Origin of the sequence: Hyphomonas sp. BRH_c22 (assembly GCF_000961795.1) — a bacterium.
GTDB lineage: Bacteria > Pseudomonadota > Alphaproteobacteria > Caulobacterales > Hyphomonadaceae > Hyphomonas.
In genome coordinates, this window is record NZ_LADU01000139.1 from 1 (window position 1) to 56,429 (window position 56,429).

Here is a 56,429-nt window from a genome sequence, read left to right on the forward strand (position 1 = left end):
TGGTGAGTTGCGCGGGGTCACCAGCCTGCGCGATGGCCTGGCGGGCAGCCGGGATGTTGCCTGCAGCGAGCGCGGCCATGACAAGGCCGCGGCGGGCGTCTTCATCGGCGCCACTGGCCAGCGCCCGTTCGAAATAGCCGGCCGCGCGGACCGCGTCGGGCTCAAGGAATGTCCAGCCAGCCTGCGCGAGGAGGCGGGGATCATCGGAGGTGCCAGCGAGGCGCTTTACGGCGGCAAAATCGCCTGCTGCGACGGCTGCCTCGAAGCGGGCCCATGTTGCGGCGCGCAGGATGCGCTGATGCGCGAGGATGATTGCGGGGTCCGGGCTGTTCCTGAGCGTGTCGAGCTCGCCCAGCGCCGCGAGACCATCCGCATCCAGCACTGAGAGGCTGCGCTCAGCCAGGGAGGCGACGAGTTTCGGGTCATCACAATGTGTCAGGGAGCGGATGTAGAAGGTTGAAAGGTCGGTCTGGTTTCCCATGCCTTCCAGGGCTTCGGCCCGGGACCAGATATGGAAAGGCATGTCGCATTTGTGCGCGCTTGCGTCCGGCAGCAGCGCCAGTGCGGCCGCCCAGTCCCGGGCCTCAAGGGCGTCGCGGATGCGCTGGTCGCGGCGACCGTTGGCGAGATAGACTGTGAGATTGGCGGGCGCCTTCCAGCCTGCGTTCGCGTCTTCGAGCGACCCCAGAAGGCGATAGGCCGAATCCCACTGACCTGCAGCGCCAAGATCCCAGGTGGCCTGGACCTGCGCTGGGGCGGGGGCGCGTGGGACTGCCCGGACAGGATCCTCTGCCGGTTGTTCGTCGCCTGAGGGGATGCCGATGGCGAAAACGCCTTCGGAATTTTTCGCCATCGCGACCTGGGCTTGTGCCGCAGTCAGGCCGCCGCCCGTAAGGATGACAAGCGCACTGACAGCAGCCGTGCAGAGGAGGCGGCGGCCTTGCCTCACTTTTCATTCATCCGGTCACGCATGTAGCGGGCGATCAGCGCCAGAACGGACGCGAGGGCGAAGAGAATGGCCCCGATGGTGAGAATCCAGCGCCATGAGGCCCGGCCGGTTTTCATGCGGGCCATCTCGGCGGGACTCATGTTGCCGATCTCGAAGGCCGCGACAGGTTCCTGCGTCACTAGCGTCGCAGCATTGCTGCGCCAGACAGCGGCGCCGCCCTTCAGCTGGGTCCAGTGGCTCGGCTTTACGAGCGACCGCGCGGAGGCGACAAGCTGCGGGCCTGATTCTGCCGTGACGAGCGTGACAAGCCGGCCTGGGTACTGCGGCGACTGGCCCGCAATGAGCAGGCCATTATCGCCCAGATCCACCGAGGTGAAGTCGCGCGTGAAACCGTCTCCGGCACCGCCGGTCAGCTGGGCCGACATGCTGAGCTCGGAGGGCAGGAAACCGCCGAGCCCGGGACGGGCGCCGACGACAAGCGTGTGGGCATCCGGCAGGTCCAGCCCGAAACCGAAATCGGTATGGGTGAAGACGGTTCCGTGAATCTGGCCGAGCTTCGCGCCCAGCGTCCAGACAGCCGCCGCCGTGTCGCTGCCCGTGTCTGCCGCGCGGACCGCGAATTTTTCAGGCTGCAGGCCGGTATAGGGAAAGCCTGCCTCGGCGAGCAGGGCGAGGTTCGGCAAGGCGACGAAGCGGTCTACCGGAGGCAGCGTCAGGGTGGACGTATCCTTCAGGATGAAGGCGAGATGGCGCAGGCTGCGCGAGGAGCATTCGCCTTCCGCCCTGGTCGACAGTTCGACCTGGAAGGTTACATGGTTGCGGCCCGGGCGCAGGGCCGCTGCTGACAGCGGGATCTCGTAGCCGGGCGTGACTTCGCCATCCGGATTGGTGAGCCGGACTGCGCGCTGGAACTGGTCATTGACGACAATGTTGACGGCCGAGGCTTCATCGAGACCGGCTCCATAGGCGAAATCCAGCGAGAGCAGGACTTCGCTATTGGCCGGGAAGCGCGTGTCGGCAGGCAGTTCGAAATCAAGCGATATGTCGCCGCGCTGCTGGCCAAGGAGCGAGGTATTGCCCCGTCCGAGATCCCTGAACGTGTATTTCGCGTCCGCCCGCAAGGGCTGCGTGCCCGGCAGGATGGCGCCGGTTGGCACTTCGGCGGGCGTCAGGATAATGGCATTGGTATCCGACAGCGGGAAGTCGCCAGCCGCAAGGGCGCGGACGGCGCCTTCAATGGCCGCCGGGGTCCGCCCGGAGGCGATGATGAGGAAGCGTGACGGATCGGCAGGCGACGGACTGATCGACAGCCAGGACTCCTCGCCCTTCAGGTCTGCCAGACCAGCAGGGGCAATGGCTGACATTTGTTCCGGCGTGCCGATGGCGACCAGGTCTGCGCCCTGGGCCGTGTCGCCGAGTGACGCTGTCTCGAAGCGTGAGATTGCGGGCAGCCGGTAGGCGAGGCGGTTGGCGACGGCCTGTGAGGCGATGGTGCCCCAGCGCAGCGTTTCGGCATTCATCTCGCCATCGCCGACAAGGATGCCGAGTGTGTCGACGCCGCCGACGCCTGCGGTGACCAGCGCATCCAGGTCGGCCAGCGAGCCTGCGAAATTGTGGCGCGCATAGACGATCTCGACATAGGAGCGGGAGGTGTCCACATCGGTCCAGAGTTCAGCCGCGTCGGGATCCTGGCAGCCATAGGTGTAGCGCTGGACGGCATCGATGCGCAGCGTGTTGAAGCCGGACTGGACGAGCGCGGGATCGAGCACGATCTCATTGACGGCAGCGGCACGTTCCGTGACGCCGTCGACCTGGGCGATGAAGCGGCCGTTCAGTTCGAGGCGCAGTTGCGGCCTGGCGCCTTCCTGCGCACGGCCGCTGGCATGGCGCAGGATCAGGCGGGCTGACTGAATGTCAGCCTGCGGCGCAACGGCGAAGGAGACGTTTTCGGTCGCCTTTGCGCCGTTGAGACGGATGGCGCCCTGCTCGGGCCGGAGCGCGGCGAGCGGCAGGCGGGCACGCCACAAGCCGTTCTCGAGACGCTCGGTCGTGACCTGCGGATTATCCCGGAAGCGGGCATAGACGTCATAGACGGCATCGTCAGACGGCGCCTGCTGCGCAAGCGCGGGCAAGGCGAGCGGGGCGGCGGCCAGGACAATCGCGAGGGCGGTTGAGCGGAGTGAGGTGATCATGAGCGTACTTCCCGGGAAACGGCTTGGATATGGTTCATGGCATGGGACAGGCTGGAGCGGACGAGACCCGCGATCTTGGACCCCATATTGTCGGACTGGGCCCGGCGGTCGCGGAACGTCTTCCAGTTCTCGCTGCGCGAATACATCAGCGCGACAACGGCGGACCATTGCTCAGGCGTCTGAATGACGAAGGACAGGCCCAGTTTCTGGCCGTTCGGGCGGTCAACGGCGGACAGAACCCTGAGATCGAGCATGGAGGGCGAGGTTGCACCGAGTTCGCGGGCATCGGCCTGGAACATGTCCCCGACGTCGAAACGCTTGCCTTCTCCGAAGGGGACAAGCGCGCCGAGGCCGGTGATCGAGATGTCGGTCATCTTGCCCGGGACGGTGACGCCCAGATAGGTCAGGTCGACATCGCGGTCGGTCTCGAACCGCGGGAAGACCCGCTGCTGGGAGCGTTCGTACAGAACGCCGAGCGCCGAGACGAGCAGGAGGAGGTGGAACGTGTTCCAGAACAGGAGCACGGATATGACCCCTGCCCCGACAGGATCGACGAACCAGCGAATGATGCCTGCGACCTGTCCGAGGCAGACAATGGCAATGAGGATGTAGAAAGGCCGGGCCAGCGGCGACACGAAGCTCTCGTCGAGGCTTTCGCCTTTTGGCGTCACGGCAAAGCTGGGCGCACGCGGATTGCGCAGCACTTCCAGAATGGCGCCCGAACAATGAATGGACTGGATGACTTCGTAGAGTTCGGAGGCAAACGCCCAGCGCGTGTGCCCGTACAGGATGGACGAGAGCATCAAGGCGCCGACAATGTGCGGCAGGCCGTACATGAGGAAATCCGAGAGGTCGCCGACATAGACCTGGATCCCGAACAGGAGGTAAAGTAGCGGGCCCAGGATGAAGGCCATGCGCGCCAGCGGGAAGAACCAGTAGAAGCAGGAATTGAAGTAGCCGACCCGCTGGGCGAATGTCAGGCCCTTCTTGAGCAGCGGGTTCTTCAACAGGAAGATCTGGACCATGCCTTGGGTCCAGCGCATTCTCTGAATGATGAAGCCCGAGAAGGTCTCGGGCGACAGGCCGGCGACCATGGGGCGGTCAACATAGGCGCTTCGGTAGCCTCTCGAATGGAGTTCGAGGGCGGTCTCGGCATCTTCGGTGATCGTGTCACCCTGGATGCCGCCGATCTCCATGATGTATTTTCGCCTGAGCAAGGCGGCCGATCCACAGAAGAAGGATGCGTTAAGCCCATCGAGGCCGCGCTGGATGACCGAATAGAACATCTCGTTCTCGCTCGGCATGTTCTTGAACGTGCCAAGGTTGCGTTCGAGCGGATCCGGATTGAGGAAAAAGTGCGGGGTCTGAACGAGGAAGAGTTTCGGATCTTCGACGAAGTAGCCGGCCGTCCGCGATAGAATGTCGGTTGATGGGACGTGATCCGCGTCGAGGATGAGGATGAGATCGCCGTCTGTCTGCTTCAGGGCCGCGTTGATATTGCCTGCCTTGGCGTGGTCATTCTTTTCGCGGGTGAGGTAGTGCGCGCCCAACCGTTCGCAGACTTCCTGCAAGTGTTCGTAACGGGCCTGCGCTTCGGCGGCCTTTACAGGGTCTGCCTGGTTGCGCTTGGCGAGCGTGCCGCCATCATCGAGCAAGTACACTTTTACACGGCCCTCGGGATAATTGACGTTGAGCGCGGCAGTCAGCGTCACTTCGAGCAGGTCGTCCGGTTCATTATAGCTCGGTATCAGGATGTCGACGGTGGGGCAGGACTCCGGCGCGATCGGTGCAGGGCGCGGCGTCCGCTTGTACACGTCAACTGACAGGAAGGTGGAGAGCAGGAGAAGGATGTAGCCATAGGTTTCGGCTCCAAGGAGAAAGATCCCGCCCATGATCGAGATCGCGGAATCGGTCGGCATGGTCTCTGTCACGCGCCAGATCATGTAACGCGTACTTGTAAAGACGATCAGCAGCGAGATGAAGCTGCGAAACGGCCCGCCGGCTGGGCGAAGCCAGCCCATCAGGAATAGCGTGACAATCGTTGCAACACATAACTGGACCTGCACCAAGGCCGGCGTTGGAATGGCAGCCAGGACCGCGACGCTGCCAAGCATGAAAACAGCACTGAATGTCCGCATCGGCGCGAAACGGGATGCGGGCACGAACGCTGTTGATTTCCTGGTTCTACGCGCCATCGGATGTTTTCTATTTTGGGTCATTCCAAAAACAGGCTTGCCAAAACAACATGAAGTCATCGCTAAGATGCAAGGCTTCATCAACCATCATGGGTTAATGCCAGTATCACTTCTGTAAACGGAGTAAATGGAATCGCGCCGGCCGTTAAGGCGGGTCCCGCTCACCTGTCCGGCAGTATAGGGTTAAGGCAGATGGCTCGTCAGCGGGCGCCGCTGAGGATCAGTCGGTGAAGATGCCTTCGGAAACGCCCCAGTCGCGGACGAGTTCGGGCCACACACGGAGCGGATCCGTGTCGATGCCCCGCAGGCCGAAACCATGGCCACCGTGTTCGAAGATGTGGAGCGAGGCTTTCACGCCTGCCTTCCGGAACGCGTCATAGGCGATCAGCGCGTTCTCGACAGGAACGACGTCATCATCCCCTGCATGCAGGATGAAGACAGGCGGCGCGCCGGCGGGCACGGATGTTTCAACCGAATATTTTGCGAGCGTGTCTGCGTCCGATGTCGCGCCAATCATGTTCTGGCTGGTTGAGCCATGTGTATGCGGCTGCGAGAGCGTGATCACGGGATAGACGAGCACACTGGCATCCGGCCGGGCCGATAGCGTGTCGGCCGCATCGACGGGCGCGTAGACTTCTGCTGCGAAGCGCGTGGTCAGGGAGCCGGCGAGGTGGCCGCCAGCAGAGAAACCCATGAGCATGACGCGGGATGGATCAATACCCGAATCTCCTGCCCGCGCGCGAATGAGCCGCATGGCACGCTGGGCATCCTGGAGCGGCGTGTCCGGCCCGGCCGCCCAGCCCTGGTGCGGCAGACGATAGGAGAGGACATAGACGGTGGTGCCGCGCCGCGCGAACCACCGCGCGCCTTCATAGCCTTCCTTCTCGACAACGACCCATTTGTAGCCGCCGCCGGGGATGAGCAGCAGGGCTGAGCCATCCGGGTGTTCGGGCCTGAAGACGGCAAGGGCCGGATCCGTCACGTCATGGAAGGCGCGATCAACAAGGCCATACGGATTGTCCCGGATGACATAGTGCTGGGCCAGGCCATCGGGGACGCCGCCGGGCGGGCCATCGGGCCAGAGAGGGATCGTCTCGTCAGGCTGGCGATCGAGATCCACGAGAAGCGCATCATCATCGCCCAGGGATTTTGGGTAGGAAATGATCAGCGACAGGGGATCATCGCCGGTCTGCCGGATTCCGACATTGGCCCCGGTATAAAGGTAGGCCGCCATGCCCGCAGTGAGATGCGCCGTGGTTCCGTCTGAGAAGACTTCGCCTTGCCCGGAGAGGACATAATAGACCTCATCGTGGGCAATGACGTGCTCGCCAATCGCAGAACCCGGATGAAGGTCGCGCCGGCGGAATTCCATCGTGCGCCCGGGTGCGGCATCAGAGATGCGGTATGCAGTGCTCATGCCGAGCGCGCCGTGGGGAGGCGCCTCCTCGCTGATGACGTCCGCTTCGCGCACCACCACCATGGGAAGCGGCGCCTTCGTGACCGGAGGGGCACCCTGTTCTACCTGGATCGGGAGAGGCGTCGCGCACGCGGCGAGGAAGAACAGGCAGACGATCAGACGCATGAGGCGTTCCTCACTTGAACATGTTCGGAAGGGCGAGCGAGAGCTGCGGCACGAAGGTGATCATCATCAGTGAGAGCAGGAGCGCGCTGTAGAAGGGCCAGATTGTTTTCACCGCCTGTTCGACGGGAACCTTTCCAACCGCCGCGCCGACGAACAGGACTGACCCGACCGGCGGCGTGACCAGGCCGATGCCGAGGTTGAGCATCATCACGATGCCAAAATGAACCGGGTCGACGCCGACCTGCATCACCACCGGCAAGAGGATCGGGGTGGTGATGACGATGAGCGGCGACATGTCCATGAAAGTGCCAAGGACCAGCAGGATGACATTCACGATGAGCAATACGAGGATCGGATTGTCCGTCGTGGAGGTGATCAGGCTGGCGAGTTTGGTGGGTGCCTCAAGGATGGCGAGCGCATAGCCGAAGGCGGTCGCCGCCCCGATGATGAGAAGCACCATGGCGGTGATCTTGACCGACTGGATGGCAGCCTCGGCAAAGCGTGACCATCCGAGCGTGCGATAGACGAACGCCCCGATGATGATCGTATAGATGACGGCAATGGCCGAGGATTCGGTGGCGGTGAAGATGCCCGACAGGATGCCGCCCATGATGATGATGGCCGCCATCAGGCCCGGTATGGCGAGGAAAAGCGCCCGCAGGAAGGTGCGCCAGCCGGGAAAAGTGCCCTTGGCATATCCGCGCAGCACGGCAACACGCCAGGCGACGACCATGAGCAGTATTGCCGTCAGCACGCCCGGCACGATGCCGGCGAGGAAGAGGTCGCCAATCGAGACGCCGATACCGCTGGCGGCGGAGTAGATGATCATGTTGTGCGAGGGCGGGATCAGCAGGCCGACAATCGCTGCCGTCACGGTGACGTTGACGGCATAGTCGCCATCATAGCCCTTTTCCTTCATCAGCGGCATCAGCGTGGAGCCCATGGCCGAGGCGCTGGCAATGGCGGAACCGGACACAGCGCCGAACAGGGTGGACGCGCCGACATTGACGAGGCCAAGCCCGCCACGCGTCCGGCCGAAAGCGCCTTCCGCGACCTGGACCAGCCGCTGTGCGATTCCCGACCGGTACATCAGGTCGCCGGCGAAGATGAAGAAGGGGATGGCCATGAGCGTGAAGACACTGACGCCAGCCGCCATGCGCTGAAAGACGACCACGAGCGGAATGTCGAGCGCGACGAATGTCGCAATCGAAGCGCCGAGGAGCGAATAGGCGACGGGTACGCCGAGGGCCAGCAGCACCAGCAGCGTTATGAGGAGTATGGCTAGCTCCACCTCGGATCCTCCTCATCTTCAAGGGGTTTGCCGACAAGTTCCTCAAGCACGCGCTCCAGCGCGAACAGGGCCATGAGGGCGCCGGAAATCGGCAGGCCGAGATAGGCAAGGCCGCGCGGCAGGCCGAGCGACGGGATGACATGTCCCCAGGTCTTCACGACGAGTTCGCCGCCCCAGACCAGCATGGCGACACCGCACAGGCCGACAATCGTGTTGGACGCCACGCGCATCGCGCTCTGGACCTTTGGCGGCATCGCCGCTTCCAGCGCGACAATCCGGATGTGGAATCCTTCACGCACACCGGCAGCGGCCGCGAGCGACACGTACCAGATCATCAATGTGAGTGAGGCCTGTTCGGACCAGGACGGACTGGAATTCAGGACATACCGCCCGAACACCTGCCAGCCGACTATGGCGGTCATCGCGACCAGTCCGGCCGCGGCGATCCGCACCAGCCAGTCTGCCGCAAAATGCGTGGCTTTCGCCAATGCGCCGATCATGCCCCTCCCCCCATTGCTTCTATCTCTGCCACCAGACGTTTCTGGTCTTGCGTGACGACGAACCGGTCCCAGACTGGCCGCATCAGGTCGATGAACTGGTTCTTGTCGTCCACCTCGTTGGCCTCGACGCCCGCTGCGAGCAGACGGGTCCGGGATTCATCGACACGTTTGTCCCAAAGCGCGCGCATGAACGGGACGGAATCGCGGGCTGCCTGCCGCACGGTGTGCCGGTCGTCTTCCGAAAGCTTGTTCCAGCGGCTGAGCGACATGACGAGAATTTCCGGCGCCATGACGTGCCCGGTCAGGCTGTAATAGGGCGCCGCTTCGAAGTGTCGGCCGCTCTCATAGGAGGGCCAGTTATTCTCGGCGCCGTCGATCACGCCCTGAACCAGCGACTGGTAGACTTCGCCGAGGGACATTGGCGTTGCGTCAGCGCCGAGCGCCTTGATCATGGCGACGTAAAGATCGGAGTTCTGGACACGGATTTTCATCCCGGTCATGTCGGTAGGCGTGCGGATGGGGCGTTTGGTGTTGTAGAAGCAGCGCTCGCCGGAATCGTAGAAGCAGAGCCCGACCAGCCCGTGCCGGTTGAGGGAGGCGAGGAGTTCGTCGCCCGGCGCGCCGTCGAGCGCGGCCCGCATGTGCGCCGTGGAGCGGAACAGGAAAGGCAGCGACGGAATGACAGTCATCGGCTCGATGGCGTTGAGCGGGGCAAGGTTCACCCGGTTCATGTCGAGGCCGCCAAAGGTCGTGATCTCGAGCGTGTCGCGCTCTGACCCGAGCTGGCCGCCCGCATAGATCCTGATGCCCAGGCGGCCGCCCGTGCGCTCATCCAGCAGGCGCCCCATTTCCTTCACCGCCTGGACGGTGGGATATTCTTCGGGGTGCGCGTCGGCGCAGAGAAACGCCCTGCCCTTCTGCATTCCGCAGGCACCAAGAAGCCCGGCAGCGGCACCGGCCGCGAGAACCGTTCGCCGGTCTGGCCGGCCCCCGTCAAAGAGCGGCGATTGAATCGTCAAAGCTGTTCCTCCCCGGATTCCAGCGCCATTACGCGGGCATAGGCCCATTCCATCCTTGTCACGAAAGCCGGTTGAGACGCCAGCGACGGCGCAAACACCTCGCCCACTTCCAGGAAGCGCGCGACATCAGACTCCGGCCTGTCATTGCAGGCAGCGCCGATCCGGATCAGCCGGTCTGCCAGGGGATCCGTGATCGCAGAGCCGTTCAGCGCCGACCGGCGCACGAAACGCATCCATGCGGCGACGCCTGTTGCGAGGCCATCTACCGGCCGGCCTGCATCCAGGTTTTCGGTGATCGTATCGAGCAGGCGAATGGGCAGTTTCTTCGACCCATCCCATGCGATCTGCGACAGCCTGTGCGCGATGGCCGGATTGCGGAAGCGTTTGAGCAGGGCCTGACGGTAGGCGTTGAGGTCGAGGCCTTGCGGCGCGCGCAGACCTGAGGCGATCTCGCGGTGCATCATCGTGTCGATCATGCCGGCGAGGGCCGCGTCCTGCATGGCGCCGGACACTGTCTGGTGGCCGAGGGCGAGGCCGAGATAGGCAAGCGTTGAATGGGCGCCATTGAGCAGGCGCAGCTTGGCCTTTTCGTGCGCCTCGACATCATTTGTCATGATGGCGCCAACGCGGGACAGATCAGGGAAACCCGGACCGGTCCTGTCTTCGATCACCCAGGATGAGAAGGCTTCGCGCTGGATGGGCCAATTCTCTTCGAGGCCCGTTGCCGCAGCAACGCTTTGCCTGCGTGAATCATCCGTCGCAGGCGTGATGGAATCCACCATCGAGCAAGGAAAGACGATGACGTTTGAAATCCACCCGGACAGTTCCCGATCAATAGCGGCGGAAAAAGCCAGAACGGCCTCGCGCAGTTTCCGGCCGTTTGACGGCAGATTATCACAAGTGAGCACGGTGATCGGCGCGAGGCCGGCGGCGTGGCGCAGGCGGAGACCTTCCGCGAGCAATCCGATCACGCTGGACGGACATGTGCGATCGAGCAGGTCTGCCGCGATATCCGGATGGGTGAAATCAAGTGTGTCGTCCGAACCGAGGCAATAGCCTTTCTCGGTCACCGTCAGTGTCACAAGGTGAAGATCCGGCGACAGGAACGTATTGCGCCAGGCATCGTCTTGCACTGTGGAGACCTGCGTCATGGCCCCGATGACACGATAGCGGACCTGTTCATCGAGAATGGCGAGCGTGTAGAGATTGTCCTGCGGGCGGATCGCCTCACGCAGGGCCGCGCTTTTTATGGATACGCCATGGATGCCCCAGCGCGGGTCACTCGCGAGCAGGCGGTCAAAATAGTCTGCCTGGTGAGCGCGGTGGAATGCGCCCGGCCCGATGTGAAGCACGCCGGTTCGAACGGTGGATCGATCATAGGCTGGCACGGCGACGCGCTGGGGATCTGCATTCGCGAGCGACGCGGTGTTCAGTTTCTGTGTGGAGAGCGCGAGGGTCAAAGCGTCACTCCGCGCTTCCAGATCGCGATGGAGCGTTCGTCATTGTTTTCGTTGCAGGCCGGTGTTCCGCTGGCAATGTCGAGGACGCAGGCGAGGAAAGCCTCGTCGGCCTCTTCCGGGCTACGGCCCTGAACAAGACCGCCCGCATTGAAGTCGATCCAGCCGGGCTTGCGGGCGGCGAGCGCGGAATTCGATGAAATCTTGAGGGTCGGGACCGGGAAGCCGAGCGGCGTGCCCCGGCCTGTGGTGAACAGGATGACATTGGCACCGGCCGCCGCGAGGGCGGTCGATGACACGGCGTCATTTCCGGGAGCCTCCAGCAGGGTCAGGCCCGGCATGGTCTGGCGTTCGCCATAGCGGATGACATCAACCAGCGGCGCGCTGCCCCCCTTCTGCACCGCGCCGAGGGACTTTTCTTCCAGTGTCGTGATGCCGCCATCCTTGTTGCCGGGCGACGGGTTTTCGTAGACCGGCTGGTCATGGTCGATGAAGTATTGCTTGAAATCATTGATCACGCTGGCGAGTGCATCGAACACCTGACGCGACGCTGCGCGGGACATGAGAAGCTGTTCGGCGCCGAAGATTTCCGGGATTTCGGTGAGAATGGCCGAGCCCCCGGCGGCGGTGACGCGGTCGGTGAGGCGGCCGAGGAGCGGGTTGGCGGTCAGGCCGCTGAACCCGTCAGAGCCGCCGCATTTCAGGCCAATGACCAGAGCCGACAGCGGGCAGGCTTCGCGTTCATCTTCTGCGGCGATGGCAACGAGTTCGCCGATAGCTTCGAGGCCAGCTTCGATTTCATTTTCGACCGATTGGCTGCGGACGCTGCGGACCCGCGACCGGTCGAGCCAGGGCGCTGAGTCCAGCAGGGCATCAAGCTGGTTGGACTCGCAGCCGAGCCCGACGAACAGGACGCCGCCCACATTGGGATGTCCCGCCAGTGTTGCGAGGATACGGCGGGTCGCCGACAGGTCGTCGCCCAGCTGGGAACAGCCGAACGGATGGGTGATTGCGGTAATGCCATCGACCTCTCCGGCAAATTCGGAACGGGCGAGGCGGGCAATCTTCTCGCAGACATTGGCGACACAGCCGACCGTGGCGATGACCCAGATTTCATTGCGGGTTCCGACACGCCCGTCGGCGCGGCGGTAGCCCATGAACGTGGCGTTGGCGGGGGGCGGCAGTGGTGCGGCAGGGGCGGGGGCGTAGGTATAGGCCGCGAGGCCGGAGAGGGTGGTTTCGAGATTGTGCGAATGCACCCATTCACCGACGGCGATGGCCTGGGTCGCGTGTCCGATCGGCCAGCCATATTTCAGCACGATGCCGCCCTGCGCGATGGGCGCCAGCGCAAACTTGTGGCCCCTGCCAATCGCCTCAGCGAGTTCGACGGGCACGCCAGCCACGTCAACGCGCTCACCTGCGGTGAGGTCACGCAAGGCAAGGCCGACATGGTCGCCGGGCGTCACGCGCATTGCGTCAAGTGTCTTGAGGCCAGTCATGGCGTTCATTGGCGTTCCGTCCCTGCCGGGTTTCGGGCATTCTTTTCAGCCCTGCCCTAGTCTGTGATTTGTCTCTATGGTAACCGGTGTCATATATTTGGCAAGAGCGGTGCCCCGGGATTCGGAATCGGCCGCCAGCGCGATACGGATGAGACGATGACAAACACACTCAAGCTTCACGACGACCGCCTGTTCTCATCTGATCCGACGCAGCGGGCGATTGCCCGTGACCTCCATGCCGGCGTGAAGGACCTGCCGATCTTGAGTCCGCATGGCCATACGGATCCGCGCTGGTTCGCCAGCAATGCGCCATTCGGCAACCCAGCCGAACTGATGCTGGCACCGGACCATTACATCTACCGCATGCTTTACAGCCAGGGCATCCGCCTTGAGGATCTGGGCGTGCCATCACGGGCGGGCGCACAGGATACCGACCCGCACGAGGCCTGGCGCCTGTTCGCCGCGAATTACCAACTGTTCCGCGGCACGCCATCGCGCCTGTGGCTGGACCATACGTTTGCTACCGTGTTCGGGCTGGATGTGGTCCTGAGCGCGGATACGGCAGACCATTATTACGAGACCATCGACGCGGCGCTGAAGAAAGAGGCCTTCCGCCCGCGCGCCCTGTTCGAACGGTTTAATATCGAACTGATCGCGACGACCGAAGGCGCGACCGATACGCTGGAACACCATCACGCGATCAAGGCGTCAGGCTGGCAGGGCCGCGTCGTGTCGGCCTACCGACCGGATGCCGTTGTCGATCCTGAGCATGAAGCCTTCCAGTCATCGCTTGACCTGTTCGCCGATATGACCGGCGAGGATACGCGCAGCTGGAACGGTTATCTCGCCGCGCACCGCAAGCGCCGGGCCGAATTTGCAGCGGTGGGCACGACCTCTTCAGACCATGGCCATCCGACCGCAATGACGGCGGACCTGAGCCAGGCGGACATCGACAGGCTGTTTGCCTCTGTCATTGCCGGAAAGGCGACGCCAGCCGAGGCCGATCTGTTCCGGGGACAGATGCTGACAGAGATGGCCAGCATGAGCCTTGATGACGGGTTCGTGCTGCAGATCCATCCGGGTGCATTCCGCAATCACAACACGTCATTGTTCAACAGCCATGGCCGCGACAAGGGTGCCGACTTGCCGAGCGCAACGGAATACATCCGCGCGTTGCGGCCGCTGCTGAACAGGTTCGGGAATGATCCGAACCTGTCGATCATCGTCTTCACACTGGACGAAACGAGCTATTCGCGGGAGCTGGCCCCGATGGCAGGCCATTATCCGGCGCTGAAGCTCGGCCCGGCCTGGTGGTTCCATGACAGCCCTGAAGGCATGCGCCGGTTCCGGGAGCAGACAACCGAGACAGCGGGCTTCTATAATACGGTCGGCTTCAATGACGACACACGCGCCTTCCTGTCCATTCCAGCGCGTCACGACGTGGCCCGGCGCGTCGATAGCGCCTTCCTGGCGCGGCTGGTGGCCGAACACCGGCTGGAACTGGACGAGGCGCATGAGCTTGCCCGCGCGCTGGCCTATGATCTCGCGAAGGTGGCTTACAAACTCTAAGTTCAGCGCTCAGTGCGGCCAGCGCTCAGTGCGGCCAGCGTTCGCTGAGGACTTCAGCCACGCCGTCTTTGACGCGCACTTCCATGGCGGGATCGGCCGGCTGGCCGTCAGCGAACAGTTCGTAGATGATGCTGTCATCGGCCTGCCGGGATTCGATGACACGCACCGGCGCGACATCAGCATTCGCGGCGATAGCGGCATCGCGCGCAAGTACGGGAATGTCGGCCCAATCCAGATCGCGCTGGACTTCGACGACTTCCGGACCGTTCGCGGTTTCGAGAATATCGAACTCGATCTCGCTGCCGTCGGGCAGTTCGCCTTCAACGTCGAAATAGACCCGGCCATCACGGGCCTTGCGCTGGGCACCGGCGATCTTGATGTCAGGCACGGCTGCCAGGACAAGCGCCCGGACGTCATCCGGTATCTCGGAAACGGAAAGATCGGTGATCTCGACAGGCGGTGCCGGTTCAGTCAATTCGGTCTCTTCGACCTCCTCGGCTATTTCCGGTACTGGTGCTGGCGCAACCTCGCTCGGCGAACAGGCGACGACGAAGGGGGTGGCGAGGAAGATATGGATGGCAAGGTTACGGCGGTCAGACACGCTGTGTCTCCTCTCAGGCTGAGGTCAATCAGGTGCCCCATTGGGTGAATGGCACTTTGGCAAAGAGCTCGCGCTCGGCCTTGCGCGGATCGTTCACGAGCCTTGTGGTTTCCCCGAAGACCATGGTTTCGCGATTGGGCAATGTGTGCCGCGGCCAGGAGGGCAGGCCGGCATGGCTGGGATCACCCGACCGGGCGAGGGCGATGAAGGCCCGTGACAATTCATCCGACACCCGGCGCGCCATGGGCCCGGTTCCGGTGATCGATCCCCCCGCCCCCGGATTGTCAAAAGCATGGGCGATGTCGATTGTGTGCGGGGCGCCCCACTTGCCGCCATCATCGGGAGAGGCGAGGTCCATCTGGTATACCCATGTCGGGCCATTTTCCCGCGCCCGCACGTCGGCTTCCTCGACCTGTCCGCGCCATGACCGGCCGGCCGTCGTGGCGGCGAAGAAGACATCGGTGGGCGTGTAGTCCGGATAGATCTCCCGGTAGCGGGCGACGACTTCGTGCGGATCGATGTCGCAGCGCATGTGACGCTCAAGCCGGGCCGGAACATCGGCCCAGTCGAGCGTGAAACTGTCAGGCTCGCGGCCGCCGATCAGGTTGCGGGTCTCATCGCGTGTGTTGCCGAGGATCATCGGCAGGTCGGTCGATTGAGACGGCGCATCCGGCCAGAAGGGGTGGCGGCTGAGGAAACGGCCATCCATGACAGGCCCGAAATAGAGGCCCAGCGCGGGATTGACCGGATCGCAGGCGGCAAGCGCTTCAACCAATCTATCGGCAGGCAGGGTTTTCAGGGCATTTGTATCTGCCGCGCCGATTGACAGCTGATCGAGATAGGCTTCGGCGCGCGCCTGGCCATTGAGGGGACCGCACGCGGTGACCTGCTGGCCGCTCATAGTGGCTGTTGAATGGAAGAGTCCCTTCGCAGAAGGCGCGGCCATCAGGGTTGCGATCTTGGCGCCGCCACCGGATTGGCCGAACACCATGACGCGCGACGGGTCTCCGCCAAAAGCCACTGCATTGTCGCGAACCCATTCGAGGGCCAGGACGAGATCCCACATGCCGGCATTGCCGCTGTCGGGGTAATCGGGGTTGAGCCTGGCGAGCGAGAGATAGCCGAAAGCGTTGAGGCGGTGATTGACCGTGATGACCACGACATCGCCTTTTGTAGCGAGGTTCGTGCCGTCATAGAGCGCATCAGACCCGGAGCCTGAGGCATAGGCCCCGCCATGGAAATAAACCATGACCGGGCGCTTGCCGCCATCTGCGATGCCGGATGTCCAGACATTGAGGAAGAGGCAGTCTTCACTCATGACTTCGCGGTCGCCCGTCTGGGGGCAAGCCGCGCCATAAGACGTGGCGCTTTGGACATCCGTCCAAGGATCGGGCCGTGCCGGCTTGGCAAACCGGGTCGTGGCCGTATCGGCGCCGTACCTGATTCCCTTGAAGATTGCGATACCACCGGTGGAATAGCCGCGTACCGGCCCGTTTGACGTGACGGCGGCAGGACTGTCTGCGGGCTTGCGAGCAAAGCCCATGAGTGGCGCCATGAGCGATAGAGTTGCACCGGACTGAATCACGGCGCGGCGGTTCATGTGCATTTCGAGACTCCCTTTCTGGCGGGCGCTCTTAGCGGCGCACGTCCAGGTTTTCTGTGCCGATGGCGTCTTCGACATCAGCGATGCTGGCGAGGTTGAAATCGCCCGGAATGGAATGTTTGAGCGCGCTGGCGGCGGCCGCAAATTCGATCAGCTGATCGTTTGCCATGCCGGACAGCAAACCGTGCAGCACGCCCGCCGCAAAGGCATCGCCTCCCCCGATCCGGTCGACAATGCCAACCAGTTCATGTGACCTGGAACGCCAGTGACCGTCCCGCGTGGCCAGTTCGGCCTCGATTGCGTGATGATCGACGCTGTACTGGGTGCGGGTCGTGGCGGCGATGTATTCGAGGCGCGGAAACTGTTCGAACGCAGCCGCATAGGCCGCGTCGCGGCCGGCGATGGCCTCACCGAGGATAAGGCTGATGTCACGTTCGTTGATGAAGGCGAGCGTGGCTGCTTCGAGCAGCCCGCGCAGGATGGCGGGGCCGTCGCCATCCCAGTTCGCCCAGAGCTGGGCCCGATAATTGCCGTCAAACGAGACCTTTGCCCCTGCCGCAAGCGCCGCATCGACGGCGCGCTGGGATGCCCCTGCGCCGTTCAGGCCGATTGCCGGCGTGACGCCTGACACATGAAACCATTCGCAGCCAGTGAGCGTGGCTGCCCAGTCACGCGCGGCAAGGTCTGCTTCGGCAAAGGCCGATCCGGCGCGGTCATACACGATCTGCGACGGACGCCGCACGGCGCCGGTGCTGAGGAAATAGAGACCCATGCGGCCTGCGGCCCGGTCTATGAACGCCGTGTCGACACCATGGCGCCGGAGTTCACCGACAGCCGCTTCGCCAAGGTCATTGCCGGCGACCGTGGACACCATGGAAACCGGGTGGCCAAAGCGTGCGAGCGACACCGCAACATTGGCTTCTGCGCCGCCGACATGCACGTCGAAATGGCCCGTCTGCATCAGGCGCTCACGCCCTGACGCGGTGAGCCGGAGGAGCAATTCTCCAAAACAGGTGACGCGGTGACCCATGGGTGTTCGGTCCTTCGTTCAGCGGGCGAGCCAGCCGCCATCGACGGGCAAGGTAATGCCTTGCACATAGTCAGATGCGCGCGAGGCGAGGAAGACGATTGCGCCGCCAAGGTCGGACGGATCGCCCCAGCGGCCCGCCGGGATGCGGCCAAGGATTTCCGTGTTGCGCGTTTCATCGGCCTGAAGGGCCGCCGTATTGTTTGTGGCAAAATAGCCGGGCGCGATGGCGTTGACGTTTATGCCGTGGCCCGCCCACTCATTGGCGAGGATCTTGGTCAGGCCGGCCACACCGCTTTTCGATGCCGTGTAGGACGGCACCCTTATGCCGCCCTGAAACGATAACATCGAGGCGATGTTGACGATCTTGCCGCCCTTGCCTGATTTCATCATCTCGCGCGCTGCGGCCTGCGACAGGAAGAACAGGGTACGGAGGTTGACGTTCATCACCGCGTCCCATTCGTCGAATGTGAAGTCGATGGAATCGTTGCGCTTGATGATGCCGGCATTGTTGACCAGGATGTCGATGCCGCCCAGCGCGGAAACGGTTTCGGCAACAATGGCGCCCACGCCGTCTGCAGAGCAGAGATCGGCAAGGATGACATGCGCCCTGCGCCCCAGCGCTTCAATCTTCGCGACCGTTTCATCCGGCGCCGAGCGGCCGACCAGGCAGACATCTGCGCCGGCCTCTGCCAGCGCGACCGCCATACCCTGGCCGAGGCCCGTATTGGCGCCGGTGACCAGCGCAACCTTGCCGGTGAGATCGAAGGGATTCGCCATGTCAGGTTCCGCCTATTTGAGCTGGCAGATGTCGAGCACGTTCATGTCGGTATAGTCGAGGTTTTCCCCGCCCATGGCCCAGATGAATGCATAGGATTTCGTGCCTGAGCCCATGTGGATCGACCAGGGCGGCGAGATGACCGCCTCGTCATTCTCCATGACGATATGGCGGATCTTGTCTTCTTCGCCCATGAAGTGAAACACGCGATCCTTCTCACCGAGACCGAAGTAGAAATACACTTCCGAGCGGCGGTCATGCAGGTGCGGCGGCATCGTGTTCCAGACGCTGCCTGTGTTGAGAACCGTCAGGCCCAGGAGAAGCTGGCAGGATTTCACCGTTGTCGGCACAATGAACTGATAGATCGTGCGCTCGTTGCTTTCGGCGAGCGACCCGCGCTCTAGCGGCACGGCCTTGTCTATGGAAATCTTTGCAAGGTCATACCGCGCATGCGCAGGCGTCGACACGAGATAGTATTTTGCCGGACTGGACGCATCGTCGGACGTGAAGACAATGTCCTTGCTGCCCATGGGCACATAGAGGCCGTCGCGCGGCGCCAATGGATGGGTTACGCCATCAACCGAAACGGTGCCCGCGCCTTCGCCGACATTTATGATGCCCAGTTCGCGGCGTTCAAGAAAGGGATGGCCTTTGGCCGATTCCGGCTCGGTCTGGGCTGGAAGGGCCACAGCCGTTTTAACGGGCATAGCCCCGCCGATCACGAAGCGTTCATTGTGGGAATAGTTCAGGTTGACCGCATCTGCTGCAAACAGGTCCGAGACAACATAGCGTTCGCGGAGCTTCTCGTTTTCGACACCATCCATCATGTCTGGATGCGTGGCATGATAAACCTTGTTGAACATAGAGATCCTCCTGGAAATTCCTGCTGGGCCCGTCCGGACCTTGGTAACCGGTGTCATAACACCCGGTCCGCAGCGTGGCAACCGGACCAGACCGCCTAAAGCGCCTCTGTCGACTCCCTGACGATCAATTCGAGCGCAAATGCGCCCGGCGGCTGGGCCGCGCTGCCGCCATCGACCTGTATCAGGCGCCGTGCTGCGGCGCGGCCAACATCGCGAATGGGAGACCGGACGGTCGTCATGGGCGGCCAGATGCGCGACGAAATCGGGGTGTCATCGAAGCCGACAATCGAGAGATCCTGCGGGATCTGCAGACCGGCCTTCCGGGCGGCGACATAGACACCCACCGCCATTTCGTCATTGCCTGCAAATATTGCCGTCGGACGATCCTGCTTGTGCAGCAAGGTGGTGGCGCACTGCACGCCGGAATCAAATGTGTAGGCCCCCTCGATTGTCAGGTCCGGATCGAGCGTCAAGCCGAAATCGGCAAGGCCTTTCGTGAAGCCGGCGAGGCGCTCATGGGTTGAGCGGAACGTATTGGGGCCGTGAATGTGGCCGATGCGCTTGTGGCCGAGCTGGGCGAGATGACGCGCGGCAAGCTCGGCGCCCTGCGCATCATGCGTGCGAATGATCAGGTCCGGCTTGTCGATCTCGACGGACGCAATGCGGACATAGGCGCAGTTGCGCTCGCGCAGCATTTCGGCCAGCTCATCATCCTCGGAAACCGATGGCGTCAGGATCAGGCCGAAAGGCTTGTGTTGAACGACAAAGGATTCCACCCGCTCCCGGTAATTGGCATCGGCCCGGTCACAGGGCCTGAGGACGAGCTGGAAGCTGGTCTCGTCCAGCGCATCAAGGATGCCGCGCTGCATGTTGACCACATATTGCGGGCTCGGGTTATCATAGACGAGCCCGATCAGGAATGACCGCCGAAACGCGAGCGCGCGCGCCTGCGGATTCGGGGTAAAGCCCGTTTCCTTGATGATCTGCTTGACGATCTCACGCGTTTCTTCGCGCACGAGCGGCGATTCATTTATGACGCGCGAGACCGTCTTTTTCGAGACATTGGCCATGCGGGCAATGTCGATGATGGTGACCGGCGTCTGGCGCCTTGTGTCTTTGTCTCGCCGAGAATCATCGGTCATGTCTTGCGCTTTCCCAGCTGCGTTGAGCCATTTGCCCCAGCAGCGGTGAAAAACTCAAGTCCCGCGTGCCTTGGCCCCGGAATCGAGCGCGTCCGGGCTGACAGGCTTCATGGTCGCCATATCCCAAAGCGACGGGTCAAATGCCCGCGTGGTCGGCTCATAGGCAGGGTATCCACCCACCTGTTCCTGGCTGTCGATAATCTCGCCGCGACCTTCGGCCACGTCGGCAAACACGCGGACATCGTGCTGGTCACGGTCCCATGGTCGCGCGCCGGCATTGGCAAGCACGTAATGCTCAACATCCTTCGGGGAGAAGGGCGTGACATTGTCTGGCAAGGCATGGGCTGTCGCCGACTCGATGATCCTCGCGCGGCCTGTCGTGTAGCGACCGAGATACGGCGCATCATTCCCCCAGCGATCAACCGAGATATTGTCGCGGGCATGGAGATCGAGATCTCCCTCACCGCCTATCATGATCATCGGCAGATCTTTTACCGTGGAAGGACCGGCGCGCATCACGTTGCCGACAACGGCCATGCGCCCTGGCTCTAAGGCCATGTCGCCCCATTCGAGTTCCTGGAGATTGTACTGGATGGCGCGCTGGCCCGGATCGTAAATGAAATTGTTGACGATGGCACCGTGCACGCCGCCCTTGAAGAGCGGACTGCGCTCGAAATTGTGCGCGTAGAGATTTCCATAGATCAGGATGTCACTGACATTGTCATGGATCAGCGATCCTTTGGAGTGCTCACCCTTGGCGTGGGTCGCGTGAGCAAGCCCTTCGGAAATGAGATTGTTCGAAAACGTGATCTTGTGTGACGTGCCCTTGCGCCAGTCATCAGGCGTGTCGCCGGTGAAGCGCGGGCCGGAAGCCGACAGGTTTTCGTCGGTCGCCCAGCTGAGGGTACAGTGATCGACGATGACATTGTAGGCGGCCAGGGTCGAGATCGCGTCGATGTCGCGGCCGCTCCTGTAAGCCTCGCCGAGATCACCTGGACGAATACGCACATGCTGAACAATCACGTCGTGACCGCCAATGATGAGGCCGCCCCTGATGAGCGTGATGCCCGGGGATGGTGCCGTCTGGCCGGCAATCGTGACGTAGGGATTTCGTATGGCGATCTCCTTGCCCTCAAGATCAATCACGCCGCCGACTTCAAACACAACGATCCGGGGGCCGTCTGCCTCGAGAGCCGCTCTTAGCGAGCCCGGCCCGTCGCCCGCCAGTGTGGTGACGCGGAGGACTTCACCGCCGGCGCCGCCCTTCGTGTCCGCCGCCCAACCGAGAGGGCCCCACCAGGCTGGATCAGGTTTTACAGCTTCCTGCACCGCCGCATCCGCAGTGGCGACCGCCGCCGGAACCGGCGATCCGGCGCCCGCAGCCGCCGTGAGGCTCGAACACCCTCCGAGCATGAGAACAAGGCCGCCAATCGCTGCCGTCAGGCCGCTTTGCATCGATTTGTTTCTTGTGGTCATGTCGGCGTTTCCCTTAGTCCAGATGCTTTTTCTATCGTCGCTTAGCCTCGTTTCATTTGCAGAATTTGCAAACTCGGCTTATCGGTAATAATAAATGACACCGGTTTCCTAAGGTGTCCAGACAAAGAGCGAATTTAGAATCGCCATCCAAAAAAAGGTAGACGACGCGCGTGACAGAATTTTCCAACTCGGCAGCGAACCTCGCATCGGCGTTCGTCAAAGCCCGGCTTTCGGCTCAGGCGATCGAGGCCTATCCGGGGCCAGTGCCGCAAACACTGGCAGACGCTTACGCCATACAGGACTTGGCGATATCAGCCTGGCCCGAACCCGTCGCCGGCTGGAAAGTTGGCCGCATCATGGGCGATGATGCCATCCGGTTCGGGACCGACAGGCTGGCGGGTCCAATCTTTTCCAGCCAGGTCAGGGCGGCAAGCGCATCGCCGTCGGTCATGCCGGTATTCAAGGGCGGGTTTGCCGCGATTGAAGGCGAGTGCGTGATCATTACCGCGCAGGATGCACCCGATGACAAGACAGAATGGACCAGTGCCGAAGCGATCGGAATGATTGGCGCCATTCACGCGGGTATCGAGATAGCGTCCAGCCCGTTTGCGGGAATCAACGATCTTGGACCCCTCGTGACGATCTCCGATTTCGGAAACAATTTCGGGCTTGTGATCGGCGACCTGATTCCCCACTGGCAGGATTTGGAGACCGATGAATGGTCATTTGAAACGATTATCGGCGACACGCGTGTCGGAAAGGCCACGCCTGCTGCGATTCCCGGCGGCCCTGTGGAATCGTTCCGCTTCATGTTGGAGAATGCTGCTCGCCGCGCCATGCCCCTGAAGAAAGGCTCCGCCATCACGACCGGAGCGGTCACGGGCGTGCATATCGCCGGAATTTCTGATTCGGCCATTGTGCGCGCCACCGGAGTCCGGGACATCCGCGTTCGCCTGATCGAGGCCGAACCGCGCACTGAAGGCGCTGACGCTTCGCAAGCAGGCTGACGCCCACCGGACCAGCAGCCCGGATTTTCAGTCCTGACGCTTTCCACCATGGTGTCGGTATCATGATCCGCACCAGAACAGCCGCCTGTTGCGGCCTGTTAAAAAGACTGCCTGCGGAGCATCACCTATCCTGCACGATGGGGCCTGCGGTCACAAAGACAACCTGGGGTCGCTTATCAATACCCTCTTTAGTTGTTTAAGAATTTTGCGAATTTTCGATAAAATAACTCCCTCGAAACATTTTATGATTATCTGTGAGAAAGCGATTCCGGGGGGACACATCATCTTGCTGAACAACTTGCCACCACGCTTCGAGAATCTCAAAGCCGACGTGCTGCAGCGGTATCAGATTCTCAATGGATCGATGGCCTATGACGCCAGCCAGATTTCCCGAACTGCCGCGCTCGTTTTCGATCTTCCCACCGTCGTCGTGGTACTCAATGAGCGCTACAGGCACTGGTATCATTCCCAGCATGGTGTCGCGCCGGGTTCCCTGGATCACGTTCTCGCATTCTGTGCACTGTCCAATCTGTCGGATTCCCTTTTTGTCGTGCAGGATGTTCGCAAGGAAGCCTTCTTTTCACGCGATAAGAGCCTGACTTGCGCAGCGAACATTGTGTTCTTTGCAGGCGCCCCCCTGAGCGACCCCGACGGCAAACGATTCGGAACGCTTTGCCTGATTGATGAAAAGCCGCGGGAGTTCGGCGCCGACAAACTTGCGGTACTGGGCAGTTTTGCGCAGCTGGTGAGCCAGGACATCTGCCTGCGAAGCGCCGGGCGCTATGCCGTGCGGGACCTGATAAAACTGGAAGAGGACAAGTGCTTCCTGTTTGACCTAGCCATGACCGACCCTTTGACGAAGGCGCTGAACCGGCGCGCCTTTTTCCGCTTTGCCGAGCGCGAAGTCCTGCGGTCCAGGCGCCACGGGCTCGACGTCTCTGTCCTGATGATCGACATCGACCACTTCAAGGCTGTGAATGATGTTCACGGACATAATGCAGGTGACGATGTTCTGAAGCAGCTGGTGGGCGTCATTTCCGACAGCACCCGTGACGAAGACCTTGTCGGACGACTGGGCGGCGAAGAGTTCGCCCTGATACTTCCTGAAACCGATCTGGAAAAAGCAGGGATTCTCGCAAACCGGCTGCGCGAGGCCGTCAAGCGATTGTCTTTTCCAACCGAAACGGGCGCGTTCGGTATTTCGATCAGTATCGGAATCAGCGTGCCGGAGGCTTCGGACACCGATATTCTCCCAGCTCTGGAGCGAGCGGACAAGGCACTCTACGAAGCCAAGCGAAATGGCAGGGACAGGGTAGAAACGTCGGCGCCTCAAGATCTTGGCCGGCTTATCGGAGATGCCGACGAATGGATCCTTCGACAGGCGTCCTAGGCAATCGAGAGCAGAGGCCCGCCGAGGCGGTGGCTTAGTCCTTCATTCGCTTCAGGCGGTCTTCTGAATCGAATGCGCGCTTCAATACATCCCGCACGCCCAGCAGCTCTGCCTCTTTTTCGGACACCGATGATTGCAGGGCCTCGATATCCCGTAAGAGCTTTGTCACATGACCATTCTGGTGTGACATCATGAGAGACCTGACATCCTCGCGCTGATGGTCGAGGTGGCTCAGGGTTTCGACCAGTCGCTGCGCCTCAGCGCCCACACGGTCGAGTTCCTTCTGGGCAATGGCGTGGTCCTGCTCCGCCTTCTGACGCTTGAGCGAGACGATTTTCTGCAAGTCGGGTTTTCGCTTGGACATGGCTTCCTCACATGTGCTTGCGCACACTTTCAACAAAGTTGATGGCTGCAGCGACGGCTGCAAAATGTTCGGGCTGGATTTCCTCGTCAATGTCCACGAGTTTGTAGATGGAACGCGTTGAAGGCGGGTCGCGATAGATCGGGACGTTGTTTTCGACAGCCAGTTCCCTGATCTTTGCTGCGAGATGATCCATACCCTTCGCAACGCAGACGGGTGCGAGATTGTCATCCGGGTTCCATCTCAAGGCGACGGCGTAGTGGGTCGGGTTGACCATGACGACCGTCGCCGTCTTCACGTTCTGCAGCATCTGGCCTTTCGTGAGCTTGGAGGCTGCGTGACGGCGTGACTGTTTGAGCTGCGGATCACCTTCGCTCTGCTTGATCTCCTTTTTCATTTCCTCACGAGACATTTTCAGCTTGTTCTCGTGGAGGCGTCTCTGGAGCGGAAGATCAAGGGCCGCGAGAACCAGCTGAAACAGGAGAAACCACAGAATCAGTTTCAGGGCCTGGCTGAAGGTGAATGTCGCGAAATGGCCGAGTTCGATAGCGCTGCTGGCATAGTAGTCTTTCGCCAGCTGAAACAGGAAAAATACGGCAATCACACCGGCAAAGCCAAGTTTGACCGTATCCTTCAGGAAGTCCGTCAGCCCGCGCGCACCATACTTCTTCTTGAGATTCTCCGCCGGAGATATCTTCTTCATGTCCATCTGGATCTTCTTGAACGAGAACGAAATGGATCGCTGGACAACCAGCGCAATCAGAACGACCACAGCAAGAATGACGAAAAGCGACAGGAACTGGAGCAGTGCCCCGGACAGCCAGGTTTTTGTCTGCGCACCGCCACCGGTAAACACGTCATTTGCATAGGCATCCACGTGATACATGAAGCCGGAGAACTCGCTGAATATGCTGTTCCCGATCACGCCCTGCAGAACCACGCCCGCACCGAGAACACCAGCGATCAGTGCAAAGGCGTTCGCCTCCTTCGACTGAGGAACGTTGCCCTCATCCCGCGCTTGCTGGCGCTTGGAATCGGTGGCTTCGAATTCCTTTTCGCCGCTATCGGATTCCTGCTCGGCCATGCGTTACCCTACAACCATCCGACGACCTGGAGTACCCGGTCCTTCCACACGATGAGCAAGCCAACGACAGACAAGGCGAACAGGATTGTGCCGCCGCCGATCATCAGCGGCGCGCCGACAAAGGCGACCATCAGCTGTGGCAGTGCCTTGTTTATGAAGCCGAGGCATATGTTGTACAGCAGGTTTACGGCAACGAAGGGCCATGCCAGCAGCACGGCGAATCCGACGGCCGAAAAACTTCGATTGATCAGCAGGTCCCAATCCAGAGCCGACAGGGCGCCTACCGGGATTTCATTGTACAGCCGCAGCAGTGACGCGATGGCCGTCAGGTGAAAATCTGCTGACAACAGGATGGCTGCGCCGGCCATGGACAGCATGTTGGCCGTCAGGCTTTGCGCCTCGTGCTCGAGCGCGACACCCAGCAGCTGTGACAGGCCAATGGATTGGGAAATGATCGTACCGGCAATGCTGAGCATCCAGACCGAGACGCGCAGCACAGCCCCAAGACAAAATCCGATCGTAAGCTCGCTGAGCAGGAGCCCGCCAAAGCCTGACAGGGGAGTCAGCGGCGGCGCCTCGACCACGCCGGTGCTGGCGAGTGCCATTGCGACGGCGAGCAGGATCATCAGGCGCATCTGTACGGGCACGACCTGCTCGCCAATGCCGGGCATGAAGAATATGATGAACGTCAGACGCGCCACAACCAGGAAGAACACCGCCAGCCATGGTGCCAGCGAGTCCGCCATGGCGGCGAGCTCAACCATCAGACAACGCCGATGATATACGGTTTGGTTTTTGCGGTTATCTCTTCATAGGCCAGAACCGAATTGCGGATACCCTTGCTGGCCAGCACGGTCTGAAGGAATCGCCGGCGGCGCGACGAGGTCGCCACGGATGCCATGATGCCCTTCTTGGCTGCATCGTTCAGCTTGGACTGCACCTCGGACGTCAATTCGCCGAACATTTCAGGCGGGAGCGCAACATCGCAGCTGCCATTTTCGTTATTGACTTCGTACTGGACGAATTTCTGCTCCCAGGCTGACGAAAGCTGGACGAGCGGCAGCCGCCCCTGATCGTCCTGCAGACGGTCGACAATCTGGAAGGCGAGGCGCTGGCGGACCAGTTCGACAATGCGCGGCAGGCCGGTTGCCGAAGCCTTGACCTCGGCGATCGTCTCGATGATCAGGAAGAGGTTGCGAACGGAGACACGCTCCTCAAGCAGGAGGCGAACGACCGACAGGAGCATTTCAGGGGATACTTTTGCCGGGATATACTCATCCAGGAACCGGCGATTGGCCGCAGCCCGATCATTATCAGTCACAGTGGTAAGCGCATCAAGTGTGTCCAGCATGACCATGCGCGTGAAGACCAGCGAGAAGTTTGACTGGATGACTTCGAGCATATGGGTGGCGAGGACTTCGATCGGCTCAACGACAGGGACACCAGCGGCTGCCAACTCTTGCTTCTTGCCGTTGGGCAGCCAACGGGCTGCCGCCTTGTAGACCGGCTCCTTGACCTTTTCTCCCTGCAGGTGGGGCGACTGATCATCCTCCATCAACGCGAGAATGAACCCTGGGCGCAGGAGGCCTGAATCGATCCGGACGCCCTGAATCCGGATCCGGTATTCGTTCTTCTTGAGAGTCGGATTGTCGGTCATACGGATCGGCGGCAGCACGAAACCGTATTCCTCGGCGATGTAGCGGCGGATCTTGTGAATGCGGCTTTCGAAGCCGTTATCGCCGAGCAGGACGAGGTTCACCAGGTCGGGCGCGACTTCGAGGTGGATTTCGTCAGCGTGGATCGAGTCGCCAAACTTCACTGGCTCCGGTGCTGTATTCTCGGGGACCTGTTCGGCTTCAGCGTCCTTTGCACGGGACCGGCGCCGCACGAGGACCGATGCCGTCGCGAACCCGGCTGATGCCAGCATGAAGGGGACGAACGGAAGACCGGGGAACAGCGCAAAGACGAACAGGATACCGGCAACGATCATCAGCGCGGCGACGTTGGTGCCGAGCTGGGCCACGAGCGCCAGATCGATGGCACCTTCCTCTCGCCCCTTTGACAAGAGCAGCGCGGAGGCGACTGACACGATGACGGCAGGAACCTGCGACACGAGGCCATCGCCCACCGTCAGGACCGAATAAATGCTCAAAGCCTCCGAAAAACTGAGATTGTGGACGGTCAGACCTATGGCAATGCCTGCGACCAGATTCAGCACGGTGATGATCAGGCCGGCAATGGCGTCACCCTTGACGAATTTCGAGGCGCCATCGAGCGACCCGAGAAAGGCGGCCTCTTCCTGTTCCTTCTGGCGGCGCTTCTTGGCTTCTTCATGCGTGATGGCCCCGACGGCGAGATCGGAATCGATCGCCAGCTGCTTGCCCGGCATGGCATCAAGGGCAAAGCGTGCACCCACCTCGGCCATGCGGCCTGCACCCTTGGTAATGACCATGAAATTCACGATCACAAGAACGCTGAACACGACGAGACCCACGAACAGGTTCCCGCCCATGATGAACATCGCGAAGCCCTCGATTACCCCGCCGGCAGCCTGGGTTCCTGTATGGCCCTCGCCGATGATCAGCTTGGTCGATGACACGTTCAGCGCAAGGCGCAGGATAAGCGATGCAAGAAGCACGCTGGGGAATGACGAGAAATCCAGCGGCCGTTCGATAAATACCGAGGTTGCGAAGATCAGGATCGCGAACGCAAAAGACAGGGTCAGGCCAACATCCATGACCCAAGCGGGGATGGGCAGGATCATCACAAGGATGACCAGCATCAGGCCGATGGCCAGCAGTGATGTAGGCCGGGCCAGGCCGAAGGTGTTCGATGACGGCACGTGGGACCTATCTGGAAATGAGTGGAAGTACCGAATTATTGAACAGGTCCAGGCACAGCCTGGTCATGTATCCAAGCGAAAGAAAAAATACGATCACGACCGCCAGGATCTTCGGAATGAAGGTCAAGGTGACTTCCTGGATAGATGTCAGCGCCTGCAGCAGGCCGATTCCGAAGCCTACAATCAACGTCACGGCAAGGATGGGCATGGCCATCATTGCGGCGCCCCAGATATGGGCACGAAGAACCTCGAAAATTTCAGCTTCGGACATGGCGACCTCCGGCCTCTAAACAGGCATGCGGAGGAGTTCCTGATACGCCTCGACCACCTTGTCCCTAATGGTGACGGCAGCATCGAGCATCAGTTCGGCATTCGCCAGGGCAGCGACCATTGCATGCGGGTCAGCGCCCGTAACGGCCGTCTGCATGGTTGTCTTTTCGGCTTGCTGAAGGGCCGCCCTGAAGTCGTTGATACCTTCGGCGACGACATTCTTGTCGGCATCCGGTTTGGTCGCGGCCTTGGCTGTATCTGCCGGCCGTGTCGTGTTGAGGGCCGTGTAGGCGTTGAAGCTTACTGTAGACATGATCGCATATCGCCTTTCTAGCGCCGCAGAATATCAAGCAGGGAAGAGTACATGGACCGCGCCTGCTGGAACGCGTTAAGATTGGCCTCATAGGTCCGGTTGGCCTCGCGCAGATCAGCCATTTCCATGACCAGAGATACGTTCGACATCGTCACGTAACCATCCGGGTCGGCCATTGGATGCGATGGATTGTAGTCGCGTTGGCCAGCTGTCTCGTCGAGCATCTCTTTCATCGCCAGGAACTGGCTCGACCCCGACAGTTGAGGCTCGATGAGAAGCATCTTCTTCTGATAGCCGGGCGTATCCACATTGGAGATATTCTCTGCCGCCACCGTGATACGGCGGGTTTCAAGCTGCATCCCGGAGACCGCTTGCTGCATGATTGCCTTGAGAGGATTCATGATTGACTTCCCTTAGCGTCCCTTGCCCATCGCCGTTCGCAACAGGTCGAGGGTTTTCGTGTAGGCGGTCAGTGCCAGATTGTGCTGGCCCATGGCTTCCGCCGAACTGAACAATTCCTGCTCGAGGCTGACCGTGTTGCCATTCGGTGCAGCTTGCGTGTCTGCCAGGAGCGTCTTGAAGGATGCCGAAACACCACCAGGCTCGGTTCCAGACGCCGCACGCGCTATGAAGGCCTCGAATGATTCAATCTTTGCCGCCTTGTAACCGGGCTCGTCAGCGTGCGCGATATTTGTCGCGCTCACCTTCTGGCTCTCGGCAGCATGGCGCGCCATGGCACCTAAAACCTGAAACATGGGCAGATCGGAAATCATGATCGATTCACTTTGGTTAACCGCATCACAAGGTTTGGTAATATATGTTAAAGAAAGGGTTAATTACATGTGAAGGCCGGTTTCCATGCGGACGGGTGCAACTGCCTCATCGATGAAGCTTTTCAAGCTATGGGGCACCGTCACCGACGTGGCGCCTGGTGTTATCAAGATCGCCGGAATCAGCGAACTGGCTGGAGTCGGCAATGAGATTATCATTGAAAAGCAGGGTCTTACGGTTCTCGGGGAAATTCTGAACATCTCGGGTGACAGCGTTACGGCACTCTTGTTTTCCCCCTGCGATGCGATTCGGATCGGCGACCAGGTCCAGATTGAACAGGAAGCCAGAATCGAACCTGGCGACCATTGGCTTGGAAAGATCATTAACTATCGCGGAGACGTTACCACCGGGGATATGGCGTCTCCTGCAACCCGCTCGATTCCCCGCAGGCTGCATGCTGCACCCCTGCCCGCACATGCCCGGCGCGGCATCGGGCCACGCCTGCCATCCGGCTGGATGGTCACCGATACGATGCTGCCGATCTGCCGAGGGCAGAGGCTGGGACTGTTTGCCGGCTCGGGTGTCGGAAAGTCGACCTTTCTTGGGTCTCTCGCAGCGGGCATGCAGGCCGAACGGGTCGTGATTGCCCTGATCGGCGAGCGTAGCCGCGAAGTGAACGATTTTGTGCGAAATGTCCTGCCGAAATCGATCCTGTCCAAGACCGTCATTGTGGCTGCAACGGCAAGCGAGCCCCCCGGCGCCAAGAAGCGCGCCGCCTATTGCGCGATGACTGCGGCAGAGCACTTCCGCGACCAGGGGCAGAATGTATTGCTCCTGTTCGATTCGATCACGCGATTTGCCGAGGCGCATCGCGAGACCGCGCTGGTCGCTGGCGAAACGCCAGCCCTCAATGCCTTTCCGCCTTCAACCGTCCGCGTGATTGCAGAGCTCGCCGAGCGGGCCGGTCCGGGCACGGACGGCAAAGGCGACATCACGGCAATCTATTCTGTACTTGTCGCCGGATCCGACATGGAAGAACCGGTCGCTGACATGATCCGCGGGATCCTGGATGGCCATATCATCCTCGCGCGCGACATTGCCGAACGCGGTCGCTATCCGGCGATCGACATTCTCCGGAGCGTGTCGCGCAGCTTGCCCCATGCTGCAACAGACGAGGAGAACGCCCTCATTCGCGAATGCCGCCGCATGTTCGCCCTGTATGAAGAGATTGCGCCGATGCTGAGGGCAAACCTGTATGAATTCGGCAAGGATGCCGAGGCCGATAAGGCCATCGCGCTCTTTGCATTGCTGGACAAGTATGCCGGAACACGGAATGAGAGCGGCATCAAAACCGCCTTTGCGCGTCTGGAGGAAATCCTGAAGTCAGAGAGCGGTCCGGACGTGCAAACCATGCCCGCAACACCGATTGAGCTCTGATCAAAGCAGACTTAAAAACAGATTTTGACTTCCTTGGCTGCCAAGGCCAGAGCCGCCTCCCAAAAGTGTCAATGCGGCGGATGCGGACGAATAATTGGTCATGCCTTGTGCGATCGACTCCATCGCATGAAACCTCTGTATCACCCGGTTGATATTTTCAGGTGAGGTGAGCTCGGACATTTCGCGAATGCCGAAAGTGCGCTGCAGGCTTTCTTTGAGAATGACGGCCTGGCGCTCGATCGGCAGTTTGCCGATATCCGAAGGCAGGTTCGTGGCGCCTTCGAGCAGGGTTCGGATCGGCACATCGCCGAGCATCCTATAAAGAATGGCCTCTTCGCTAGAGCCTGATCCGGCAATCTTTCCGATTTCCGACTTGTAGTTGAGGCTGAGACGCATGCTGTCGTCGACTTCACCGACGGAGGCCTTGAAAGAAGCCGTCTCAAAATTGTTTGCGATACCTGCCACCTCCTCCGGGGAGAAGTAAATCATCCCGCTAATGGGTTTCAGGGCTTTCGCAAACGCAGTGTACTTTGAGTTGTTCAGCCGGGCCAGAAACGTGCTTTCCGGATCAGCAACTTCGGTGAGTACCTTGTCGATGAACCCGCGTTTCCATTCCTCGCCGCCTAGATCAAATGAGGTCAGCGCAACACGAAGTAAGCGTCTGTCATCGAGAAAATTTTCGACCGAAATCGGCTTGGAAAACTTTTCAATGAGATAATCGCGGTCCAGTTTGACCTGCGCAGAATTGGAATGGCTCTCAAGCTGGCGCTCATAGGTCGCCTCAAGGAACTTCCACCCACTATTGCCGGTCAGGGGAATGACGGGCTGAAACATGGGTCAGGCGACTTTCGCATCTTCGAGTGTCACAGGAGACTTGTTGAATCGCGCCAGGAGCTGGTTCTCCAAGATCAGAATCTGCCGGAGGTGACAGAGTGCCGAATAGTAATTTCCCCGGCTGATCATCGAACGGAGCGTCGGAATGAGTTCAGGATCGATGGCTTTAAAAACATCGAGAAGCTTGGCGCATTCATCGTCGATCGCCGGAAGCGTGCCGAATTCCTCAAGATCACCCGTGATCAGCAATTGGACGGCATAGTAGACTTGCTTGCAGGGCGTGTTGACTTCTTCGGGTCGCAAAGCGTCACGGCAGCGCAGGACCCTGACATCACTGTCAGTGATCCGAATGCGGGCAGGTTTGTCACCATTCTCAAGGATGGCGCCGTTGACGATAAAGCGTTCACCAGGGGCGATTTTCAGAACGAGACCGGACATCAGGCTGCCTCACCATGCAAATCGGGCTGAGCGGAACCGGCGAGGCCGGCAATGATCGGACGATTGACCTCAATCAGGTCGGCTATGTTGCCGGTACCTGAGAGAATCTCCATGCTCGTTTTCTGTACGAACTTGGAGAGCTGCAGGAGCCTGGATTTTAAATCTATCGGAAGTGAATTGGCGGGGTTCAGCAAATCGGTCGTGAGAAGCGTCCACAGTTGCTGGTTGCGATGGATGGCGTCTGCCTTGGCTGACGGACTGGGAGAGTCTGACCTGGCGACCTCTTCAAGAGCCTCGGTGATCTGAAGGAAGAGTGCGTGCTCAATTCCCTTGTCACTCGCGGTGCGTTTCTGGACCTGACCATAAGCCTTGAATGCCAAATTATGCAAAGCGCCCTCCTGGCGACGTAGTGGGAATGGCCCGAGCGCATCAAACGCCCGGGCCACCAGTCAGTATTAGCGGAACAGTGACAGCAGAGACTGCGGTGCCTGGTTCGCAATGGACAGAGCCTGAACACCAAGCTGCGACTGAACCTGCAGAGCCTGCAGTTTCGCGGAAGCAGCTTCCATGTCGGCGTCAACGAGACCACCGATGCCCGACGTCATGGCGTCGACCAGTGTGTTCACGAATTCACCCTGGCTTTCGATGCGCTTCTGGGACGAGCCGAGGGCAGCCGCAGCGTCGATCGAGGTTTGCAGCAGGCCTTCAATAGCGGTCAGAGCAGAGGTTGCACCGGCGTCCGTGGTAACATCAACCGTGGCAAGGTTGCCAAGACCACCTGTGGTCGTGCCTGCTGTACCGCCGGTCGTCGCCGTCGCCGTAACGGCAAGAGCAGCTGCGGAGGCGTTAGCGATCGTGATCGTACCATCAGCACGGGAGACCGAGTAGTTGGTTTCGCCAGTTGCCGAGAAGAAGGTCGAGATCTGGTTGGCCAGGTTTGCCGCGACCGAGGAAGCGCTATCGTCAGCATTCGCAACATACTCGAACGTACGCTGACCAAGGGAGTTGTTGGTCGCTGAGTCATTGAGAAGGATGCGATAGCTGTGGCCATCGGCGACAGATTCGATCGTAACGTCCAAAGTGCCTGCTGCGGCAGCAGCCGTTGCCGTGCCCGAGTTCGCGCCCGAGTTGATGATCGTCATGTCGGCGTTCGCCACGGCGCCGAACGTGGCAGCAGTGGCCGAGTTGCTGAGCGACAGGTCCTGGCGCTCAACGCTGATAAACGAAGCGGCGACCGAGCCACCTGACGAACGATCCAGCGATGCCAGGAAGTCAACATCGGCGGTCGAGCTGCCGTCAAGCAGGTTCAGGCCGTTGAACTGGGCGGCGCCGACAATCGTCTGGATGCCTTTTGTCAGTTCATCAATGTCAGTCTGAATCTTCGAACGGTCGACGTTGCCCTGCTGGGATGCAACGATAAGGTTCTTGATGTCCTGAAGGTTCTCGGTAACGGCTTCAGCAGCCGAACGCGCAACCCCGACAGTCGAAGAACCGAGGTTCAGCGAGTCGGAAATCGTCTTGAAGCTTTCAACGTCGGTCGACATGACAGTCGAGATGGCCCAGATCGAAGCGTTGTCCTTGGCGGACGACACTTTCTTGCCTGTCGAGATCTCGTTTTGAACCGTAGCGAGATCTTTGTTGATGCTGCGAAGGGTGTCGAGCGCGACCATGGCGCTGTTATTGGTAAGAATACTGGACACAGTTTGGTACCTCTAAATATTTCTCCATGACCTCAGCCATGAAATTGATCAAACTCGCGTCATCCTGACAGCGGAGAAAACCGCCAACCTATCTTGGTTGTTACAGTTATCCCTAAGATCGCATTGTGTAGATAGGGTTAATCGATCACGCTTTTCTCCGGAACTGACCAGTAACCTCCGTAAAAGGAATTTTACTTCCGTTCTGCGCGTAGGATCCGACATAGGCACTGCCATGCATTGACTCGAGTCTTTCAATGGCATGGCGCAGACCATTCCTGATCGCATCGAAATGCGCTGAGTTCTCTCGGGAGAGACGGACAATTTCTTCCATATCTGCGCGATGCCCGACAGGATGGGAATTTAGTTCCCTATCAGCAAGAAACGCCTCGAGATCCTGTATCGCTTCCATCTTGTCTGGCATAAGGGCAGCTGCATCACGCGCCCGCCCTGTCAGAAGCAAGTTTCTCTCATTGAGAAGAATATCCCTAAGCCTGCCCGTCTGGGCGCCGAGTTCGAGATGGTTCACGATATCTTATCCACTCTCGGTTGCGGCGCAGGACCGGCATTGAATTTGACGGCGTCGGCAAGACCAAGCGGGTGAGACTCAGCTATATCCTTTGCAACCGCCTCGACAACATATCTGGAAAATGCAGAGGCGGCTTCTCCGCCTCCCTGCGAAAAAGCCTTTTCCAAACCCGCATGAGTCAGCATTTCGGCCCAAAGCATTTGTTCAAAGCGCTGGCCAATGTTCGATACATCAGCGTCAGACAAGGCTGCATTCACACGCTCCAGGGGCCCGATACTGGGTGCACTCATACCGGGATAGGCAATTGGGCCTGCCATTTGATACTCCGTAAGCATACAAAATCGAAAAGTGAATGAAATCACTTCGAGAATTAACCTACTTTTTACGCGGCGTGGTTTTAATTTGGTTAACAGCAAGAATTACAGGCTCAAAAATGGCTTTCACCCTCGAAGCGGATTTCCTCAGTCGTCCGGCCAGGCCCGCTTCCGAACCAGGGAAAAAGCCTCTGGAGACGGACCACAAAGGCGCCGACTTCAGAGAAAGCCTGTCGAAGTTCGACAGGGTGCCGCCTCGTGATGAGGAGCCGGAAAGTCTGAACCGGACTGAGGCAGGGCAGACATCTGTCTCGGCAATTCTCATAAATGTTGCGCAGAAGACACCCGAGCCGGATGCCTCGCCTGATGGGGAATTGCTCGACCTCTCCTTGAGTGCTGATATTACCTTGGCGACCCGCAGTTCCGCAAATGAACTGGCCCCGGGGCTCGCTTCTGCAGCTGACTTGACCTCGGAAATGACTGATGAGCTCGTCACGGACACCCGCACGGCCGACATGATCACGACTTCTTCGTCAAGCACTGCAGGCGAGACGCTCGCCACGCCTGTTTCTGAAAGAGCCTTGCCCGTTGCTGCTGAAATTCCCGCATCACCGGCTATGGCCTCACATGAAGTTTCTGACCCAGCGTTACAATCTAAAAGCGAATCACCATCACCTCCATCTGATGCAGCCAACGCTTCAAATCACACCGATACTGAGCCTGCCGTTCAGTCTGCCCCAATAGGCGTCGCAGCAAGCCTTGCCGCACACTCACCGACCCATACTGGATCGACGGATAAAGTCGAAAGCACGGGCACCATAGCCACACCTGCATCGCAATCGGCAGCGCAGGCGACCAGTGGAAATGCCTCCGACCACAAGCAATCGGATCGTGACCGGTTCATTAATGATGCTTCCCTGACCGATCCGGAACTTAAAGCTTCGACACCACAGCGAACTGATGCAGCATCATTCTCGGATATCGTGACGACCGATAAGCCTGCTGCATCTCAGGACATGAGCCTGGGCGCACCGCCTTTCCTGCTACAAAATCAAGCGCCGCAAACGGCGACCGCCCCTGTTCCAACCGGCTTCACACAAACGCATGCCTTGATAACAGCAACTCCAGCTGAGGTCGTCGATGTGATTTCCGATTCTCTGGCGTCGCCCGACGACCGCAAGAACCGTATCGTCGTTCAACTCGATCCGCCCGAACTGGGGCGCGTTTCCATCGACTACAAATTCGATTCCCAGGGCCTTCAACATGTGACCATCACGGGCGAATCCCCGGAAGCAATGCGGCAACTGCGCCTGATGCATTTTGAGCTGGTCAACGCTCTGGAAAAACAGGGATTGTCCGGCCAGAATATGTCCTTTCAACAACAGCAAGCCCAGCAGGATCCGGGTCAGCAAACTCCGCGTAACGGCCGGATTGATGCCGACATCGCCGGAAATCAGGAACTGAGTGCTCCTGTCCTGGTCGCAGCACAAACCTCTCGGCCCGGCTCGACGTCGAGCGGCGGCCTGAACATCAAGCTCTGAAAGACCCACCCATGACCACTGTAGCACCGGTAACAAACACAACCGCAGGCATCGCAACCGGGTCGGCGGAGCAGCCGGGAATCGGAGAAGAGTTCAACACCTTCCTGAAGCTCCTGACGGCTCAACTTCGTAATCAGGACCCGCTTGAACCACTTGATTCGACCCAGTTTGTCGAGCAGCTTGCGACATTCTCGTCGCTGGAGCAGAACGTGAAATCGAACTCAAGCCTCGATGTCATTGCCGCCAAGATGAGTGACCTCTATGCCATTGTTGCCAGTCAATGGCTGGGGCAAACAGTTACGGTGGAATCGACCTGGGTTCCGTTCTCCGAGCAGGCCATCAAGTTCACAGTCGACATTCCAGACGAAGTCGACCGCGCCGTCCTGACAGTCAAGGACGATACCGGAAAAGTGGTCTGGAACGAGACACTCGACGAGAGTAAGACAAACTTCAGCTGGAGTGGCAGCGTTCTGACTGGCGACGCGAAGGCACCCGAGGGGCTCTACCAGATGGGCATCGACCTGTATCGCGCTGACGAGTATGCCGGGACGATGGCTCCCAAGCTCGACCTGAACTGATAGGTCTTTACGCAGTCTGGTCTCTGTAAGTCACCACGAACATGCGTGTATGGACAGTCCGAGATAGGCTAGAGCTGCTGCTTGGCCATATCCACGATCAAGACGTTCTTGATGCCTTCGGGTACGATCTTTTGCAGATTCATGAGAACTGTCGCGCGAATGGATTCGTAATTTTCCAGGCTAGCAATCGCTTCAAGGGTACTGCCATCATTGCTGAGTTCAATCAGCGTCGTCATGATATTGTCGCGAATCTTGGGCTCCATGGCGAACAATTTCGAAGTTATTTTTGAATCGACTTCAAGATTGATGTTCAGGATCACCAGACTTTCAACCCGGCTTTCCCGCATAACCGGAATGACGAATTCACGCGTAAACTTGAAATAGTCAACCGAGCCCGAAGCCGGACTGCCATGACTATCCTTTGCAGCGTGGCTGTCTTTCTTTTCGGCTGGCTCTGATCCGTGCCCGCCTGCCTTTTCCGCCGCGTGAGATTTGTCTTTCGGTGTGCTGGTGTGATCTGAAGCGCCTGACGTCGCACCGGCCCCATTCTTGAGGAAGTTTCCGCCTATTCCGCCCACAATGATGCAGACAATGACGATAACGGCAGAAATAATGTTCTTCATGAGAGTTCCCTAGAACGGCACGACTTTATCGAGCAGCCGCGGCACCAGCTTGCGACCGCCGGACCCTGTCGTGTCGCCTTCATTAACATATGACATGCGAGCGTCAGCGATCTTTTCATACGAAACGGTGTTGGTTCGGGTAATGTCCTGAGCGCGTATGACGCCTGCGACACTCAGGTACCGGACCTCATGTCCAACGCGCGTTTGTTGATACCCTTGAATGACGAGATTACCGTTGGGCTCGAGACCGACGACACGCGCCGCCAGCGTGAAGGCAATCTTCTCAGCGCGATTCACGGCTCCACTGCCATTCAGATTCGAATTTCGGTTGAAGTCGATTGCCGGTGACACGCTCGCTGCGCCGGGCAAGGCGTTGTTGACCACGTCAGGCAGGCCGAACAAGGCATCGACACTGAAGTCTTCACTTGAATCCCTGCTGCGCGACAATGAGCTCTTCAGACTGGCCTGATCGTTCATCTCGACGACGACCGTCAACAGATCACCGACTTCCTTGGCGCGACGCATGCTCAGCAGCGCATTGGGTGAGGTCGCCCAGAGGGAAGGGTTCGGATCCGTATCCGTGGCCAACTCGCTTACCGGCACGGTCCATTGCGTATAGCCAGCGTGCTCCACGGGGGAGCCGGAATGATGCGAACTGGTACAGGCCGTGAGGGCTGTTGCGAGAACGGTTGTTGAGAGTAGCTTTTTCATTGCGCTAAAACCCATCCTTCTTCCTGGACGATTCCCTGTACCAATTGTCGCGAATCCTGATTGAGCACGGTCACTGTTTCATTTGCGCCGGCTTCGCCCATGGCACGGCCAATTGTTGTAATTTCCAACGGGCCTTTCACGTATCTGATCGACACGACCTGGTTACGCTTCACGAGCATTGGCGATCTCGTATTGTCCGCCGTGATCGCTTGTCCGACATAGATCGTGCGGCGCACCTCCCGGCCCAACAAGGGGTCATTGATGTCCGCAGATGCTTCCCCTTCGGTGACGGCGTTGGCGGCGGACACACGGTCGCCTGCGCGAATGACCTCGGCTGCGACAAGTGACGACGCGTCTGTAACCATTGCCAAAGCGCCTAGTCCAAGTGCGATGAGCGAGATCATGGCGCTACCTCAAACGGGTCGTGGCAGCGAGCATCTCGTCTGACGCCGTGATCACTTTGGAATTCAGCTCGTAGCCTCGTTGCGCTTCGATGAGATCGGAAATTTCCTTTACGACATCCACACCGGATTCTTCGAGGAATCCTTGTCGAATGAATCCCGACCCTTCCGTACCGGCTACCACTTGGGCAGGAGTTCCAGATGCAGCCGTTTCACGAAAGAGGTTGTCACCAAGCGCTTCGAGGCCTTTCTCGTTGACGAAACGAACGAGCTGAAGCGCTCCGATTGCCTGCCCCGCGGCCTGATCGTCGAAGTAGGCCACGACTTCACCATCCCGGCTGACCGATATACTCCGCGCATCGGCAGGGATCGCGATACCATCGGCTAGCGGATACCCATCCATTGTTACCATTTCGCCATCGACACTGCGGTTGAACTTTCCATCCCGCGTGTAGGCGGAATCACCGGACGGAAGCGTCACTTCGAAAAATCCAGCGCCATCGACTGCAAGGTCGAGTTCCGACCCTGTTTCCCGAAGCGATCCCTGGGTGATTTCCATGGAGACCGTTGATGGCCGTACGCCCGTACCGATCTGTATGCCCGCCGGCACGGTTGTGCCGACTTGAGAGGTAATCGTGCCAGGCGTCAGGTATTGCTGGTACATCAGGTCAGAAAATTCCGCGACCCTGGGCCGGTAGGCGGCCGTACTCATGTTGGCAATGTTGTTCGAGATGACATCAACGCGCAGTTGCTGCGCGGCCATACCGGTCGCTGCGATCTGTAGTGACTTCATGCTCTTCTCCTTTGTTCAGTAATCACGATTATCGCTCGCGTATGGTCGAGATGACTTGTCCGATTCGTTGGTCTTCGCGTTCCAGTATCGTCTGGCCTGCTTCATAGGCACGCTGCACTTCAATCATACGCGCGACTTCGAGTACCGGTGAGACGTTCGATTGCTCGAGGGCGCCCTGGACCACGCTGAAGTCGGTCGCATTTCCATAGCCGCCAGGCGCGGAAAAATAGGTATTGGAATCGCGCATCAACTCACCGTCGGGAAGGACGACACCGATCTGTTCAATCAATTCACCATCAGCCGAAATTGTGCCGTCGGCGGAAATCGTTACCTGGGTTGCTTCGGGTGGAATCTGTATGGGACCACCGCCGACGCCAAGCACACTGTTACCGATCATGTCGACCAGTGTGCCATCCGCTGAAAGCTGGAAATGCCCTGCCCGTGTCAGGCGGGGGCCTTGCGGTGTCTCGATCGAGAAAAACCCGTTACCCTGGACGGCGACGTCAAACTGGCCGCCGGTCGCTTTGAGGCCGCCCTGTTCCATTTCAAAGGCATGGCCAGCCAGACTGCCCATTGAAAGCGACGTATTGCCTGAATCGGAGCCTACGAGGAATTCAGCAAATATCGCCCGGTCAGTCTTGTAACCGGTCGTACTCGAGTTTGCGAGATTGTTGGAGACGACCTGCATTTCCTGCATCAGGCCGTGCTGGCGGGCTAGGGTGGCGTAAATGGCGTTGGACATTAGTTGCTCCCTCTGGAGGCAGGTGCGGACGCAATGGACGCCGCACCAAGCGTTTCCCGGATGCGCGCCATCGTCATCGGCGCTCTCGGTAGCGGCTTGCTGAGGGCCGCGCTTTTCAGGCTTTCGACTCGCGCAACGCGGCGCAAATGCTCCGTGCCCGTTAGTTGACTGGCGGTTGCATATACATGATCGGAAACAATCCAGTAGCCTGACAAGGCGTCTTGCTCGATCAGCGCGAGGGTCACTTCTGGTTTCAATGGCAACCGGCTTTCAAACTTGGCAAGTAAAGGCTTGTCTTGCTCTGCAATTGCACTTTTTGCGGCCAGCAGAGTAATGGCATCATCGCCCGGACTTTGATCGGCCAAAGCATAAACTGACGTGTAGTCGCGACGGAGGAACGCAAGAGCCGCGACTTGAAGCGTCGCATTTTCCTTGGTTTCAGATTTGCCAGCAAGCGTGCTCGCAATTGATCCAAAGCCAAAATGAATAGCCTGCTCCGTAGCTGTTCTGATCAGTTGATCCTTAGATGGATGGTCGTCGAGCAGTCCTGATTCACTCGCCAATGCACTGATGGCAGCGAGGTTGCGAAGAGGATCTTCACTGCTCAAATCACGTTGCAGGCTAGCGACCAGTTGCCGCTTCACTTCCGCTTGCGCGGCCGGGTTTTGAAGCGCCGGCATCCTGGCCAGTTCCATAATGGGCTGGTACTTGGAACGCGCGCTCAACTCCTCAAGAGCAAATTGGAGGCTGGCGGCCAGTTGCCGGTCGCCATCCTCCTGGCCGAACTTCTGCATCAGATCGGTAAGGAGTATCTCCTGGTAAGCCGGGTCCAGCGGGCGCTTGCGCCTCAGCATGGCGGCAAGCGCCTGTTCCTGGAATTGCGGATGCGACAGAAACCCGACGATAGTGCGCTCGGCACCGGAATCCCCACTGTCAAGCTTGACCAGTGCGTCCACAAAGCGAAGCTGTGGAGAGTTGCTTATATCGACTTCGTTGAAGTCAGCCAACAGCTTGCGAGCTAACGCTTTGTCGCCGTGCCGCTCAAGTTCCGGGATTGCGAGCGCGGCATAGTCGATGCGCATTTGAAGCGGCAGCTTGCGAAATTCGGTCAGCGCGCTCTGGAGATTCTGGAACCCGTCCGTATCGCCTGAAACCATCTGAGCGAGGGCGTGCCAATGGCCTGCTTGAGAACGACAGGAAGCCATCTCGCGGAAGTACTCGATGTCCGGCCGTTGCCGGCTTTCCAGCAACTCGGCCAGTTTCCGGTAGGGCGTGGTTTCAGGGCCCTGTGTACGCTTGAGGACCATGAGGGCCTCTGAGTAAAGGCCGAGAGCAATGTGAGCCTTGGCAAGCTCACTACTCGTGACTGGAGTGACCGTGTGATCTGTCGCAGCGTCCTGGTTATCGCGAACTGCATAAAGTTCCTGATAACGGCTAAACTGCTGAAGGCCGGAAAAGTCGAGCGCATAAGATCCATTGCACATGCCCTCATGAGCAGTACCGACCTGCCGTTGTTCCGTAACCTGTTCACTTGGCATCATCGTGGCCATGCCATCGACATGCGGCTTGGCAGGCGCTGAGTCGCCTGGATTGGAGGGCGTCAGAAGACCTTCATTTATTGCGCCGCGGACGAACTGATCGAGATCGGACGAAAGCTCGGCGTTTCGGTCGGATTTGTCAGCCGCCGCTGAATTCGGCTCAGCCGCAAGCACCTGAGGGACCAGGCAGAGGCTGAGCAGCAGAATCCAGGGAAAACGAGTCATGCCGCCCGCTTGGCCTCCCGAATGGCTTGTTCCACTTCATCAAATGATGGCCGCACGCGCGAAGGCGCATGGCGCCGGGCAACTTCAACGCAGATGTTCACCGGATTCAGGTACAGGTTCGAGACGAGAATTTCGCCAATCATCGTATAAAACGCATGTTCCTCGGTGCGTATCCCCTTAACTTTGGTGGCAAATGGCCCAACGACTCCGTAAGCGAGAAATACGCCGAGAAAGGTGCCGACAAGCGCTCCACCAATCATGCCGCCTAGAATTTCCGGCGGCTTGTCAATGGAGGCCATCGTTTTGATCACACCCAGAACGGCAGCGACGATCCCCAGCGCGGGAAGGGCATCAGCCATGTTCTGAAGTGCGTGTGAGCCGTGAAGTTTATCTTCCTGGAGCTGCTCAAGTTGCTTTTGCAAGAGCTCCTCGACCTGGTGAACATTATCGAAATTCATGATCATCGACCGGATGGAATCGCAAATCAGTTCAATTGCGGAATGATCCTTGAGAATCTTGGGGTATTTGGTGAAAATACTGGATTCCTCGGGCGTCTCGATATGCGCTTCGAGCGCGACGGGGTTTTGCTTCATCAAGTTCAGGAGCTCATGCATCAGGCACAAAATGTCCTGATAATCAGTCTTCTTCCACTTGGCGCCCTTGAAGACGGCCACGATGTCACCACCGGTATGTTTAACCGTGCTCATATCATTGCCCGCAAGGAAAGCACCCACTGCGGCGCCACCGATCATCATCATTTCGAATGGCAGTGAATGGGTGATAATACCCATTTTGCCCCCGGCAAGCAGGTAGCCACCGAAGACCATTACCACTGTAATGACCAAGCCCAGTATAGCGTTCACTACGAAACTCCCTTAGCCCCGGCATGTCACCGGCAGCGATCTCACAACTCAACAATTTCCCGGGCAAAACTCTCTGAAATCGGTGTATGCAGCTTCACAGCCCGCTGCCGTTTCCAGACCCCCAACGCTCCCGTTCCGATATCCACGCTACCGTTCACTGTCTCCGCCGACAGAAACAACCGGCCAGCATCTGCTTTGGTCAGGGGAAGGACACGTCCGATCTCAAGCTGTGAGCATTCTCCGATCGTCAACGTCATACGATCAAGGACAGCGTCTAGTGCAATCGCGGATGCCCGCACGCTGTCGCTAAGTGATTTCGGGCTTTGCGAACACGCCTTCGCCTTACGCTCAGCCAGCTGGCGGACATAGGTGCGTGCATAGCGCTGCATATAGTCGACAAAGTAGAGCAGCTTGATATGCGAGGCTTGCCCGTCGAAGGTGAGCGTAAGCTCAACCTCCAGATAGCGGCTTGTCGCGTCCAGTGCACCGGCCGCACCTGAAGCCTCAACCTGCGGCGTGTGGCTCTTCGTTGTATTGTGGTCCGGCATTCCTGAAGCAAACTTCTGCCAAAGCGTAATCGTCGGCTGCTCGGACAAAAGCTTGAGAAACAGGGACGAGGCGCCCTCAAGCCCTGCAGCGTCCTGGTGCAAGCGGGTCGCGGCACATTGGATCGCGCAGCGCTCATCCAGGGCAATCGCGCACAGTCCTGGCGATACATCCGCAGCAAAAAACAAGGTAAACGGTTTCTCCAGAAGCGCACTTGCCGCCCGACCGCCGATAACTTTCCGGCATGAGACAATCGGCTGCGTTTCGGCGTCAAATGCGTTGCGCGCCCAGTCATCAGCCTTGGAGAGCAATTGCTCCCAAAACTCCTGCATCTGCAGAATCGACGGGGGAATTCCGGCCCCGGACTCTATCTTTTTTCGCAGAACCGCGGACACGAATCACCTTTGGTTGAAGTATTGTTAATCCCTTCCAAATGGTGTCTGACCCATTGAAAAAGCATTAACGCAACGACCAAATTTAAGCTTTGGCTAAGCAATGATCCTTCATGGCTGTCTGATAGATCAGTCTCATCAGAAAAGCCGGTGGGACTAATGGAAATTCAACAAGCAGCGATCGTTCAACCGATCATCATCAAGCGGCGACGCGTGGTGAAGGCGGACGGTCATCACGGTGGCGCCTGGAAGGTTGCGTATGCCGACTTTGTAACTGCAATGATGGCTTTCTTTCTCTTGATGTGGCTGCTCAACGCCACGACAGAAGAGCAGCGCAAGGGCCTCGCCGACTATTTCAGCCCGACAATTCCGATTTCCCGCATATCCGGTGGCGGATCAGACGGCCTCAACGGGTCGTCGATCATGACCGAGGAGACCTACGCCAAAGACGGCACTGGCGCATCAGACCGGCACCCGAGTTCAGCTTCGTTCGAGGGCAAATCCGAGATTGATGCCGCCAAGGAAAAGGCGATTTCGACCGAACTGGAAACACTGAAGCAATCCCTGACAGAAGAAGGCAGCAAGCTTTCAGAGCATATGCTTATCAAGATGTCGGCCGAAGGCATTGTTCTGGAAATCACGGATTCTCAAGACGCACCGCTGTTTCCTGTGGGACAGAGTGTTCCGTCCAATCTGCTGTCAGACATGCTGGCCCTTGTCGCCGACTCGTTCGCGACTTTCGAGAATGACATCAAGATCGTCGGTCACACGGACAGCCTCAGCTATCGCAACGGGGCGGGATACGACAACTGGAACCTGTCTTCGGACCGAGCCAATGCTGCACGCAAATTGCTGCTCAGCTCAAGTCTCGACCCGAATCGGATTCTCGAAGTATCTGGAAAAGCCGACACTGACCCACTTATGAAGGATGATCCGTCGGCAGCGCAAAACCGCAGGATATCAATAACAATACTGACTCGTTAAGACGAGTGGAGCAATGAGTTATCAGCTCATTAACCATCCTTACCTAGTTTCGGTTGCACTACCTTGCAGGAGCAACCGTAATGAGTATCTCGTCGTCCCTGAATGCAGGTGTCATGGGGTTGAATGTCAACGCCGCGCGCCTTTCCACCATTTCAGATAACATCGCAAACTCGTCAACCGCCGGCTACAAGCGCAGCCAGGTCGAATTCTCGAGCATGGTCTTGCAGCAACGCTCGTCCGCGTATGCCGCAGGCGGTGTTAGGGTCAACACATTCAAGGATATCGCCGCGACCGGGTCGCTGATCGACACTGGCAGCGCCACGGATATCGCTGTCGCAGGTCGCGGCCTGTTTCCGGTAACCAGCGAAAGCGGCCTGAGTGCAACCCCGTCTGACCGCGAAATGATGCTCCTGCCCACGGGTTCGTTCTATCCTGACCAAAACGGAAACCTGCGGACACAAAGCGGCCTGTTCCTTCTTGGTTGGCCTGCGAATTCGTCCGGTGACATCGGAAACGTCAGCCGCAACAGCGGCGTGAACCTGGAGCCTGTGAATATCGCGACGTCGCAATACACGGCGACGCCGACCTCGAGTATCGATCTGGGGATAAACTTGCCAGCTGATGCAACGATCGCAGGTTCTGCCACCGGATCGTACAATCTGCCGGTCGAGTACTTCGACAATCTCGGCCGCGCCAACTCACTGACATTCGAGTTCACTCCGACCGTTCCGGCGTCGGGCGCAAGCAACCAGTGGACTGTACAAATCTATGACAGTGCAGGCGACCCTGCCGTTTCGATCGGAACAGTGGACCTGGAATTCAGCGACGCTGCGGCATCGGGCGGGCGCATACTTGCATCCACGGCCAGCGCGGGTGCGACTTATGATCCGGCGACAGGCAATGTTTCGCTGACACTGCCACACGGTCCGGTCAGCGTATACATTGGCCGTCCCAATGACAGCGCTGGCGTCACCCAGCTTGCCGCACCGTTTTCGCCGACGGCTGTGACGAAAGATGGCGCGCCTATCGGTGACCTGAGCTCTGTTGAAATCGATGAAAACGGCTTCCTTCAGGCCGTCTATGGCACGGGTCTCCGTCGAACACTTTATCAGATTCCTGTGGGTGACGTTCCTAATATGAACGGTTTGCGCGCTATGGATTCCCAGGCGTTTGCTGTCTCGGCATCGAGTGGCAGCCTTTATCTCTGGGACGCGGGCGCAGGCCCGGTTGGCGGGATATCAGGTTACTCACTGATGGAGTCCACGACGGACATCGCGGCGGAACTTACTGACCTGATCGAAACTCAGCGGGCTTATTCATCGAACGCGAAAATCGTCCAGACAGTCGACGAGATGCTGCAGGAAACCACTAATCTCAAGCGTTGATTTCCAGAGACAGAAGGCATCAGCTTAAGTGTCACTATCCAGCGCCATCCATTCTGCCCGATCCGGCCTTCAGGTGACCAGCCTGAGGGCCGGTGTGGTTGCGACCAATGTCGCAAACGCATCGACGCCCGGCTATGTGCGGCGATCTGTTCTGCTCTCCGAGAACGTCGTTGCCGGGAGCACATCGGGCATTCGCACGGATGGCATCGCGCGGTCACAGAACGAAGCCATTACGGCAGAGCGAAGAAACCTGACCAGCGACCTGGCCCAGGCCGACGTCTTGTCCTCGACATGGCGTACCATTTCCTCCCGTGTCGGCGACACTGCTGACGGGAATGGTCTCTTCAAGACGTTCGCAAACTTCGAATCCGCCCTTTCCAATCTCGCGCTCACACCTGAATCCGGCGCTGATGCTTCGGTTGTATTGAATTCGGCAAACGCGATTGTTCAGGAATTTCACAGCCTGTCGCAGCTCGCCGTCAGCTTGCGTACGGAAGCTGACCGTGAAATTGCCCAAGGCCGCGATATCGTCAATTCCGCGCTCAAGACCATCGAGCAGCTGAACGGCAAGATATCGAGTATGGACCGCACTACCGGGGAGGCTGCAGCCCTGATTGATGAGCGCGGCCGGGTACTCGACACCATTTCAGAATACTTGTCTGTCAAGGCTGTGCCACGCAATTACGGCATGATCGACGTCGTCACGCCGGAGGGTGTGTTCCTTTTGGCCGGCACTGCCCGGCAGGTGGAGTTTGATGCGTCCTCAGCTTTCGGACCCGACCAGACAATCGGAAACGGTGCCCTGTCAGGACTTTCGGTCGACGGGATATCCCTGACCCCCGGCTCATCTTCCTATGGCGCCGTTTCCAGTGGACTGTTCGGCGCGCTCTTCACCTTGCGCGATCAGGACCTGCCCTCATTCAGCACACAGCTGGACACACTGGCCGAAGACCTCATTACGCGGCTTTCGGACGACGCGATCGATCCGACTAAGACGCCGGGCGATCCCGGCCTGTTCATTGATTCGGCCGGCACCGGAGCGCCCGGCCTGGCGGCGCGCATCGCGATCAATGCTGCGGTTGATCCGGCTCAAGGCGGCGCCACTTGGCGTTTGCGTGACGGACTGGGAGCAATTGCACAAGGACCAACCGGAGACTCCACAATTCTCAACGCCATGTTGGGATCCATCAAATCAGTCAATTCAATCAGCTCAAACGGCATCCAGGGCGCTTTCTCTTCCACCGAAATGGTGGCACAGTTTGCAACAATGTCGGGACAAAAGCGCGTACAGAACGAAACGGTCCTGTCTTCGATCTCGACACAGCACACGATGTTGCGTGATGCCGAGCAAGCGGAAAATGGCGTCGACGTTGATGTTCAAATGCAGGAACTCATTTTGATCGAACAGGCCTATGCCGCCAACGCCCGAGTCATAGAAATCGCCAGCCAGATGATCAACCGACTGATGGAGATCTGATATGCTGCGTATTCCGTCTTTCACGAACTTGCCGACATCTGGATTGAGCCATGAGACCGTTGCGCTTCGAGACCGGCTGACGACGACATCCACGGAAGCTGTCACCGGTCGCTATTCCGACCTTACGAAGCAACTATCCGGCCGTATCAGCCACGCCATGCTGGGCCAGAAAGCACTGGATGATCTGGCGGTGGAACGCACGCAACTTACCCTTCGCGGCAGCCGGCTGGTTATCACCCAGAGTAGCCTGGCAGTGATTCAAGATCGGACGAACGGCTTGTCGGCCCGCATGCAAGCGGCGATGGGCTCTGATGATCAAGGCTCCAAGGCATCCACAGCCCGGGATTCGCTTGCTGCCCTCGCAGAGACCTTCTCGGCGCTAAACACCCGATATGGTGATCGCTACCTGTTTGCCGGCGACGCAACTTCGACTCCGCCACTGGCAAGCGTCGAAGACCTGCTCTCGGACGTGCGCCTCATGGCAGCTACCGCGACCGACGCCACCGACTTTGCGGCGTCCATGGACACATACTTCAATACGCCCGGCGGGGGCTGGCGCCAGAACATTTATAGCGGAACCGAGACCTCCTCAGATCCCGATGCGGTATCTGGAACCGATCCAAGCCTGATTCAGATCGTATCAGGCCTTGCCGTGATGGCCCTGTCCGGGCCTGACGAAACGCTCGCGCTGTTTGATGGCAATAGCCCAGCTGTCTTTGCGGCCGCCGAAGCGCTTCAGTATGGACAAACTGCGTTGACCAATCGGCGTGCAGATGTTGGCATTTCGCAATCTCAGGTCGAGCGCCGGAAGGAAGCCCTCGACATCGAGGAAACAGTCCTGACCGCAACATTCAACGAAACCACTGCGCGTGATCAGTATGAAGCTGCATCGGAACTACGTGAGTTGGAAAGCAATCTCGAAGCCTCCTACCTGCTGACATCGCGGTTGGCGAACCTCAGCTTGATGAATTATTTAAGGTAATGCCATGAAGTGGTCCGTCAGACTTATTGCCCTTCTCTGCGCCGTTCTGATCAGCGTTCCTGCGCCCAGTCTGGCACAGCCTCGCATTCGAGATATCGTTGACGTCGAAGGGGTTCGAGAGAACGATCTCGTAGGATACGGTATTGTTGTCGGCCTGAACGGCACGGGCGACTCTGTCAAGAATTCGCCGTTCACAGAGGATTCCCTGTCCTACATGCTCGAACGGCTTGGCGTTAACGTGCAGGGTGAGGATATCAAACCCAAGAACGTCGCCGCCGTGCTTGTTACAGCGACTTTCCCCTCGTTTGCCCGCAATGGCTCCACAATCGATGTTACAGTGGCTTCGATCGGCGACGCCAAGAGTCTTGAGGGCGGGACACTGATCCTCACCCCGATGAAAGGCGCCGACAATGAAATTTATGCGGTCGCTCAGGGTAGCATCGTCGTAAGCGGAATAGATGTACAGGCAGCAGGTGCCAGCGTTTCGCGCGGCTCACCTACCACTGGCGGGGTGCCAAACGGCGCCCGTATCGAACGCGAGATCAATTACGCCTTCAATCAGCGAGAGTCCGTCACACTAGCCTTGCGCAATCCCGACTTCACGACCGCAGCACGCATTGAAGACACCATCAATAGCGCGGTCGGTGCAAATATCGCGTCCATGCGTGACTCAGGCACGGTCGATCTTGATCTGCAAACCATATCGGATTCACCTGCGCGGGTGCTTGCTAGTATTGAAAACCTGCTTGTCACAGTCGCGACCCCCGCGCGCATCGTGATTGATGAAAAGTCCGGAACGATCGTGCTGGGCGAAGATGTCACAATCTCGAAGGTCGCCATTGCGCAGGGTAACATCTCGATCAAAATCGTCGAGTCTCCCATCGTGTCCCAGCCGAACCCCTTCTCATCGGGAGAAACGGTCACCCTCCCCCGTTCGCAGATCACAATCGGCCAGACGGGCAGCGGAAACATTGCGGTGATGGAACCCAATGTGTCGCTTTCCCAGTTGATTGCGGGTTTGAACGCCCTCGGTGTGTCGCCGCAGGAAATGGCCGATATCATTCGTGCGATGAAGGCTGCCGGCGCCATCCACGCCGAGCTCGTTGTGCGCTAGTCCACACTCTCTTTAGCGTCCCTGGCGACCGAACTATTCTTCTTCAGGCTTGACGAGTTCGATAACACCCCGGCGCTTCAGTGACATCAGCGAAGACAGGAAGTCCCGCTGGACAGCTTCTGCCTGTGCCGGTGTGAGGTCCTTTGCATCGGTTAACTCGTCCCGGAGTTTGTCTGCCAGGCGTGCCGAAATGTTGCCCAAAAGGAATTCGGACACCTCGGCATAATTACCCCTGAGGCTGACGAGCAGCTTGACCGTCGTCTCCTCGTCCATTTCGCGGAAGGCAACCGGTACGGCCGTTATGGGCAGTATCGTCGGCAGGCCTTCCATCGTGAACATCGATTGCTGGATCAACTTCAACTTGTCTTCATGCTTCGACTCGAGGAATCTCACGAGCGAGTCACGTTTCTCCGCAGGAATCAGGCTGAGCAGCTCGCCAATTTCAGATAAATGCTCATTGTTTTCTTCGAACCCGACTTGTTCCGCATTCAGGAATTCCATTTCAATCATCCGGGCGAGCACCAGATCTATTCCCGGATCATGCGTGTGACCTTCAACCATGAACCCCATCGTCGCATCCAGCTTATCGCCGTTCATGTGCCCGAGCACCTCGGACGCGATCGAGACGTCAAGCCTGCGCAGAATAAGCGCGATAATGTTCGGAGTCAGGCCATCAAGATAGTGCGCTATCTGCTTGGGTTCCTTCTTTGCCAGGCGCACCCAAGGGCTTTCTGTAGAGGCTTCTGGGGCCGTTTCCGAAGAAGCGCCAGTCGATTCCTCTCCCATGACTGCCGCCAGACGCTCTGCATCCAGAAGGCCTGAGAGCACTTCGCGGGCCTTCTCGCGGCCACCCCGCATTGCACCGTTCGATTTGCGAAGATGGGTCAGGAAATCGACAATGATGCCTACCATTTCATCACGCGCAATGAAGGAAATATCCTGCAATGCTGCGGCCACTTTCGTCAAGGCAGCATCGTCCAGCTTCTCGACAATGGGCTTTGCAGCACTCTCACCAAGCAAGGCAATGATGACCGCCACGCGCTGTGATGGCGTGATCGTCGAACCCTTTGCGGTGGGGCGCGTCTGCGCTGATCCCAGTGGGACAATTCTGGCTGCTGCCAGATCGGGTTTGGGCTGCGCGTTCATCCCGAGTATCCTCTCAACACCGCTTCAGTGATCTTTAGCCAACCATCTGCCAAAATGAAGAACCCAAGCTTAAAGGGCAAGGAAACGACTGTCGGGGGCACCATCATCATACCAACGGCCATAAGCACAGATGCAACGACCAGATCGATCACCATGAATGGCAGGAAGATCACAAAGCCGATCTGAAATGCGTGCTTGATTTCCGAGAGCATGAATGCGGTTGCGAGAAGCGAGAAAGGCGGCGCCTCCCCTTCCGGCACAGGCCTGTTAACGGCATCGCCGAGGACCGCAATCGTGTCGGGCTCGACGCGGCGCATCATGAATTCACGGAAGGGGTCCGTGGTCTGAACCCAAGCCTGCTCTTCGCTCGATATCCCGTCCATGTATGGCGAAATACCGGTCTCCCAGGCCGTCATGAAGACAGGTTCCATAATGAAGAAAGTGAGAAACATGGCCAACGCCATGATCATCATGTTTGGGGGCGCCTGGGGCACCCCGATCGCTTGCCGCATGAAAGAGAACACAATAACCATGAATGGCAGACACGTCACCATCATGGCGATGGCGGGCACCAGGCTCAACACGGATACCAGCAAGAAGAGCTGAATTGTAGAACGGCTTAAGCCCCCGCTCGCCCCGTCCAGAACGCTGTTTAGGCCCTGGGCCGCCTCAGGCGGCACACCTTGAGCGTATGCCGCAGATGCCGCACACGCGCCAGCCAGAATCAGGATCGTCAGAACACGGGCTGTGCCGCCAAGCCTAGCCAAGGGCATCGCTGGCCTGCTCTGCAATTTCGGTGATTTTTACACCGAGTGTCCCATCTTCGGTTTCTACGAGTTCGCCCCGCGCAATGATCTTGTTATCGATAGCGAGGTCCACCGGATCGTCAATGCGGGACGTCAAGGGCACGATGGATTCCGGTCGCAGCTCCAGTATTTCCGAAACGCTGAGCCGCGCCTGGCCAATGGAAACGGTAACGGTGACAGGCACGTTGAATATGGACCGCCGGTACTTGTTCGAGTTCGAAGACTCGCGGCGATCATCTTCGGCGGTCGGCTGAACAGCTTCTTCAGGGTTGGCCATATTATAACTCTTCAATCCTGGTTTGAGGTGAATCAAGTTGGGCAAGGCATGCTGTTAGCAGGCCATCAAAATCGAACGTGAGTCCCCCGGTCTCCCATGAGACACGTACCTGCGCGTCTTCATCCTCAACGGCCGGCACCACTGCGCAGCGATCCGTTAGACCGGGCATATTCTCAACAGCGGCACGCAACTTTTCGAGCAGTGCTGGTTGCGCGCGAATTTCGACGGCGGGCGCTGACGATGGCACCATGACTGGCAAGTGGCGGCCTATTTCGTCCGCAAGAAAAAGACGCGAAAGTTCCGGAAACAGCCTTGCGGAGATTGACTGTGTGACGCGAACCGTTTGCTCGCGCGCTTCCCGTTCGATCCGCTCAATCGCGTCGGCCATTGCCAACAGCATGATCTCGATCTCCGCAAATTCCGGGGCACGGCCGGGTGCGACATCGGCGTCAGTCGCAATGGCTGGCGCGAATTCCGATGACGCCGGCACAGGCGGCACGTCGCCAGCTTGTCCATTCTCGGCATCATCAGCTGGCATCTGGCCCAGCAGCAGTCGAAGCTGGCTGGAGCTCGGGCGCGCTGCGTCGCTGTCAAATCTCGGCAGATTGGTAAGGAATGCCTCACTCATTCACTGCCGCCTTCCGGTCTTCATTCAGCCATTCCTGAAGAATTGCAGCCGCATCATCCTGGCGACCGATCGTGTAGTCCTTCAACGAGACGAATGGATCGGGCGAGCCGCCACCCTCGACTGCAAAGATGCCGTCGCCGGTGGCGGATCCATCCTGCGACGCACTCTTCTGACTCAGGAGTGGCCGAATGACACCAAAGGCCAGCACGATTACCACGAGGCTCATGACAAGGATTTTGATACCCGACCAAAGGTAGCGTTCGGTCAATTGCTGAACCAGGCCTGGAGCTGCGACCATGTCCGTGACGACCGGTGCCTGGAATGGCATAATTTCGACAGTCAGATCGTCGCCGCGGCTTGTATCGAGGCCGGCAGCAGATGCTATCAATTGCTTGAAGTCGGCGACCATCTGATCGGTCAGCGCGGCAACATCGGTCGCAGCTGGATCAAGGCCGAGCACCTGGTCGTTCAGGAGGACGGCGATCGAGATGCGCTCGACCGCGCCTGGCAGCTTCTCTGTTTGGGTTCGCGTTTCATTGATTTCGTACGTCACATTTTCTGACGAGTTTCGCGCTGTGCTAGTAGAGGCCCCACCCGGCTCCTCATTGGCCTGGGGCAGATTACTTGCTGCCGTAATGCCGGCGGCAGTCCCGCCGCTGGATTCACTGACATCACCACTGGATCGGTTCCGGACAACACGCGAGTCGGGATCGAACATGACGGCAGAGGTTGTTTGACGCTCGTGACTGACATCAACCGAGACCGATACGCGGGCATTGTTCAGGCCAACACGCGCTTCCAGCAACCGAAGAATCTTCTGCTCAAGCAAAGCCTCTTGTGTCTCGGCCTTTGCATTTGGCTGATTGGCAGATGCAATGCCAGGTCCTGCGAGGATGCCTTTCTGCGAGTCGATGACCGCGACTTCATCGGGGTTAAGACCGGAGACTGCGAGCGCCACGAGATACTGAATGGCCTGCGCCTGGCTACCCGAAAGATCGTGTGTTGAGGCAAGGGTAACTGAAGCGGTCTGCTTGGGCTCGGAGCGCGCGAATCCCGAACGCAGGCTGGCGCCGATGTGCACGCGGACGGACTGAACACCCGGGATGGCCAGAATGGTGCGGGTCAGTTCGCCTTCCTTGGCACGCCAATAGGCGGCGTTGTACATCTCGGATGTCACCGAGAATCCGTTGACTTCATCGAGCAGCTCATAACCTTGAACGGATTGCTGTGGCAGACCCGCTTTTGCGAGCGAGAACCGGACAGCATCCCGATCATTCTGGGCTACAAAAATCGCGTCGCCCCGGATTTCATACTTGGCGGCACGCTTTTCCAGCTCTTCGATGATTTCTCCGGTGTGGGCCGGTTCGAGACCTGAATACAACAGCGCCATTGGTTGCTGGATCGCCCCCCTCACAAGAAACGTCATCGCCAACGCCACACCGAGCACGGCGAACGCAAGCATCAGTTGCCGCTGCAAGGGCAGCGCTCTCAAAGTGGCGGTAAAACTCATGACCCGGCAATTCCGTTTTCGGCAGCATTACTGCAATGGTTAAAATTATGCGGGTAATTGTTAACGGTTCCTTTACCCCACATTTGTTTAAGGTCGATTAAGGGATTTAATGGGCGGGTTGGTTTCAAATGGCTGCGGGCAAGGGCAAGAAAGCCGGCACTAAAGATTCGGTAGACGCCGAAACCGGAGCGCCTCCTGCCGAGGTTAAAGCGGGAGGTGGTATGCTCGGCATTGCCCTTTTGGCAGTCGGCGCGCTCGCCAGTTCCTTTGCGACCGTATTTTTCCTTACGCCAGCAACAGTGCCTGATGCCCCGGTGTGCGAAGTGACCGAATCAGCTACACCTGCCGCAGCAGCCATCAAGGAGAATCAGTCTTATGTTGAGCTGCGCGATATCCTCATTACCATCGGAAGCGCTCCTGCGACGCGTTACCTCAAGATGAAAGTCGCGATTATCAGCGACAGTGGCGATTTACCGGCAGTCCATGACGCCGAACCCGTATTGATTGACGCGTTCACCAATTATCTGCGTTCCGTTGAATTGAGCGATTTTGAGAATCCCGGCTTCTATTCGCATATGCGCGATCAGCTGGATCGCCGGTCGCAGCTTGTGCTTGGCAATGGTGTTTCTGACGGCGTCCTGATCACCGAATTCCTGTTGAGATAAGATGATGAATTTTGAACCGACAGATTTTGCCATTGTCCTGGTGTCGCTCGCGGCCTGTGTGTATTGTTTTGTGCTGAACAGACGCTTGAAGGCTCTGCAAAACACCAAGGACGGACTTGGCGCGACCATCATGGCGATGTCAAAGTCCATCGCGGCTATGTCGAGTTCAACCCAGCAAACCCGGTCCCATGTCGGGGAAATGGCAATCCGGTTGTCGAGCCTGCTTGAAGAGGCCAACCGAACATGCGAGCGATTGGAAAATCTTCAGACCTCGCTAGAGACCACTCAGCAAAATGCCGTTGATCAGGTTACCGCAACGCAAACCGAGCTCGGCATCATGATGCGCATCATCCTGGATCAGTCCAAGACCCGGATCATGGAGATGACGACGCTGATGCAACGGTTGCGCGATCTGACCGATGCGGCAGGTGACATTCCAGACCTCACCCCCCCCCTTCAGGTAAAGCAAAAAGCGGCGACACGCCGAGTGGGTTAACGTCATGAAAACCCTGGATAAACGCGGTTCCTACGTCCTGCTTTCTCTCGGCTTCCTCTTCGCAATTGGCGCAGCCGTACGATTCCTTCCGAGCAGCTTCGCAATTGCGGAAAACACAACCGAAGCGGCGCCAAGCGAGGCCATGGAGGGTGATCCTCCGTCAGATCCAGCAAGCCAGGCTGTCGCCGTTCAGCCGATTGATCAGGTATGTTTTACGGATGAGACAGCCGCTTCACTGATGGCCGATCAGAAACAGATGGAAACCCAGTACGAGGCGCTGACAAATCAGGAGCTGGAGCTGCAGGCTCGCAAACAGGAGCTCGATCAACGTGCGGCCGATCTTGATGCTATACAGCAAGCCCTCGCCGCACGTTGGGAGGAAATGCAAAAAGCATCCGAAGACGACCTGACGCATTTGGCCCGCATGTACGGCACCATGAAACCGGACCAGGCGGCAGCCATTTTCAATCAGATGGACCCGGATTTTGCGGGTAGTTTCCTGCGCTTGATGCGCAGCGAACAGGCAGGACTTATCCTGGCCAGCATGGAAACTCGCAAGGCCTATGAAGTGAGCCTGAAGCTCGCGGAGCTGAACAAGGACATCCGGGAAGAAGCGAACTGACGCGCACCAAACATGCGCTCAGACTGGCAGCTTTCCGGCCTTGCGAACCCAATTGCAAATGATGGCGTGGGTCAGGTTCGCCAAGGGCATCATGTTGCAGTCAGCTATTTTGGTGGCGGGCGATAGCCCAACGCCAGATCACACTGAGTTCCTCTGAAATCGCGATGCTGTTCAAATCAGCAAATCCTGTTGACGGGTCGACGATCCATCCCTATTGCCCCGCCTGCCTACCCCGTGCCCAGATGGCGGAATGGGTAGACGCGCTACGTTCAGGTCGTAGTGATCCTAAGGTCGCGGAGGTTCGAGTCCTCTTCTGCCACTTTTCCGGTTTCGCAGGTGTGGTGACCCCGGCGC

Annotated in this window: 58 protein-coding genes and 1 tRNA gene; 16 read left to right on the plus strand and 43 right to left on the minus strand. The window is 59.0% G+C overall.

Going from position 1 to position 56,429, the window contains the following annotated elements; translation table 11 throughout:
* The 3 genes from VR74_RS19665 to bcsA all read right to left on the minus strand — a co-directional run.
* Positions 1-949, minus strand: a 949-nt coding sequence (locus tag VR74_RS19665) for a hypothetical protein (protein ID WP_045699742.1), incomplete at its 3' end; no start/stop codon positions are given.
* Positions 946-3,141, minus strand: a complete 2,196-nt coding sequence (locus VR74_RS19670; protein WP_045699744.1) for a cellulose biosynthesis cyclic di-GMP-binding regulatory protein BcsB — start codon at positions 3,139-3,141, stop codon at positions 946-948. The genes VR74_RS19670 and VR74_RS19665, both read right to left, overlap by 4 nt.
* Positions 3,138-5,279, minus strand: a complete 2,142-nt coding sequence (gene bcsA, locus VR74_RS19675; RefSeq protein WP_366462956.1) for a UDP-forming cellulose synthase catalytic subunit — start codon at positions 5,277-5,279, stop codon at positions 3,138-3,140. Before bcsA ends, VR74_RS19670 begins: the two co-directional genes overlap by 4 nt.
* On the opposite strand from bcsA, the gene VR74_RS21425 reads away from it, so the two are divergent.
* Positions 5,173-5,454, plus strand: a complete 282-nt coding sequence (locus VR74_RS21425) for a hypothetical protein (RefSeq protein WP_299951556.1) — start codon at positions 5,173-5,175, stop codon at positions 5,452-5,454. The two genes, bcsA and VR74_RS21425, sit on opposite strands and share 107 nt — an antisense overlap.
* A gap of 102 nt (positions 5,455-5,556) precedes the next feature.
* On the opposite strand, the gene VR74_RS19680 is transcribed toward VR74_RS21425, so the two are convergent.
* The 6 genes from VR74_RS19680 to VR74_RS19705 all read right to left on the minus strand — a co-directional run bounded on the left by VR74_RS19680 (position 5,557) and on the right by VR74_RS19705 (position 12,684).
* Positions 5,557-6,918 (minus strand): alpha/beta hydrolase fold domain-containing protein, encoded by a 1,362-nt coding sequence (locus tag VR74_RS19680; protein WP_299951456.1) that lies wholly within the window; start codon positions 6,916-6,918, stop codon positions 5,557-5,559.
* Positions 6,919-6,928: 10 nt separating this feature from the next.
* Positions 6,929-8,209, minus strand: coding sequence for a TRAP transporter large permease (locus VR74_RS19685; RefSeq protein WP_045699746.1), 1,281 nt, complete (start codon positions 8,207-8,209; stop codon positions 6,929-6,931).
* On the minus strand, positions 8,200-8,709 hold the full coding sequence (locus tag VR74_RS19690; RefSeq protein ID WP_045699748.1) for a TRAP transporter small permease: 510 nt from the start codon (positions 8,707-8,709) through the stop codon (positions 8,200-8,202). The genes VR74_RS19685 and VR74_RS19690 overlap by 10 nt, the downstream gene beginning before the upstream one ends.
* Positions 8,706-9,632: a TRAP transporter substrate-binding protein gene (locus VR74_RS19695; protein WP_366462958.1), complete on the minus strand. Its 927-nt coding sequence runs from the start codon at positions 9,630-9,632 to the stop codon at positions 8,706-8,708. Before VR74_RS19695 ends, VR74_RS19690 begins: the two co-directional genes overlap by 4 nt.
* Before the next feature lie 92 nt (positions 9,633-9,724).
* Positions 9,725-11,188: a mannitol dehydrogenase family protein gene (locus tag VR74_RS19700; protein ID WP_299951462.1), complete on the minus strand. Its 1,464-nt coding sequence runs from the start codon at positions 11,186-11,188 to the stop codon at positions 9,725-9,727.
* Complete coding sequence (locus VR74_RS19705) at positions 11,185-12,684, minus strand: altronate dehydratase family protein (protein ID WP_045699873.1); 1,500 nt, start codon at positions 12,682-12,684, stop codon at positions 11,185-11,187. The genes VR74_RS19700 and VR74_RS19705 overlap by 4 nt, the downstream gene beginning before the upstream one ends.
* A gap of 156 nt (positions 12,685-12,840) precedes the next feature.
* On the opposite strand from VR74_RS19705, the gene uxaC reads away from it, so the two are divergent.
* The gene (gene uxaC, locus VR74_RS19710; protein WP_045699751.1) at positions 12,841-14,253 is read left to right on the plus strand and encodes a glucuronate isomerase; all 1,413 of its coding nucleotides are present in this window, start codon (positions 12,841-12,843) and stop codon (positions 14,251-14,253) included.
* 25 nt (positions 14,254-14,278) lie between these two features.
* On the opposite strand, the gene VR74_RS19715 is transcribed toward uxaC, so the two are convergent.
* From VR74_RS19715 to VR74_RS19745, 7 genes are all read right to left on the minus strand, one after another.
* Positions 14,279-14,854, minus strand: a complete 576-nt coding sequence (locus tag VR74_RS19715; protein WP_299951468.1) for a hypothetical protein — start codon at positions 14,852-14,854, stop codon at positions 14,279-14,281.
* 28 nt (positions 14,855-14,882) lie between these two features.
* The gene (locus tag VR74_RS19720) at positions 14,883-16,454 is read right to left on the minus strand and encodes a carboxylesterase/lipase family protein (protein WP_299951470.1); all 1,572 of its coding nucleotides are present in this window, start codon (positions 16,452-16,454) and stop codon (positions 14,883-14,885) included.
* Between the two features lie 34 nt (positions 16,455-16,488).
* Complete coding sequence (locus VR74_RS19725) at positions 16,489-17,487, minus strand: sugar kinase (protein ID WP_045699755.1); 999 nt, start codon at positions 17,485-17,487, stop codon at positions 16,489-16,491.
* 18 nt (positions 17,488-17,505) lie between these two features.
* Entirely contained in the window at positions 17,506-18,264 is a 759-nt protein-coding gene (kduD, locus tag VR74_RS19730) for a 2-dehydro-3-deoxy-D-gluconate 5-dehydrogenase KduD (protein ID WP_045699757.1), read from the minus strand.
* 12 nt (positions 18,265-18,276) lie between these two features.
* On the minus strand, positions 18,277-19,125 hold the full coding sequence (gene kduI / locus VR74_RS19735) for a 5-dehydro-4-deoxy-D-glucuronate isomerase (RefSeq protein WP_045699759.1): 849 nt from the start codon (positions 19,123-19,125) through the stop codon (positions 18,277-18,279).
* Between the two features lie 95 nt (positions 19,126-19,220).
* Positions 19,221-20,267, minus strand: a complete 1,047-nt coding sequence (locus VR74_RS19740) for a LacI family DNA-binding transcriptional regulator (protein ID WP_299951473.1) — start codon at positions 20,265-20,267, stop codon at positions 19,221-19,223.
* Positions 20,268-20,321: 54 nt separating this feature from the next.
* Complete coding sequence (locus VR74_RS19745; protein ID WP_299951476.1) at positions 20,322-21,743, minus strand: pectate lyase; 1,422 nt, start codon at positions 21,741-21,743, stop codon at positions 20,322-20,324.
* 170 nt (positions 21,744-21,913) lie between these two features.
* On the opposite strand from VR74_RS19745, the gene VR74_RS19750 reads away from it, so the two are divergent.
* Both VR74_RS19750 and VR74_RS19755 read left to right on the plus strand, forming a co-directional pair.
* Positions 21,914-22,750 (plus strand): hypothetical protein, encoded by an 837-nt coding sequence (locus tag VR74_RS19750; protein ID WP_045699761.1) that lies wholly within the window; start codon positions 21,914-21,916, stop codon positions 22,748-22,750.
* A gap of 88 nt (positions 22,751-22,838) precedes the next feature.
* Positions 22,839-24,140, plus strand: a complete 1,302-nt coding sequence (locus VR74_RS19755) for a sensor domain-containing diguanylate cyclase (RefSeq protein WP_299951479.1) — start codon at positions 22,839-22,841, stop codon at positions 24,138-24,140.
* Between the two features lie 34 nt (positions 24,141-24,174).
* On the opposite strand, the gene VR74_RS19760 is transcribed toward VR74_RS19755, so the two are convergent.
* The 8 genes from VR74_RS19760 to VR74_RS19795 all read right to left on the minus strand — a co-directional run bounded on the left by VR74_RS19760 (position 24,175) and on the right by VR74_RS19795 (position 29,783).
* Positions 24,175-24,504, minus strand: coding sequence for a hypothetical protein (locus VR74_RS19760; RefSeq protein ID WP_045699763.1), 330 nt, complete (start codon positions 24,502-24,504; stop codon positions 24,175-24,177).
* A gap of 7 nt (positions 24,505-24,511) precedes the next feature.
* Positions 24,512-25,585 carry a flagellar type III secretion system protein FlhB gene (locus VR74_RS19765; protein ID WP_045699764.1) on the minus strand — a complete coding sequence of 358 codons (1,074 nt, stop codon included), beginning with the start codon at positions 25,583-25,585 and terminating at the stop codon, positions 24,512-24,514.
* Positions 25,586-25,593: 8 nt separating this feature from the next.
* Positions 25,594-26,349 (minus strand): flagellar biosynthetic protein FliR, encoded by a 756-nt coding sequence (locus VR74_RS19770; RefSeq protein ID WP_299951482.1) that lies wholly within the window; start codon positions 26,347-26,349, stop codon positions 25,594-25,596.
* Complete coding sequence (locus VR74_RS19775; protein ID WP_045699879.1) at positions 26,349-28,367, minus strand: flagellar biosynthesis protein FlhA; 2,019 nt, start codon at positions 28,365-28,367, stop codon at positions 26,349-26,351. The genes VR74_RS19770 and VR74_RS19775 overlap by 1 nt, the downstream gene beginning before the upstream one ends.
* Positions 28,368-28,434: 67 nt before the next feature.
* Positions 28,435-28,698 (minus strand): flagellar biosynthetic protein FliQ, encoded by a 264-nt coding sequence (locus VR74_RS19780; protein ID WP_045699766.1) that lies wholly within the window; start codon positions 28,696-28,698, stop codon positions 28,435-28,437.
* A gap of 15 nt (positions 28,699-28,713) precedes the next feature.
* Positions 28,714-29,010, minus strand: a complete 297-nt coding sequence (locus tag VR74_RS19785; protein ID WP_045699768.1) for a flagellar hook-basal body complex protein FliE — start codon at positions 29,008-29,010, stop codon at positions 28,714-28,716.
* 17 nt (positions 29,011-29,027) lie between these two features.
* Positions 29,028-29,411 (minus strand): flagellar basal body rod C-terminal domain-containing protein, encoded by a 384-nt coding sequence (locus VR74_RS19790; RefSeq protein WP_045699769.1) that lies wholly within the window; start codon positions 29,409-29,411, stop codon positions 29,028-29,030.
* Positions 29,412-29,423: 12 nt separating this feature from the next.
* Positions 29,424-29,783, minus strand: coding sequence for a flagellar biosynthesis protein FlgB (locus VR74_RS19795; RefSeq protein ID WP_045699771.1), 360 nt, complete (start codon positions 29,781-29,783; stop codon positions 29,424-29,426).
* Positions 29,784-29,895: 112 nt separating this feature from the next.
* On the opposite strand from VR74_RS19795, the gene VR74_RS19800 reads away from it, so the two are divergent.
* A complete protein-coding gene (locus tag VR74_RS19800) occupies positions 29,896-31,218 on the plus strand; it encodes a FliI/YscN family ATPase (RefSeq protein ID WP_299951488.1) in 1,323 nt (440 codons plus the stop codon).
* On the opposite strand, the gene VR74_RS19805 is transcribed toward VR74_RS19800, so the two are convergent.
* The 6 genes from VR74_RS19805 to VR74_RS19830 all read right to left on the minus strand — a co-directional run bounded on the left by VR74_RS19805 (position 31,219) and on the right by VR74_RS19830 (position 35,033).
* Entirely contained in the window at positions 31,219-32,052 is an 834-nt protein-coding gene (locus tag VR74_RS19805) for a DUF1217 domain-containing protein (protein WP_045699775.1), read from the minus strand.
* 3 nt (positions 32,053-32,055) lie between these two features.
* Positions 32,056-32,490 (minus strand): flagellar biosynthesis repressor FlbT, encoded by a 435-nt coding sequence (locus VR74_RS19810; RefSeq protein WP_045699777.1) that lies wholly within the window; start codon positions 32,488-32,490, stop codon positions 32,056-32,058.
* Complete coding sequence (gene flaF / locus VR74_RS19815; RefSeq protein ID WP_299951491.1) at positions 32,490-32,870, minus strand: flagellar biosynthesis regulator FlaF; 381 nt, start codon at positions 32,868-32,870, stop codon at positions 32,490-32,492. The genes VR74_RS19810 and flaF overlap by 1 nt, the downstream gene beginning before the upstream one ends.
* Positions 32,871-32,945: 75 nt before the next feature.
* Positions 32,946-34,190 carry a flagellin gene (locus VR74_RS19820; protein WP_045699781.1) on the minus strand — a complete coding sequence of 415 codons (1,245 nt, stop codon included), beginning with the start codon at positions 34,188-34,190 and terminating at the stop codon, positions 32,946-32,948.
* Positions 34,191-34,335: 145 nt separating this feature from the next.
* The gene (locus tag VR74_RS19825; RefSeq protein ID WP_045699783.1) at positions 34,336-34,716 is read right to left on the minus strand and encodes a hypothetical protein; all 381 of its coding nucleotides are present in this window, start codon (positions 34,714-34,716) and stop codon (positions 34,336-34,338) included.
* Positions 34,713-35,033, minus strand: a complete 321-nt coding sequence (locus tag VR74_RS19830) for a hypothetical protein (RefSeq protein ID WP_045699785.1) — start codon at positions 35,031-35,033, stop codon at positions 34,713-34,715. The genes VR74_RS19825 and VR74_RS19830 overlap by 4 nt, the downstream gene beginning before the upstream one ends.
* Before the next feature lie 35 nt (positions 35,034-35,068).
* Between VR74_RS19830 and VR74_RS19835 the strand changes: the two genes are divergently transcribed.
* Together VR74_RS19835 and VR74_RS19840 are read left to right on the plus strand one after the other, a co-directional pair.
* Positions 35,069-36,571 carry a flagellar hook-length control protein FliK gene (locus VR74_RS19835; protein ID WP_299951494.1) on the plus strand — a complete coding sequence of 501 codons (1,503 nt, stop codon included), beginning with the start codon at positions 35,069-35,071 and terminating at the stop codon, positions 36,569-36,571.
* An 11-nt stretch (positions 36,572-36,582) separates the two neighbouring features.
* The gene (locus VR74_RS19840; protein WP_299951497.1) at positions 36,583-37,149 is read left to right on the plus strand and encodes a flagellar hook capping FlgD N-terminal domain-containing protein; all 567 of its coding nucleotides are present in this window, start codon (positions 36,583-36,585) and stop codon (positions 37,147-37,149) included.
* Between the two features lie 68 nt (positions 37,150-37,217).
* Here the strand turns inward: VR74_RS19840 and VR74_RS19845 are convergent, their stop codons facing one another.
* The 8 genes from VR74_RS19845 to VR74_RS19880 are packed head-to-tail and all read right to left on the minus strand — an operon-like array spanning position 37,218 to position 43,986.
* Entirely contained in the window at positions 37,218-37,772 is a 555-nt protein-coding gene (locus VR74_RS19845; RefSeq protein ID WP_045699788.1) for a flagellar basal body-associated FliL family protein, read from the minus strand.
* A gap of 9 nt (positions 37,773-37,781) precedes the next feature.
* Positions 37,782-38,483 carry a flagellar basal body L-ring protein FlgH gene (locus VR74_RS19850; protein ID WP_045699790.1) on the minus strand — a complete coding sequence of 234 codons (702 nt, stop codon included), beginning with the start codon at positions 38,481-38,483 and terminating at the stop codon, positions 37,782-37,784.
* Positions 38,480-38,887 carry a flagellar basal body P-ring formation chaperone FlgA gene (flgA, locus tag VR74_RS19855; RefSeq protein WP_045699792.1) on the minus strand — a complete coding sequence of 136 codons (408 nt, stop codon included), beginning with the start codon at positions 38,885-38,887 and terminating at the stop codon, positions 38,480-38,482. Before flgA ends, VR74_RS19850 begins: the two co-directional genes overlap by 4 nt.
* A 4-nt stretch (positions 38,888-38,891) precedes the next feature.
* Positions 38,892-39,677, minus strand: a complete 786-nt coding sequence (gene flgG, locus VR74_RS19860) for a flagellar basal-body rod protein FlgG (protein ID WP_045699794.1) — start codon at positions 39,675-39,677, stop codon at positions 38,892-38,894.
* Positions 39,678-39,705: 28 nt separating this feature from the next.
* The gene (locus VR74_RS19865) at positions 39,706-40,419 is read right to left on the minus strand and encodes a flagellar hook-basal body complex protein (protein WP_045699796.1); all 714 of its coding nucleotides are present in this window, start codon (positions 40,417-40,419) and stop codon (positions 39,706-39,708) included.
* Positions 40,419-42,182, minus strand: coding sequence for a hypothetical protein (locus VR74_RS19870; protein ID WP_045699798.1), 1,764 nt, complete (start codon positions 42,180-42,182; stop codon positions 40,419-40,421). Before VR74_RS19870 ends, VR74_RS19865 begins: the two co-directional genes overlap by 1 nt.
* Entirely contained in the window at positions 42,179-43,045 is an 867-nt protein-coding gene (gene motA, locus VR74_RS19875; RefSeq protein ID WP_299951500.1) for a flagellar motor stator protein MotA, read from the minus strand. Before motA ends, VR74_RS19870 begins: the two co-directional genes overlap by 4 nt.
* 41 nt (positions 43,046-43,086) lie before the next feature.
* Positions 43,087-43,986 carry a FliM/FliN family flagellar motor C-terminal domain-containing protein gene (locus tag VR74_RS19880; protein WP_299951503.1) on the minus strand — a complete coding sequence of 300 codons (900 nt, stop codon included), beginning with the start codon at positions 43,984-43,986 and terminating at the stop codon, positions 43,087-43,089.
* 156 nt (positions 43,987-44,142) lie between these two features.
* Here VR74_RS19880 and VR74_RS19885 point away from each other — a divergent pair, with 156 nt between their 5' ends.
* The 5 genes from VR74_RS19885 to VR74_RS19905 all read left to right on the plus strand — a co-directional run bounded on the left by VR74_RS19885 (position 44,143) and on the right by VR74_RS19905 (position 49,925).
* Positions 44,143-44,967 carry a flagellar motor protein MotB gene (locus tag VR74_RS19885; RefSeq protein ID WP_045699804.1) on the plus strand — a complete coding sequence of 275 codons (825 nt, stop codon included), beginning with the start codon at positions 44,143-44,145 and terminating at the stop codon, positions 44,965-44,967.
* 80 nt (positions 44,968-45,047) lie between these two features.
* A complete protein-coding gene (locus VR74_RS19890) occupies positions 45,048-46,352 on the plus strand; it encodes a flagellar hook-basal body complex protein (protein WP_045699806.1) in 1,305 nt (434 codons plus the stop codon).
* Positions 46,353-46,380: 28 nt separating this feature from the next.
* A complete protein-coding gene (flgK, locus tag VR74_RS19895) occupies positions 46,381-47,829 on the plus strand; it encodes a flagellar hook-associated protein FlgK (protein ID WP_045699808.1) in 1,449 nt (482 codons plus the stop codon).
* 1 nt (position 47,830) lies between these two features.
* Positions 47,831-48,811: a flagellin gene (locus tag VR74_RS19900; RefSeq protein ID WP_045699810.1), complete on the plus strand. Its 981-nt coding sequence runs from the start codon at positions 47,831-47,833 to the stop codon at positions 48,809-48,811.
* 4 nt (positions 48,812-48,815) lie between these two features.
* A complete protein-coding gene (locus VR74_RS19905) occupies positions 48,816-49,925 on the plus strand; it encodes a flagellar basal body P-ring protein FlgI (protein ID WP_045699811.1) in 1,110 nt (369 codons plus the stop codon).
* A 33-nt stretch (positions 49,926-49,958) separates the two neighbouring features.
* Here VR74_RS19905 and VR74_RS19910 read toward each other — a convergent pair whose 3' ends face one another.
* From VR74_RS19910 to fliF, 5 genes are read right to left on the minus strand one after another with little or no spacing between them, the layout of a single operon-like run.
* Positions 49,959-51,071, minus strand: a complete 1,113-nt coding sequence (locus VR74_RS19910) for a FliG C-terminal domain-containing protein (protein WP_045699813.1) — start codon at positions 51,069-51,071, stop codon at positions 49,959-49,961.
* On the minus strand, positions 51,068-51,838 hold the full coding sequence (locus VR74_RS19915; RefSeq protein ID WP_299951506.1) for a flagellar type III secretion system pore protein FliP: 771 nt from the start codon (positions 51,836-51,838) through the stop codon (positions 51,068-51,070). The genes VR74_RS19910 and VR74_RS19915 overlap by 4 nt, the downstream gene beginning before the upstream one ends.
* Positions 51,831-52,154, minus strand: a complete 324-nt coding sequence (locus tag VR74_RS19920) for a FliM/FliN family flagellar motor switch protein (RefSeq protein WP_299951509.1) — start codon at positions 52,152-52,154, stop codon at positions 51,831-51,833. Before VR74_RS19920 ends, VR74_RS19915 begins: the two co-directional genes overlap by 8 nt.
* Position 52,155: 1 nt before the next feature.
* Entirely contained in the window at positions 52,156-52,782 is a 627-nt protein-coding gene (locus VR74_RS19925; protein ID WP_045699814.1) for a hypothetical protein, read from the minus strand.
* Positions 52,775-54,292, minus strand: coding sequence for a flagellar basal-body MS-ring/collar protein FliF (gene fliF / locus VR74_RS19930; RefSeq protein WP_045699815.1), 1,518 nt, complete (start codon positions 54,290-54,292; stop codon positions 52,775-52,777). Before fliF ends, VR74_RS19925 begins: the two co-directional genes overlap by 8 nt.
* A gap of 128 nt (positions 54,293-54,420) precedes the next feature.
* Here fliF and VR74_RS19935 point away from each other — a divergent pair, with 128 nt between their 5' ends.
* The 4 genes from VR74_RS19935 to VR74_RS19950 all read left to right on the plus strand — a co-directional run bounded on the left by VR74_RS19935 (position 54,421) and on the right by VR74_RS19950 (position 56,396).
* Complete coding sequence (locus VR74_RS19935; RefSeq protein ID WP_299951512.1) at positions 54,421-54,957, plus strand: flagellar basal body-associated FliL family protein; 537 nt, start codon at positions 54,421-54,423, stop codon at positions 54,955-54,957.
* 1 nt (position 54,958) lies between these two features.
* Positions 54,959-55,453 (plus strand): hypothetical protein, encoded by a 495-nt coding sequence (locus VR74_RS19940; protein ID WP_045699818.1) that lies wholly within the window; start codon positions 54,959-54,961, stop codon positions 55,451-55,453.
* A 238-nt stretch (positions 55,454-55,691) separates the two neighbouring features.
* A complete protein-coding gene (locus VR74_RS21430) occupies positions 55,692-56,075 on the plus strand; it encodes a hypothetical protein (protein WP_299951515.1) in 384 nt (127 codons plus the stop codon).
* Positions 56,076-56,309: 234 nt separating this feature from the next.
* Positions 56,310-56,396: transfer RNA gene (locus VR74_RS19950), tRNA-Leu, on the plus strand.
* Positions 56,397-56,429: the final 33 nt, after the last annotated feature.

What these genes read in the sequence shown, in the direction of transcription:
- VR74_RS19670 (WP_045699744.1), bottom strand. Translation starts at nt 3,141, where the DNA reads ATGATCACCTCACTCCGCTCAACCGCCCTCGCGATTGTCCTGGCCGCC.
- bcsA (WP_366462956.1), bottom strand. Translation starts at nt 5,279, where the DNA reads ATGCGGACATTCAGTGCTGTTTTCATGCTTGGCAGCGTCGCGGTCCTG.
- VR74_RS19680 (WP_299951456.1), bottom strand. Translation starts at nt 6,918, where the DNA reads ATGCGTCTGATCGTCTGCCTGTTCTTCCTCGCCGCGTGCGCGACGCCT.
- VR74_RS19690 (WP_045699748.1), bottom strand. Translation starts at nt 8,709, where the DNA reads ATGATCGGCGCATTGGCGAAAGCCACGCATTTTGCGGCAGACTGGCTG.
- VR74_RS19695 (WP_366462958.1), bottom strand. Translation starts at nt 9,632, where the DNA reads ATGCAGAAGGGCAGGGCGTTTCTCTGCGCCGACGCGCACCCCGAAGAA.
- VR74_RS19705 (WP_045699873.1), bottom strand. Translation starts at nt 12,684, where the DNA reads ATGACTGGCCTCAAGACACTTGACGCAATGCGCGTGACGCCCGGCGAC.
- uxaC (WP_045699751.1), top strand. Translation starts at nt 12,841, where the DNA reads ATGACAAACACACTCAAGCTTCACGACGACCGCCTGTTCTCATCTGAT.
- VR74_RS19720 (WP_299951470.1), bottom strand. Translation starts at nt 16,454, where the DNA reads ATGAACCGCCGCGCCGTGATTCAGTCCGGTGCAACTCTATCGCTCATG.
- VR74_RS19725 (WP_045699755.1), bottom strand. Translation starts at nt 17,487, where the DNA reads ATGGGTCACCGCGTCACCTGTTTTGGAGAATTGCTCCTCCGGCTCACC.
- kduD (WP_045699757.1), bottom strand. Translation starts at nt 18,264, where the DNA reads ATGGCGAATCCCTTCGATCTCACCGGCAAGGTTGCGCTGGTCACCGGC.
- kduI (WP_045699759.1), bottom strand. Translation starts at nt 19,125, where the DNA reads ATGTTCAACAAGGTTTATCATGCCACGCATCCAGACATGATGGATGGT.
- VR74_RS19740 (WP_299951473.1), bottom strand. Translation starts at nt 20,267, where the DNA reads ATGACCGATGATTCTCGGCGAGACAAAGACACAAGGCGCCAGACGCCG.
- VR74_RS19745 (WP_299951476.1), bottom strand. Translation starts at nt 21,743, where the DNA reads ATGACCACAAGAAACAAATCGATGCAAAGCGGCCTGACGGCAGCGATT.
- VR74_RS19760 (WP_045699763.1), bottom strand. Translation starts at nt 24,504, where the DNA reads ATGTCCAAGCGAAAACCCGACTTGCAGAAAATCGTCTCGCTCAAGCGT.
- VR74_RS19765 (WP_045699764.1), bottom strand. Translation starts at nt 25,585, where the DNA reads ATGGCCGAGCAGGAATCCGATAGCGGCGAAAAGGAATTCGAAGCCACC.
- VR74_RS19770 (WP_299951482.1), bottom strand. Translation starts at nt 26,349, where the DNA reads ATGGTTGAGCTCGCCGCCATGGCGGACTCGCTGGCACCATGGCTGGCG.
- VR74_RS19775 (WP_045699879.1), bottom strand. Translation starts at nt 28,367, where the DNA reads ATGCTGGTCATCCTTGTGATGATCCTGCCCATCCCCGCTTGGGTCATG.
- VR74_RS19780 (WP_045699766.1), bottom strand. Translation starts at nt 28,698, where the DNA reads ATGTCCGAAGCTGAAATTTTCGAGGTTCTTCGTGCCCATATCTGGGGC.
- VR74_RS19785 (WP_045699768.1), bottom strand. Translation starts at nt 29,010, where the DNA reads ATGTCTACAGTAAGCTTCAACGCCTACACGGCCCTCAACACGACACGG.
- VR74_RS19790 (WP_045699769.1), bottom strand. Translation starts at nt 29,411, where the DNA reads ATGAATCCTCTCAAGGCAATCATGCAGCAAGCGGTCTCCGGGATGCAG.
- VR74_RS19795 (WP_045699771.1), bottom strand. Translation starts at nt 29,783, where the DNA reads ATGATTTCCGATCTGCCCATGTTTCAGGTTTTAGGTGCCATGGCGCGC.
- VR74_RS19800 (WP_299951488.1), top strand. Translation starts at nt 29,896, where the DNA reads ATGAAGCTTTTCAAGCTATGGGGCACCGTCACCGACGTGGCGCCTGGT.
- VR74_RS19805 (WP_045699775.1), bottom strand. Translation starts at nt 32,052, where the DNA reads ATGTTTCAGCCCGTCATTCCCCTGACCGGCAATAGTGGGTGGAAGTTC.
- VR74_RS19810 (WP_045699777.1), bottom strand. Translation starts at nt 32,490, where the DNA reads ATGTCCGGTCTCGTTCTGAAAATCGCCCCTGGTGAACGCTTTATCGTC.
- VR74_RS19830 (WP_045699785.1), bottom strand. Translation starts at nt 35,033, where the DNA reads ATGGCAGGCCCAATTGCCTATCCCGGTATGAGTGCACCCAGTATCGGG.
- VR74_RS19835 (WP_299951494.1), top strand. Translation starts at nt 35,069, where the DNA reads ATGAAATCACTTCGAGAATTAACCTACTTTTTACGCGGCGTGGTTTTA.
- VR74_RS19840 (WP_299951497.1), top strand. Translation starts at nt 36,583, where the DNA reads ATGACCACTGTAGCACCGGTAACAAACACAACCGCAGGCATCGCAACC.
- VR74_RS19845 (WP_045699788.1), bottom strand. Translation starts at nt 37,772, where the DNA reads ATGAAGAACATTATTTCTGCCGTTATCGTCATTGTCTGCATCATTGTG.
- VR74_RS19850 (WP_045699790.1), bottom strand. Translation starts at nt 38,483, where the DNA reads ATGAAAAAGCTACTCTCAACAACCGTTCTCGCAACAGCCCTCACGGCC.
- flgA (WP_045699792.1), bottom strand. Translation starts at nt 38,887, where the DNA reads ATGATCTCGCTCATCGCACTTGGACTAGGCGCTTTGGCAATGGTTACA.
- flgG (WP_045699794.1), bottom strand. Translation starts at nt 39,677, where the DNA reads ATGAAGTCACTACAGATCGCAGCGACCGGTATGGCCGCGCAGCAACTG.
- VR74_RS19865 (WP_045699796.1), bottom strand. Translation starts at nt 40,419, where the DNA reads ATGTCCAACGCCATTTACGCCACCCTAGCCCGCCAGCACGGCCTGATG.
- VR74_RS19870 (WP_045699798.1), bottom strand. Translation starts at nt 42,182, where the DNA reads ATGACTCGTTTTCCCTGGATTCTGCTGCTCAGCCTCTGCCTGGTCCCT.
- VR74_RS19885 (WP_045699804.1), top strand. Translation starts at nt 44,143, where the DNA reads ATGGAAATTCAACAAGCAGCGATCGTTCAACCGATCATCATCAAGCGG.
- VR74_RS19890 (WP_045699806.1), top strand. Translation starts at nt 45,048, where the DNA reads ATGAGTATCTCGTCGTCCCTGAATGCAGGTGTCATGGGGTTGAATGTC.
- VR74_RS19900 (WP_045699810.1), top strand. Translation starts at nt 47,831, where the DNA reads ATGCTGCGTATTCCGTCTTTCACGAACTTGCCGACATCTGGATTGAGC.
- VR74_RS19905 (WP_045699811.1), top strand. Translation starts at nt 48,816, where the DNA reads ATGAAGTGGTCCGTCAGACTTATTGCCCTTCTCTGCGCCGTTCTGATC.
- VR74_RS19910 (WP_045699813.1), bottom strand. Translation starts at nt 51,071, where the DNA reads ATGAACGCGCAGCCCAAACCCGATCTGGCAGCAGCCAGAATTGTCCCA.
- VR74_RS19920 (WP_299951509.1), bottom strand. Translation starts at nt 52,154, where the DNA reads ATGGCCAACCCTGAAGAAGCTGTTCAGCCGACCGCCGAAGATGATCGC.
- VR74_RS19925 (WP_045699814.1), bottom strand. Translation starts at nt 52,782, where the DNA reads ATGAGTGAGGCATTCCTTACCAATCTGCCGAGATTTGACAGCGACGCA.
- fliF (WP_045699815.1), bottom strand. Translation starts at nt 54,292, where the DNA reads ATGAGTTTTACCGCCACTTTGAGAGCGCTGCCCTTGCAGCGGCAACTG.
- VR74_RS19935 (WP_299951512.1), top strand. Translation starts at nt 54,421, where the DNA reads ATGGCTGCGGGCAAGGGCAAGAAAGCCGGCACTAAAGATTCGGTAGAC.
- VR74_RS19940 (WP_045699818.1), top strand. Translation starts at nt 54,959, where the DNA reads ATGATGAATTTTGAACCGACAGATTTTGCCATTGTCCTGGTGTCGCTC.
- VR74_RS21430 (WP_299951515.1), top strand. Translation starts at nt 55,692, where the DNA reads ATGGCCGATCAGAAACAGATGGAAACCCAGTACGAGGCGCTGACAAAT.